Source organism: Natrinema salifodinae, assembly GCF_900110455.1.
GTDB classification, from domain to species: Archaea; Halobacteriota; Halobacteria; order Halobacteriales; family Natrialbaceae; genus Natrinema; species Natrinema salifodinae.
Genome location: NZ_FOIS01000001.1, coordinates 1,132,414 through 1,181,767 on the forward strand (window position 1 = coordinate 1,132,414; position 49,354 = coordinate 1,181,767).

Consider the following 49,354-nt stretch of genomic DNA (forward strand, 5'->3'; position numbering starts at 1 on the left):
GTAACCTCGCGGACCTCGACGCTCTCGACGCGGATCCCCCACTCGTCGGTCGGTTCGTCCAGTTCCTGGCGGATCCGCTCGTTGATCATCTCCCGCCTGGAGAGCGTGTCGTCCAGCTCCATGTCGCCGATGACCGCGCGCAGGGTGGTCTGGGCCAGGTTCGAGACCGCCCGTTGGTAGTCGTCGACCTCGAGGAACGCGCGCCTGGCGTCCATCACCCTGATGTAGACGACGGCGTCGGCCGTGACCGGCGAGTTGTCGCGGGTGATCGCCTCCTGGCTCGGCACGTCGATCGTCTGGGTGCGCATGTCGAAGGTGTACACCCGCGAGACGAACGGCGGCACGATGTTCAGCCCGGGCTCGAGCAGCTTGCGGTACTCCCCGAGAATGGTGAGCGCGCCCCTGTCGTAGGCGTCGACGATTTCGACCATCGACCAGACGGTCGCGACCGCGACGACGAGCACGAGCGCGCCGACGAGGAGCAGCGGGTCGTCGGCCTGCAGTTGCAGGGGGGCGAGTTCGAGCGATCCCATTACGTGTGGTACGGTATCGAGGCGAATAACACTTGGCCACGTGCGAAACCGGTCGCGGTCAGATCAGCAAGGGAAAACGAGGCGGGTGACCCGGTCCGCGTCGAGACGATCCGTGCGACCGCGGCCGGAGTCAGTCGTGGGTCGCCGACGCTCGATCGACGTAAACGAGTTCGTCCGCCGACTCCAGCAGGCGGACGCCCCACGTGACGGTGACCGGAACCAGCGCGGTCGTGAAGATCGCGATGAAGACTAGGATCGAGAACATCGACTGATCGATGACGCCGGCGCTGAGGGCGACCTGGGCGATGATGATCTCGACGGTCCCCCGACCGTTCATCCCGAAGCCGACAACCAGGCCCTCGCGGGAGGACAGCGACGTCGGCAGGGCGAACAGCCACGAGCCGATGATCTTCCCGAGGAAGGCGATCGCAACCAGGACGGTCAGCACGATCAGCGAATCCGAGAACACCGAGAAGGTGATCTGGAAGCCGACCGTGACGAAGAAGATCGGCGCGAACAGCCCCATCGCGAGGTCGTAGATGACCGTGTGCATGTGTTCGTACAGGTCGGGCTCGACGTCGGCCTGGCGGAGGAACATCCCCGCCATGAAGCCGCCGATGATCATGTGTAAGTCAGCCAGCGTCGCCAACTGGGCGAACAACAGGGAGACCAACAGGGCGAACGTGAACGCGGTCGTCCGGTCGACGAACCCGTACCGCTCGCGCTGGCGTTCGATGTAGTGCCACGCGACCGGCAGGAACCGATACCCGATCAGAAGCGTTACGGCGAAGAAGCCGACCGCCTGGAGTATGATGATGGCGAGTTCGGTCGCGTCGAACGTACCGGCGGTCACGTAGCTATCGACGCCCGCGAACGCGACGAGCACGCCCACGTCGGAGGCGAGCGCGCCGCCGAGTAACACGTTCGCGATCCGCGTATCGAGCAACTCGAGGTCCGCGAGGATCCGCGACTTGGTGGCCAGCGACGTCGCGGCCATGGCCAGGCCCAGGAACAGGGCCGCGCCGACGGACACGTCGAGCAAGACCCCGGCCGCGTAGCCCATTCCGAACGGAATGACGAAGGCGCCGAAGGCGATCAGCAGCGACTGGGCGCCCAGGCGGAACAGCTCACGGAGGTCGACTTCCATCCCGACGTAGACCATCAGGAGGAACACGCCGAGTTCGGACAGCACCGTGAGCAACTCCGAGGGGTGCAAGACCCCGAGCAGCGCGGGTCCGAAGGCGATGCCGGCGAACAGTTCGCCCATCATCGTCGGATAGCCAAAGCGCTCGGCGATCGCGCCGAACACCCACGCGACCGTGAGGACGAGCAGGAGGCTCATGACGTCGATCCCGACGGCTTCAACCATCGATCACCACCTCGCTCCGTCCGTAGGATAGTTGCGTCGCTGTTCCCGTCGATCGACCCGCCAGCGGCGGCTCCAACTCAATACGCCCATAGTAACTCGACTCGGTCGGATACGTAGTTTCATAGGTACTTTATTGATGTGATACGGTTGTCAGTCGTGTCAGTCGTCGGCACCGGCGTCGGTCGCTCCGATCTCGAGGTCGTCGCCGAGTTGGGCGCCGGGAGGCCCCTCGGTGACGTCGGCCGTGCGCCAGGTGCCCCGTCGGTACCAGGCGAACGCGAGGCCGGCACCGAGGACGTTCGAGACGGCGAACGCGATCCAGATGCCGCGGTACCCGATCGTCATTTGCGAGAGCCCGGCGGCGACCGGGAGCCGGACGAGGCCGTAGATGACGAGGACGATCCCCGCTGCGGTGAGAGTCTTTCCGGCACCGCGGAAGCTGCCGTTGTACGAGCGCATCACGCCGATGAACCCGAACGTCGGCGCGACGTACCGGAGGAAGGACACGCCGATGTCGACGACCTCGGGATCGGTCGTGAACACGGCGACGATCGGTCGCGCCCCGATCCAGGCGACAATGCCGAGCGCGCCCAGGATGACGAACATCGTGCGGGCGGCGAAGTCGGCGGCGGCCTGTGCGCGGTCCGGTTCGTCCGCGCCCATGTTCTGACCGGTCATCGTCTCGACGCCGCGGGCGACCGCGACCGCGGGGAGGAAGATAACCGAGAACACCCGCGTGCCGACGCCGTAGGCGGCGACGACCGTCGTCGGGAACAGGCCGACGATGACCAACAGCAGATTGATCGATAGCGCCCGGCCCATCCCCTCGACGGAGGCCGGCACGCCGAGCCTGACGAGTCGCTTCGCAAAGGAGAGGTCCGGTCGCATCTGTCGGAGCCGGATCCGAACGCCCCGGGTCCCCTGGAACATGATCGCCAGGCCGACGACGAGCGCGAGCCCGCGCGAGAAGACGGTCGCGACCGCCGCGCCCTGAATGCCGAGTTCGGGGAACGGTCCCCAGCCGAAGATCAGGAACGGGTCGAGGACGACGTTGACCAGCACCGAACCGAACATCACGAGCATCGGTGTGATCGTGTCCCCGTAGCCTCGCATGAGCGCGATGAAGACGAAGAACCCGAACATGAACGCCAGGCCGAGCGAGATGACCTGCATGTAGGCGGTAGCCAGGGGTAACACCTCCGCCGAAGCGCCCAGGAGTTCGAGCAGGGGCTCGACGATCCCGTAACCGACGAGTCCGATGAGTGTGGCGCCGATCAGCGACAGCGCGACCGTCTGCGAGGCGGCGTACTCCGCGTCGGCCTCCTCGCCTGCACCGACGTGTTGGGCGACCAAGACGCTGCCGGCGACCGAGAGCCCCATTCCGACGGAGATGAGCAGGAAGACCATCGGGAACGCGAAGCTGATCGCCGCGAGCGCGTTCGTGCTGTACTGGCCGAGCCAGAACGTGTCGATGAGGTTGTAGGCGGTCTGCAGCAGGTTCGTCACCACGATCGGCAGGGAGAGGTAGAACAGCGGCTTCGCGATGCCGCCCGCCGTCAGATCGACCTCGTCGGGACCCTTGAACAGGCCGGAAACCCGATCGATCTGATAGCCGAACCACGTCACCAGGCGCCCGAGTAGGCTCATCGGTCCGCCTCCGACCCGTCCATCTCGCCGGTCGACGACGGCGCCCCGTCGCGCTCACCGTCCACTCGTAGGGTCTCGTCGATGTACTCGTGGAAGAACTCCTTCGTCCGTGCGGGCGACCGGTCGACCGCGACCGCTCGCGTCTGCGCGCCGTGGAAGACCGTCACGAGGAAGTCGGCTATCTCGTCGGGATCGACACCCTCGCGGAGCTGCCCGGCCTCGATGCCGTCCGCGACGAGCTCCGCGATCCGGTCGTGCAACGCCCGGTCGAATTCGTCGAGCTGCTCCCGGTAGGCCTCGTTGTACGGCGCCTGGGCCTTGATCTCGAGCATCGCCATCCGGAACTCCTCCGCGGAGTCCTCGTCGGACGGCGTCAGAAGTTCCTCTAAGAATTCGTGAAGCCGTTCGGCCGGCGTCCCGCCGGGCACGGTCTCGGTCCGCTCCTCGAACTGGGTCAGAAGATACTCCAGAAAGGACTCGAGGAGGTCCCGTTTCCCATCGAAGTGGTAGTGTAGGGTCCCTTTGCTCTTCGTCGACTCCGCGGCGATGTCCTGCATCGTCAACTCCGCGTAGCCGTGTTTACACAGCGCGCGATACGTCGCCTCCATGAGATCGTCCTTCGTCGCATCCGTCATTCAGAAAGATCCTGTTCTGACTTACTGACTGGCCAGTCAAAAGGCCTTCGCCATCGAAACCGATAGCCGCGGGTTGAGCGAAAATCGCCCTGCGAGCCGCCGTATGCCGGCGCTGGACAAGGTCCGCTCGTCGTCGAAAATCGGATCGGAACCGGGCCCGTCAAACCGGACGAGTTACCGGCTGCGGATCGCCTCGATCCGGTCAGTCCCTGTCGCGGAGTCGCTCGAGGACCTCCCGCGCGTTCTCGACCGCTTGGGCTTTCTTCGCCGGATAGGCTTCGACCTTCCCGCGGAAGGTGATGCCGTCACCGAGACGAACCTCCCCCTGGAAGGCGGCCTGCTTGTCCAGGCGCAGGAAGAGTTCGGTGTTCTCGGTGACCCGCTCGTCGAGTTCGTCGATCAAGTTTTCGAACGACTCGAGGTCGGCCAGGCGGGAGAGGACGTGGCGGACGTCGTCGGCGTTCTCGACGCGGGCCGAGAGGACGAGGATACGGTCGCCGTAGTGGCCCTCGCTCTCGACGCGCTCGATCTCGAACGGGTCGTCTTCGTCGTCGCGGTCGGGGAGGAAGGTTCGAAGCGCTTCCTCGACGCGCTTTTCGTCCTCGGTGGCGTAGCAGAACGTCCGTAAATCGACGTAGTGAAGCGGGATTTGTGGCATCTGCAGTCGAATTCCGATTTCGAATCCGGTTCGGCTCGGGTTCCGATGCGGTCTGCGGGGCGCGGTTCGCCGTGAGCGGTGACGCGACGAACGGGTCGCGAACGGCGCAACCGACCCGCGAACGGTGTTACTCTTCGTCGGCGTCGGCGTCGGCGTCGTCGGCTGCCTCGAGGGCGTCCTCGGGGACGCCGGCCTCCTGGCCGTCCTCGAAGCTGACGGTGTAGGTGACGTCGCCGAACATCGATTCCATCGTCTGGGAGACGGTGCCGGTCTCGCCGTCGAACTCGCTGTGCTCGTCGTGCAGGACGACGCGATCGTCTTCCTCGAAGCTCATAGTCGGTGATTCCCCGCCGCCGCGTAAAAAGGGACTGATTCACGGCAAGACGGGAGTGCGGACCGGTTTCCGGATCAGCCGCCCGAGCGGCGGTTGCCGCGGCCCTGGGTTGGCCGTCGCGGTTTCCGAAGCCGACTATCGCATGTTCTCGAGCGCGACCACGGTGTCCGACATGACCCACGCGTCGTCACAGGTGACGTCCTCGATACTGAGCGCGAAAAACGACTCGCGACCGTCGTCGACGGTGATGCGATAGCTGCGACTCTGCAACGAGCCGGTCTGTTCGGACGAATTCGATCGAGCGGGGCCCACGAATGTGTTCAGGCGTTGACGGAGATAACTGGCTCGGTCCGAGGACCAGGCGGGTCACGCCGTTTCGAACGATCGTCCGATGATCGACAGTCGAATTGCGTAACGCGGCCCTCGAGCGCGCCGAATGCCGGAGCAGCGTCCGCCACCGGTTACGCTCGGCGCGGCGCGAACGAAAACGGAGATCCGCTCGGACGAACCGGAAACGACGAATATCGAGACGCGGACCGCGAACTCCCGGCGCCGGAGACCGACTTAGGCTTCGAGTTCGATGCCGAGTTCCTCGAGCAGCGTCTCGGCCGCGGCGCTCGAGGATCCGGGGCCGCGGGCGGTGATGAGGTCGCCGTCGACGGTGACGCTCGCGTCCTGATCGAGTTCGGCGTCCCAGTTGCCGCCGGCCGCCTTCACTTCGTCTTCGACCCAGTAGGGCAGCTTGCGGCCGTCTGGCATTCGGTCCTGCTCGTCGACGATGCCCTCCTCCCACTCGTTGGGGAAGCCGGTTACGTTGCGGTCGTTGACGATGAACGCGCCCTGGCTGTCGCGGGCGAACCCGAGCAGGCCAACGGCGTGACAGACCACGAGCGCTTTCCCGTCGCCTTCGACGATGTCACGCAGGAGCTCGCGGGCGTGTTTGTCCTGATTGATGTCCCACGCGGTGCCGTGACCGCCGGGGAAGACGACGGCGTCGTAGCCGTCGGCGTTGGCCTGTGCAACCGGGATCGGATCGTTCAGTCGCTCGTCGTTCTCGTGGACCTCGCGGATGCGCTCGGCGGTCTCCTCGCCGACCTCGTCGGGATCGACCGACCGCTCGTCGACGACGGGCGGGCTCCCCGATGGCGTCGCGACCGTGACCTCGACGCCCGCGTCCGAGAGCGTCTCGAGCGGCTCGACGCATTCTTCTCCCCAGTACCCTTCCTCGCTGACGACGAACAGTGCTTGCGTCATACGCGTTCGTAGGTGCGGGAGCGTAAAAACGACCTGCCCTCCCCTCGGTTCTGCCGCAATTCCCCGCGCTAACATGTCGTCCGGAGCGATCGTCTCCCCGATTGAGGGTGGCCTTTTTCGCCGTCGCTGCCCTACATGCGATAGGTGATACCATGTCGAATCGACCAAACCCGTTCGACGGGCTCGACGAACTGTTCGACCGACTGAACCGCCAGATCGAGACGGCCGCCCAGTCGTGGGAGTCGCAGGTCGACAACCGGAGTCAACTCGATCTCTCGATGGGCGGCTCCGCGACGAGCATCGACTTAGCCGACGAGGGCGACGAGTTCGTCGTCACTGTCGACGTACCGGGGTACGAGAGCGAGGACCTCGAGTTGCGACTCGTCGGCCGGCGCCTGGCCGTCTCGGGCGAGCGAGAGCGCGACCGCGAGGTCGGCGGTGAGGACGAGAACTACATCCGGCGCGAGCGGACGACCAAGTCGTTCAGCCGCCAGCTCCGTCTGCCCGAACCGGTCGACGACGAGGCGGTCCAGGCCAGCGTCAACAACGGCATCCTGACGGTCCGACTACCGAAGCAAGAGCCGAGCGACGAGGCGCGCTCGATCGACATCGGCTGAGCTCGTCGCACCCGTTTTCCGCTTCCACTCCCGTCCCCGTTCCGGGCCAATATCAATCGTCGAGATGTAACGAGTCGAAGAATCGCCGCGTGAGCCGGTCTCCGACGAAGTCGAGCAGTTCGTCCGCGTCGTCGCCCTCGTCCGCGAACAGTCCGAGTTCGATCCGGCCGCCGGCCATGTCGTGGTGGCCGCCGACCGCGCCGAGTTCGTCGAACGCGTCCTTCAGCGTCTCGCCCATGTGGACCCGCGGATCGATCGAGCGCCCGCTCAGCCGGATCGCGCCGTCGACGATGCCGTATACCAGTACCGTGTTCACCCCCTCGAGGTTGAGCAGGTAGTCCGCCGCCTGCGGGAGCGCGTCCGTCTCCGTCGTCTTGCCGACACTCGCGACCAGCGACGAACCCCGGCGCTCCCGGCTGGCGATCGCCCGTCCGATCGCGTCGAGCGTCCCCGGCGTGAACGCGGTGCCGTACAGCTGTTCGAGGGTCTCCAGGTCCGCGTCCGGATAGACCGCGAGCGCGGCCTCGTACTCGCGCCGCGTCGGTTCCCTGACGAAGTCCAGTCGCTCCCGGTGGAGCGCGAACAGCAGCGCGGAGGCGAGTCGCGGCGTCAGATCGACCTCGAGGTCGTGGAGGTACTCGACGAAGATCGTCGCCGTCGCGCCGTAGTCGCTGCGAACGTCCTCGAACGTCGCCCCGGACGAGTCGCCGGGGTGGTGATCGACGACGATGTCGGGCGCGACGGCGACCGGAACCTCGGTGTTCGCGCCTGGCCTGGTGTGGTCGACGAAGCTCACGCTGTCGTAGGCCCCGAGGTCGGTCTCGGAAATCGTCCGGAGGCTGATGTCGAGTAGGTTGACGAACGCGCGGTTTTGCTGGTGGGAGATCTCGCCGCCGTAGGCGATCGCCACGTCGTCGACGTCGTGGTCGACGGCGATCGCTTCGAGGGCGATCGCGCTGGCGAGACAATCCGGATCGGGATTGTCGTGGCAGACGATCGCCAGGGAGTCCGCCGACTCGAGGACGGACGCGAGCTCGTCCGCGCGGGACATAGTACCAATACGACGACGAGACGCTTGAATCCCGCGTCGCCTCTCACGAACTCGAATCTCGGCGGGAACGGACCGAGCGTGCGACGCCCGCGAATGGAGTCCTTGGTGAACGACCGTGAGCAACCGGGCACTTATTTCACATCGGACGCCGCAACGGCGGGTATGCGAGACGCGTACCTCGTTGGCGCGGGACAGTCGGACTACGGGGCGTTCCCCGAGGAGAGCTACCGGTCGCTGTTCCGGACGGCGTTCGACGCGGCGACGGATAGCGTTCCGAAGGGACTCGACGCGGGCGACGTCGACGAAGCGTTCGTCGGCACGCTCGGGGTCGGCGGGCGACAGCTCGGCCTCTCCGGGCCCGCGGTGACCGAACACGTCGGCCTCGACGGCGTGCCGACCACCCGAGTCGAGAACGCCTGCGCGGCCAGCGGCTTCGCCGTCCGCCAGGCCGTCCAGGCGATCAAGTCGGGGATGGCCGACGTGGTCCTCGCGGGCGGCTTCGAAGTCATGTCCGACACGAGTTCGGACGCGACGAAGTACTGGCTCGGGGTCTCCGGGGAGACCGAGTGGGAGCGGCTCTCGGGAACCACGTTCTCCGGCGTCTATGCCCAGATGGCCAGCGTCCACATGGAGCGGTACGGCACCACGCGGGAACAGCTCTCGCGCGTTGCCGTCAAGAACCACGCGAACGGCGCGAAGAACCCCCACGCGCAGCTGGGCTTCGAGTGCTCGCTCGAGGACGCCCAGTCCGCGCCGGTCGTCGCGGACCCGCTCAACCTCTATCACTGCTGTCCGACCTCCGACGGCGCGGCCTGCGCCCTGATCGTCAGCGAGGACGTGGTCGAGGAGTACACGGATGACCCGATCCGGGTCGCGGGCGTCGGCGCCGGCAGCGACGACGTCGGGCTCTTCCAGCGCGATACGTACACCGGCATCCCCGCGAGCCGGCGGGCCGCCGAGTCGGCCTACGAGATGGCCGGCGTCGGCCCGGACGAACTGGACTTCGCCGAGGTCCACGACTGCTTCGCCATCGCCGAATTGCTGGCCTACGAGGATCTGGGCTTCTGCGAGGAGGGCGAGGCCGGCCGGCTGATCGAGTCCGGCGCGACCGAACTCGGCGGCGACCTCCCGGTCAACACCTCCGGCGGGCTCAAGTCCAAGGGCCACCCCATCGGCGCGACCGGCGCCGGCCAGGTCGTCGAGGTGTTCAAGCAGCTCTCGGGGACCGCCGGCGAGCGCCAGGTCGAGCGCCCGACCCGCGGCCTGACGCACAACGTCGGCGGCAGCGGCGGTGCGGCCGTGGTTCACGTCTTTGAGCGCGAGGAGCCACGCTCCTCGAGGAATTCGAGCGGACGTGGTCCGCGAGAGAAGGAATCGGAGGTGAGCGCGTAATGACGGCCGCGATCACCGGCGTCGGCGCGTACGCGCCGCGGTTCCGCATCACCGCCGAGGCGTTCGAAGAAGCCTGGGGTCAGTTCCAGGCCGCCGGCGTGACCGAGAAGGCCGTCCCCGCGGCCGACGAGGACGCGCTGACGATGGCCGTCGAGGCCGCCAGGCGGGCGCTCGCGGCCGCCGACGTCGACCCCGGCACGGTCGACTGGCTCGGCTTCGCCTCCTCGCGACCGCCGGAAGCCGAGGAGGATCTCACGGCCCGCCTGGGAGCGATGCTCGCCGTCTCCGAGTCGGCGACCCGACAGCTGTTCGTCGGCAGCACGCGCGCCGGAACCCGGGCGCTGTGGGCCGGCGCGGATGCGCTCGCAGTCGACGCCGGGACCGCCCTCGTGGTCGCCGCCGACGCGCCGAGAGGCGATCCGGACGACGGCGTCGACCACGCCGCCGGCGCCGGGGCCGCAGCGTTCGTCCTCGAGCGCGACGGCCCGGCCGCGATCGTCGACCGCGCGGAGTACGCCGCCCCGTATCCCGGAACGCGATTCCGTACCACCGGCGACGAGGCGACGCAGGGACTCGGCGTCACGCAGTACGACCGCCAGGCGTTCACCGAGACGATCGGCGGCGCGGTCGCCGGACTCGAGATCGAGCCCGAGCCCGACGCCGCGGCGATCCAGGCCCCCGACGGGAAGCTGCCCTACCGCGCCGCGGGCGCGGCCGGCGTCGGAACCGACGAGATTCGGGCCGCCGCGACGGTCCACGACCTCGGTGATCTCGGAGCCGCCAGCGTTCCCGTCTCGCTCGCGACGGCGCTGGAGGACGGCTACGGAACCGTCCTCGCGGTCTCCCACGGCAGCGGCGCGGGTGCGGACGCGCTCGTCGTCGAAGCCGACGGCGACGTACCGACGAACACCGCGCTCGAGGGCCACGATCCGCTCTCGTACGCCGAGTACCTCCGCCAGCGCGGCGTCGTGACGACGGGTCCGCCCTCGGGCGGCGGCGCGTACGTCAGCGTCCCCGCCTGGCGACGCTCGCTCCCGCAGCGGTACCGGCTCGAGGCCGGCCGCTGTGCGGAGTGTGGCGCGCTCTCGTTCCCACCGGAGGGGGCCTGTGCGAACTGTGGTGCGCTCGCCGAGTACGAGCCCGTCGAACTCGCCGGCACCGGGACGATCGAGGCCGTGACGACGATCTCCCAGGGCGGTGCGCCGCCGGAGTTCGCCGAACAGCAGGCCCGCTCGGGCGACTACGCGGCCGCGATCGTCGCGCTCGAGACCGACGACGGGACGGAAACCGTCAGCGCCCCCGCGATGGGCACCGGCGCGGCTCCCGACGACTTCGCGGTCGGCGACCGGATCGAGACGACGATCCGCCGCGTCTACACGCAGGAGGGCGTCACCCGCTACGGGTTCAAGGTCCGACCGGCGGGCGAGTAGCTGGTTCGCGCTCGCGTCGACAAACGGAGTTACGGAACGCCGAACGACCGAGTTCGAGGCGTCCGGGTGACCCTTACTCGGTGACGAGTCGAACGTCGTCGAAGTACCGGCGAATGCCCGTTTCCCAGACGACGTTCATGCCGACGGCGAGCGTTACCGTTCCGCTGAGATCGTCTACCGAGTACGAGTAGGTTTTCCACCCGGAATGGTCTTCGATGTCTTTTTCGCGGTTGAAGTCGCTCTCCGCGAGTCCGCCGCGCGGTTTCTTCCCGGCGAAGAACGCGACCTGCGACATCCGGTTGTACGATTCCTGCTGACTGTAGACGTCGACGGTCACCGTCCGTACCCGGCTGACGTTCACCGGCTGTTCGACCCAGATCGTTCCGTCGTCGGCGATTCCGTCGATGTACAGCGCCAGCGAGTGGTCACCGTCCGACGCCCGTTCGGACGTTATCGAGACGGAATGCTCGACCGGATCCGTCGATTCGCCCGGCTCCGACGGGAGGTCCGTTCCGACGGACCATCCATCGAGGTACGATTCGAACGAGCCGTTTCGAAGCGCGCGGGACGACGGCGTCGTCGACCGCTCGGGGATCGGAGGATCGTCGGGACGTTCAGATTCGTCTTGCGGATCCGTACTGGTGGTCGAACGACCAGTGAGCGGCGTCCCTTCGGCGAGTCCGACGCCGAGGAATCCAGTGAAACCGGCCATGTACGATCGTCGTTGCATCGAGTAGGTCCGAATATGTGTGTAAAAGTAACTGTGCCCCAAGCTAAAACGTCTCTTTGAGTCGATCCTCGCGATAGTTCCCGTGATGGCGGTCCCGAAGGGGACGATCGATTCGTTTAGTCGCCCGTCAGCGCCTCGCTCGCCGGCGCGAACTCGATCGTCGTCCCGACGTCCGCCTCGACCGCGCGCTCGTAGAGCATGTGCGCTGCCGCGACCGTCTCGATGCCGGTCCCGCCGCTGTCGAAGACCGTGATCTCGTCGTCGTTCGTCCGCCCTGGTTCGATCCCGGCGACGATCTCGCCCAGCTCCGCGTGGATGTTGCCCTCGGTCACGGCACCCTCCTGGACGGCCTGCATGAATTCGCCCGAGTCGAAGGTCGCGCGGTCCCGCAGGTCGGGAACGTAAGTCGCTTTCTCGATCGTCGCCGTATCCAGTTCGCGCTTATCGGGCGAGTACTGGCCCATCGCGGTGACGTGCGTCCCGGGTTCGATGTCGTCGCCGTCGACGACCGGGTCACCGGCCTTCGTCGCCGTGATCACGACGTCCGCGCCGCTTACGGCATCCCGGCTCGAGTCGACCGCGCGGACCGCGGCGTCGAGGTCGTCGTCGAAGTCGGCGGCAAAGGCCTCGCGGTTCTCGGGCGTCGGCGAGTAGACGCGGACCTCGGTGAAGTCTCGGACCGTCGCGGTCGCGCGGACCTGGCCCCGCGCCTGCGCGCCGCTGCCGATCACCGCGAGGACGTCGGCGTCGTCGCGCGCGAGTTCGTCGACGGCGACGGCGCCCGCTGCGCCGGTCTTGAAGGGGTTCATGCTCGCGCCGTCGAGCAGGGCCAGCGGCGCGCCGCTGTCGGCGTCGAACAGCGGCGACATGAACCAGGCGTCGCCGGCGCCGAAGCCGGCGCTGTACATGTACCCGCCCATCGCGCCGGTGTCGGGGAGGACGGCGGCGTAGCTGGTGAGCATCCCCTCAGGGTCGGCGCGGAAGAACTTCGAGCGCGGCTGTGCGGGCGCGCCCTCGCCGCGCTGACGGTACCCCTCGCGGACGGCGTCGACGTACGCGGACGGGGTCGCCAGGTCGGCGATGTCGTCGCTGGTCAGAAACAGCGTCTCGGTCATGGGCGAGGACACGGCTCGAAGCGAGGAAAAGGGACCGAAACCGGAAGGGTAAGCGAACGGAAGGGGACGGATCGGAGCTGAACGGAATCGAACGCGGAAGCGGGCAGAGGAAACGAGAGGAAGCGAAGAGGTGACTGGATTAATCCGCGTTGAGCGGGGGACGTGCGGACTTGGCCTCGTCGGAGACATCCGCCGGCGTGTTGACGAACATCGCGTGGCCGATGATCGCCATCGCGACCAGCGAACCGAATGGTACCGCGGCCGTCAGTGACATGCCGACGAGCGTGAGGGCAGCGGTGATACCGAGCAGTGCGACTGGGATGAGGCCAAGAACAATGTCGTAATATCCAGTCATAATCTATTCTATAGTATGACGAACAGGTATATAAGTGTTTCCCATAATCGCCCCATGGTAGATACGTTTCAAATATGAATTCACCGAATGGGATCCTCATAAGTTATGAGCCAATTATTCGGTTTCGAGCGGACTGGAAGTGGACCGCGATCGTCCTCGCCAGCGGCAAACATATCAGAATCGAATAGTATAATCGAAGGCGTCGTTTAGCGAGATAGTAGGGTAAATTATCGCAGGAGGAAGACGGAAAAACGGTGTCGTGCGAACCCGAACAGACGCGAGAACGGGCATCGAGGACGACCGGATCAGCCGTGACACACCACGGCGGTCCATGTCGGATCAGCGGGTCCGCAAGCGTCGCGACGATCGGGACCGACTCAGTTCGCGACTCGACCGGCGAGGACGGCCAAGACCCGCCACCCCAGCAGGGCGACCAAGCCAGTGCCGGTGATCACGAGCGGGAACGGCCAGGTCGCGCTCCCCTCGAACAGGGACGAGGCCCGGAGCATGAGGCCGACATTCGCCGCCGCGATCCAGCTCACGGTGACCAGGCGGAGCCCCTGGCCGACCGCGGGACGGTCGCGCGTGTAAACCCCCGCGAGCGCGGCGATCGCGAGCCAACTGAGCACGAACGGGGCAATCGTTTCGAGCGAGGCGATCGGTTCGGCGATCGGACTGTCGCCGTGGGACACGCGGCCGACGAGGACCAGACCGGCGACGAGTACGACGTCGAGCACGCCGGTAGCGATCCGTTCGCGATCGCTCGTGGTGTCGCGGGTTTCGGACTGTACTGCCGTATCCATACGCGAGACTCGGAACTACTGGACTATCGGTCTCCCGGTTCGGACCGAAGGCCCGAACCGGAATCCTGACAGGAGAGGAGGAACTCGGCGGCGAACCGCCGAGCGCCGTCCAACGGACTGCGCGTCTCCGTGCGAGGGGAACCTCGCACGGACGAGTCGTCGGGACCGGACTACTTTGTTATCGATTCCGTTCAGCGCCGGTCGCGCCGAGACCCGATTTTCGCGCGTCGGTAAGGGGATCCTACGACCGAGCGAGCTATCGCGCTCTGCCTGACCGGCCGCCCCGTTCGGATCGAACCGATCGGACGGCCTGACTGTCAGCAGAAGGACTAATATGGGACGAACCCGAATCGGCCGGGTGATGGCTGTGGTCGGCGAACGACGGGCCGGCTGTGACGGGTGCGGCCGCACGGTCACGCTCGAGGAGTTGACGATAGTGACGATGCCGGACGGCGAGCAATTCGTCTGCTGTCCGGATTGCGAGCCCCACGCCAGGTCGGTCGCGCGAACGGACGGCTCCCTCGATCAGTGTCGGGCCGCATGTGACGGCTGTAACGGCACGTATCTGGAGACGGAACTCGAGGACATCGTGCTCGACGACGGCACCGTCTTGACCTGCTGTCGGACGTGTGCGGCCGAAGCGCCCGGGGCCGACGCCGACGCCTCGAATATCGACGGCGACGGCGGCGACGAGCCCGGTGACTCCGCCTCGACGACCGAATCCGACCGCGGATCCGGCGACGGTACAGGAGCGGATCGAAACCTCTGTAGCCAGTGTCGCGAGTGGACGGGCGCCGAACTGTTTCGCATCACGACGATCGACGAGCGTACCGAGCGGCTGTGTCCCGACTGCAAGGCCGACGCCGACGACCGTGGCATCGTCGCCGACGTCGAGATGCGCGAGTCCAAGGCCCGCGAGATACTCGGCATCGACGCCGACGCGACGGACGCGGACCTCCGCGAGGCGTTTCACGAGCAGGTCAAACGGGCCCATCCCGACAGGAAAAGCGGCAGCCAATCGGCGTTCAAGCTCGTCAAAGACGCCTACGAGCGGCTCCGAGACGGGGGCTGACGGTCAGTTCCATTTTCGTTTCCGTCCGCGCGTCCCCTGAAGCCGATCGTCGCCGGGTTGAAGTAGTAAGTCGATTCGCAGCGCTCGCACGACGTCGTCAGGTGTTTCCCGTGCGCGTGGAGCTTCCAGAGCTTCGGCTGTCCGTGGTCGAGTTCGAGCGTGACCGGATGGCCGCAGTCGGGGATCGTACACGGGAACCGGATGTACCAGTTCGGCACCGACAGCGCGCCCAGCGGCGCGAGTTCGCCACGTAATCGAGATAGCAGGTCGAAGATCGTCCGCGAGAGATCGCGACGATCGATCGTCACGCCCTCGACGTCGCCGACGTACCCGCCGCGACTGACGCCCTCGTCGCGCAGCGGGAGGACGGGAATACCCTTGGCCACCGCGTACCCGATCTCCTGATCGATCCACGTGTTGCCGGCGCCGTCCTCGGTCAGCACGGCGACGACGACGTCGCTGTTGGCTAACCGCCCCTCGAGTCGCTTCCGCGAGCGGCCGGACTCGATCTCCTCGAGCGCGATGTGGACGCCGAAGGGGAAGTTCTTGACCGTCGAGAACAGGTCCTGAACGAGTTCGAGATCAGCCGGCGCGTGGGACACGTACACCTGTTCTCCGGTCATGGAATCGTCTACGCGAAGGTGTCGGACGCACCATTATTAATCTATCTCTGAGAGTTATTCAGCGATTGTCACGGTCGGTTGGTCGATCCCGGATCGTGTTCAGGACGCGCTCGGAGAACTCGGCCTCCGAGAGCTCCGCTCCGAGTCGGTCGAACCACTCGCGTTCGACGTGCCAGCGCCCGCGGACCGTCCCGTCGGTCGTCAGCGACATCGCCTCGAGCCGACCGGGCGTCCACTCGCGCTCCTCGGCGATCGAGAGGAGCGTCCGTAGGACGGCGCCGACCTCGTCGCTCGTCACCGCGGGTATCTCGGCGACGGTCTCGTACTCGAGTTCGAATCCGGCGCCGTCCACCGCGGTCGCCTCGTCGTTCGCGGCCGTCTCGTCGGTCCACGCGAACGCCGTCACGTAGATCCCGTGGCTCATCAGCCGGTTCTCGAGCGCAACGGCTATTGGTCGGTCTCGCTCCTCGTCCCCCGGTTCGGTCTTGGATCCGGACCCGTCGTCGGACATACGCGGGACTTCGACGGACGGGGAGAAAAGTCGGTCGGCGACTTGCCGAACCGCGAATCGGGGTCGGGTCCCGCCGTTCAGAGCGGCTCGACGAGGTCTTCGAGCGCCGCCTTCGGATCGTCGGCTTTCGCGACGCCGCTTGCCAGCAGGACACCCTCGGCCCCAAGATCGCCCGCGGCGACGACGTCGTCGCCGGTGCTGATCCCCGCACCACAGAGGACCGACACCTCGTCATCGACGTTCGCCGCGGCGTCGACGGCGTCCTCGACGACGTCCGGATCGGCCTGGCTGACCGGCGTGCCGGTACCGATGAGTTCCGGCGGCTCGACGGCGACGGCGTCGGGCCCCAGCGCCGCGGCCGCGCCGATCTGGGCCGGGTTGTTCGCACAGACGACCGTCTCGAGGTCCGCCCGCTCGGCCGCGCGGACGGCCCCGTCGATGTCGGCCAGCTTCAGCCGCCGCTCGGAGTGGTTGATCAGCGTCCCGACCGCGCCCGCGTCGGCGACCGACTCCGCGAGCGCGTGGCCGGTGTTGCTCCCGTGCTCGATCGGATCGACGTGCTGGGCCCACGTCTCCGCGCCCGTCTCGGCGACCCGCTCGATGTGGGTCGCCTCCGGCGCGACGGCCAGGCGGGCGTCGGTGGTCTCGTCGACGTCGCGGACGGCTTCCGCGACCTCGATCGGGTCGCACGGATACGTCTTCAGGTTCACCAGGACGAACATATCGGCAACGGCACGCGCACGGAAGAAATAGCTTGCGAGTCGGCGACGCGGTACGCAGTGCAATGGTCGGCGATCGAGGACGGTCCGGTCTCGGTCCGATCGGACGGGAGCGGCGTCAGTCCTTGCGCTTGACGACGTCGCCCAGCGTGTAGCTCCCGGTCGAGGAGCCGCCGGACCACTCGGAGTCGTCGCCGGAGCTGCCCTCGGCGCTCAGGTTGATCTCGAGGAAGTTCTCGAGCTTGGACTGGACGCGGTCGCTCGGGAGGGTGTCGCCGCGCTCGATCTTACGGATCAGGCTGGCCTTCTCGTTGAGTTCGTTCGCGAGGTCGGACTGGCTGAGGCCTTTGCTCTCGCGGGCGGTGCGGACGCGGTCGTCGTAATCGGTCGCGAGCTCGTCCATGTCGTCGAACATGTCCGTGCGACGCTGACTGCCGCCGGAACTCGACGAACTCGTCGAGCTGGCGGACTGCCCACCCCCGCTAGACGACGAACTGGTGTTGGAGCCGGTCGAGTACTTCGTCGACGTGCTCGAACTCGAGGTCTCCCGAACTTCCGTCCCGAAGTCCGTACAGTCCGAACACACGTCTAGCTTCGCGCCCTCGACTTTGATGGTCTTCGGGGACGACGTCTCGGCCCCACACATCTCGCACTGAACCATGTCGAATCCTATATCGCGCCGAGGGATAAAGGATGCGGCGCGGTTCTACCCCGTAGAAATCACCCGCTGACCGCCGGGAACCGCCGATTACTCGAGCGCGACCCAGGCGTAGTAAAAGCGCTGGAGCGCGGTCAGGTGACCCACGACCGCGAGGAAGACCAGCAGCAGGCCGACCAGCGTGAAGTCGCCGACGACCGCTCCCGAAATCGGGTACGCGAGGAAGCCGACGATCCCGATGATCGCCAGGCGGTCCGCGCGACCGACGAGGCCGCCGTAGACTCGATCGAGGCCGACGGCCTGAGCCTGGGTGCCCAGATACGAGGTCATCACGACGCCGGTCACCGCCAGGAAGCCCAGCAGGAAGTCCTCGAGCCCCGCGGCCAGGCCGGCGATGACGACGATGTCGGCGTAGCGGTCGAGGACGTGGTCCAGCAGGTCGCCGCCGGCGGAGGCGACCTCCTGTTCGCGCGCGAGCGCGCCGTCGACGATGTCCAGCCAGCCGTTGAGGAAGACCAGCGCCGCGGCCACGGCGTACCAGGCGGGATCCTCGCGCCCGCCGAGGGCGAAGGCCGCCGCGGCCAGGACGGCCATCCCGAACGCGATCACGCTCACGCCGTTGGGCGTCATCCCGACGCGATCGAACCCCCTGACGAAGGGGTTCAGGAACCGCGAGACGTAGGGGCGGAACTTGTCCAGCGTCATGCGAGATACCCCACGAAGTCGACCTCGCCGGCGCTCGGGTCGCGGTCGCCCGCGGCGACCGCCGCGAGCTCGTCCGCGACGGCCGCAGGGTCGCGGTCGGTCGTGTCGATCTCGTAGACCGACTCGAGGCCGTGTTCCTCGACGGCCTCCGAGAGGATCACGTCTAAGGCCTCGCTCTCGGCGTTCTCCGTCGCCTTCCGCTCGGTCTCGCCGCGGTCGCGCAGCCGCTGCTCGAGCGTGTCGGGCCGGCACCGCAGCACGGCCACCCGATCGGCCGCGAAGTGGTGGGCCAGGTGCGACTCGACGACGACGTCGTCGCGGCCCTCGAGCCACTCGCTCAGGGCGTCGAGATCAGCGACCTTGCTCTCGCGGTCGGCGTCGACCTCGGTGTAGAGCCCCTCTTCCTCGAGGACGCGGTTGAGGTGGATCACGTCGAGGTCGGGCGACGACTCGCCGTCGGCGTCCGCCAGGCGCTCTTCGAGCAGTTCCGTCGCGGTCGTCTTTCCGGTGCCGGGAGTCCCGGTGACGGCGAGTCTCACGTGTCGGCCACCTCCGCGTCCGGATCGTCGGCCGTCTCGGGGTCGACGTCGAGGTCCGCGAGCACGGCGTTGAGCGTCTCGACGGCCCGCTCGGTCTCCGCCTCGGTGCCGCAGGTGATGCGGATACAGCCCGGAAGGCCGAAACTCGAACAGTCGCGGACGATGACGCCTCGCCGTTGCATCTCCTCGGCCACGGCCGCGGCGTCGCCTGCCTCGACGAGGACGAAGTTGCCCTCGCTCTCCCAGACGTGGGAATCGATATGCTCGCGCATGTACGCGCGGGACTCCCGGGCCGTCCCGACGGTCCGCTCGACGTGTTCGTCGTCGTCGATGGCGGCCAGGCCGGCCCGGCAAGCGAGTTCGCTCGCCGCGAAGGGGGTGTTTACGCGGGCGTAGGCGTCGGCCCACTCATCGGGGACGACGGCGTAGCCCAGCCGGACGCCGGCCAGGCCGTAGGCCTTCGAGAACGTCCGCAGGACGGCGACGTCGTCGCGGGCGTCGAACCCGTCACGGCCCTCGAGCAGGGCGACGGCGCTGTCCCGGTCGGCGAACTCGCCGTAGGCCTCGTCGACGACGAGCAGGGTCTCGTCGTCGGTCGCCTCGGCGAGCCGTTCGACGTCCGCGAGCGGAATCGTCGAGCCGGTCGGGTTGTGCGGGCTGGTGAGGAAGACGATTCGGTCGCCGTCGTAGGCCTCGAGGACGGTATCGGCGTCCTGCACGAAGTCGTCCGCTTTCGAGAGGTCGTACTCGCGGACGTCGCCGTGGTGATACCGGGAGCTCATCCCGTAGTAGGCGAAGCCTGGCGAGGGGACGAGGACGGTGTCGCCGGGCTCGATCACGGCCCGGTGGAGGTAATCGATCGCCCCGTCGCCGCCGTTGGCCAGCCAGACCTGGCCGTCGGTGACGTCCCAGCGGTCGGCGACGGCGCTCGTGAGGTCGGCGTGGGCGGCCTTGGGATAGGAGTTCACGCTCGAGGCGGCCTCGCGGACGGCCACGGCGGCGGCCGGCGAGGGCCCGTGCGGGTTCTCGTTCGAGGCGAGTTTGACGAATTCGGAGGGGTCCCGGTCGAGTTCGCGGGCGACCTCCTCGATGCCTCGACCCGCCTCGTAGGCGACGTGATCGGACAGGTCGCGCGGTTGCATACGCGAATCCTGTTTCCCGTGGCTCTTAAGGGTGCTTACATATGATCGTCCGGTTCACCCGTCGCTCGCCGTCCGCTCGAACCGAAACACCGCGATTTCGTTGTACCGTCTCTCTTCCACCGGACCGCGATAGTCGGGCCGATCCGCCACGGCCTGCAGAATCCGTTGGCTCGTCGACGAATCCACGTACGAGAGGACGATCCAGACGTCGTCGTGGCCGTCGACGGCCGCTCGTATCTCGTCGTCCGAAGCCTCGGGATCGACCTGATCGACGGTTACGTTCGGTCGATCGAAGTAGTAGCTGAACGGCTCCTCCGCGAACGGTCTGCTGACGAGGACGGCGTCGTCGCCGTCGACGGTAGACTCGACGTCTACAGCGGCTTCCCGCCACTGTTCTTTCTGATCCTCTTGATAGTACGTCGGAAGCGGCAGGACGAGTCCGACGAGAAGTATCCCGACGACGACGTACCGAAGCGACGGTCGAGAGATCGTCCGCACGCCGATCGCGATCAGGAGAAAAAACGCCAGCGAGGCCCCGATCGAGTAGCGATCCGCGAAGATCGGTGCGACGGCGTGTGAGATGGCGATTGGAACGAGTATCGGGACGACGAACCAGAGGACGACCGTATAGCGGCCGTTTATCGGCGCGACCCGGCGGTCACCCTCCGCCGTCACGCGGCCACTCGAGAGCGCGAGTACGAGACAGCCTGCGACGACGAGCGAGACGAGGATCGGTAGCGACTCCTCGAGCAGGTAGCCGCCGAGATACGCGGCGAACGTCCGGCTGACGGTCTCAGCCGTCGGCAGCGGAATCCACGAGACGTTGCTCGGTTCGCCGGCGCTCGCCCCCATCGTCCGGCGGAACAACCGCACCAACCACGGGGCGAGCAACAGCGCCGTGATCCCTTCGAGGGCGATCCAGCGGCGGATCGTCAGTCGCGACCGGGGGGCGATCCGGACGACGGGCCGAGAGAAGACGTACAGGTTCTGGGCGAGTATCGCGAACAACCCGAAGACGTGCGTGTAGCCCAGAAGGACCGTAGAGACGACGTAGACGATATCGTCACGAACACCGATCTCGTCCGGCCTCTCGCGGTGAAGTTGCACGAACCAGTAGAACGAGAGCGCGGTCAGCAGCGCGAGCAGGTTGTACATGCGCACCTCCTGGGAGTACCAGATGTGGAACGGCGAAACGGCGACGAACAACGCCGCAATCGCCCCGACTTCCCGGTCGAAGAGGCGCCGACCGAGCGCGTAGAGAACGAGTACGGTGGCGATTCCGACGAGGGCCGACAGCAGTCGCGCGGCCACTTCGCTCGTTCCGAAGATCGCCGCCCAGCCGGAGAGGAGGAGATAGTACAACGGCGGGTGGGGATCGTTCCCCGGCACGCTGACCAGAAGTTCGGACGGCGTGTTCGACGTGACGAGGGTCACCGAAACGACCTCGTCGAGCCAGTAACTCTCGGATCCCAATCGGAACAGCCGAAGCGCAGCCGCGAGGAGCGCGATCGGAACCAGTTCGATCGGAACGCCTCTCAGCGACCGCTTCCAGGGAGGTTCCCCGTCCGTATCGGTCGTCGGGGAGTGCGACATAGTCCGATTGCAACGATCCAACGTATGAATTTTGGCGGTCGTCGATACGCGCCATCGAGCATCCCGCGATTTCGGACCCGATACGACTCGTTACAAGAAGGAACTCGGTCGCTAACTGTAGTGTCGGTCATCCAGAAAACCAGGCACAGCCGGAATAACGGATGCCTCTCCTGTTACTGGCCCTGCAATCGTTCCAGGCGTTCGAGCGTGTCCGCGTCCTCGGGATCCTTATCCGATCGAACGCCCGAGAACCGCGGGAACCGCAGCGCGTACCCCGACGAGTAGGTCGGCGACCGCTGGATCTCCTCGTAGCCGACCTCGAAGACGACCGCGGGCTCGAGATCGACGTCCTGGCCCTCCTCGGCCGCGATGTGGGGTTCGAGCAGTTCGGTTAGCTCCGCCAACTTCTCGTCGGTGATCCCAGTTGCGACCTTCCCGACCGTCTCCAAGTCGTCGCCGTCGCGCACGGACAGTTCGAACGTTCCGAGGAAGGTCGCGCGCCGACCTTCGCCCCACTCCGCGCCGGTGACGACGCAGTCGAGGGTCTCCACGTCCGGTTTGCGCTTGCGCCAGTGTTTGCCGCGGCGGCCAGGCGAGTACGCTGAGTCGGGATCCTTGAGCATGATCCCCTCATGGCCCGATTCGAGCGCGTCGGCGTCGACCGACTCGATCTCCTCGGGGTCGTCGGTGAGCCAGAGCAGCGAGAGCCCCTCGACGTCCTCGTCGGATTCGCCCCCGGATTCGGTCGACAGCACCGACCGCAGCCGATCGTGTCTGGCCGTCAGCGGCTCTTCAAGCAGGTCCGTCCCGTCGGCGTGCAGGCAGTCGAAGAAGACCGGTCGCACCGAGACGTCCTCGCGGGCCTTCTCGACGTCGTGCTTGCGGCGGAACCGCTTGAGGACCTCCTGGAACGGGAGGGGACTGCCGTCGTCGTCGATGGCCACGACCTCGCCGTCGAGGATCGCCGGAACGTCGAGGGTCTCCTCGGCGTACTCGACCACTTCGGGGAGCGCGTCGGTGACATCCTCCATATTTCGCGAGAAGACGCGGGTCTCGCCCGCCGATTCGCCGTCACCGTTCCCGTCGTCGTCGCTCGCGGGCCGGTGGTGCAACTGGATCCGCGCCCCGTCGTACTTCCATTCGACGGCCGCCCGCTCCCACTCCTCGAGTGCGTCGGTCACCGTCCCCGCCTGGGCGAGCATCGCCTGGACGGGCCGGCCCACTTCGAGGTCCATCGCGTCCAGTCCCTCGAGGCCCTCGTCGCGTGCGACGCGGGCGACCAGGCCGTAGTCGTTCGAGACCTGGAGGGCGCGCTCGACCCGATCCTGCGGGACGTCGAAGGCCTCGGCGACGACGTCTCGAACTGTCCCCTCGCCGACGCCGATGCGCATCTCCGAGAGAACCAGGCGCGCGAGGTACCTGGCCTCCTCGCTCGAACACCGATTGAACAGCCCGAAGAGCAGGTCGACCTTGCGGTCCTGGCTGCCCGCGCCCTCGGCCGCGGCGAGGTCGTCGAGGGTTTCGGCGACCTCGCGGACGGTGAGGTCGTCGCCGGTGCCCCCGCCACCGCCGGTGAACGCGCCCAGTCCCTGCTGGCCGCCGAACTCGTAACTCGCCGCGACGTCGCCGATCTCGCCGACGTCCGCCAGGCGGTCTTCGACGTCGTCGGCGCTCACGTTCGTCCCCGCGGCGCGGGCGATCGCCTCGTAACAGGCGCTCGGGCCGATATCGAGCGTCGTGGAGTCCCAGGCCGGGAACACCCGGCCCTGAACGAAGCGCGCGACGATCTCGACGTCGTCGGCGTCGGCGAGCAGGTCCCTGACGTGGGCGACGATCTCGAGATCGGCGGGTTCGGCTTCGATCGTCCCGGCGCGGTCGGCGAACGTGGCGAACTCCATCGGGGTGAACTACCGCCGGCGGATGTAAAACGGTTCTGAGAGCCAATCGACCCCGTGGCCGGCGCTTCGAGGGACGTGCTTTCAAGACCTTCCCGGGCGCACTCGGAGGTATGCCAGAGGAGGAACTCGCCGCGCGGGTCGCGGACGTCCTGGCGGTCGACGCCGACGGCTTCCGCGAGCAAGCAGCCGAGGACGCCGACGTGATCAAGGATGCCGTCGAGGAGGGAGTGTTCGACAACCCGCAGGCGATCGTCGGTCTGGAGTACGAGTTCTACGCGGTCAAGTCCGACGACTGCGCCCTGCGTCGGGTACCCCGCAGGCTGCTCGAACTCATCGGCTTCGAGAAGGAACTCGGCCTGCACAACGCCGAGATGACGACGAGCCCGCAGCCGCTGAACGCCGACGGCCTGGCCGCCCAAGAAGCGGAGGTCAAGTCTCGCCTTCGGGCGGCCCTGAACGTCACCCAGTCCGAGGGGATGCGCCTGGTCAGCGACGGGCTCTGGACGATCCCGCCGGAGGGGGAGGCGGCGAGCACTTACCTCACCGACAGCGTCGAGCGGACGGCGACCGCCCCGGACGGCACCGAGCGGGCGATTCGGGTCGCGACGAACATGAGCGGCTCCGCCCGGTACCACGCGATGGCCAACACGGACCAGGCCCAGTCCGCGGGGATGTGCATCGACGCACCCCACGTCTCCCTCGAGGCCGACACCGTCATGCCCGAGAGCCTCATCACGTCGATCCAGCCCCACTACCAGGTCCCCCACGCGCCGGACCTGCCCGACTACTTCAACTACGCGCTGCGGATTGCGGGCCCGCTGCTCGCGCTCGGGGTCAACTCCCCGTTTTTCCCCGCGGACCTGTACGACGAGGACGCGACCGCCGAGGAGATCCTTCGGGACGGCTGGATGGAACACCGGATCAGCATCTTCGAGACCGTGCTCAACGATCCGACCACGGGGGAGGGGAAGGTCCGCTTCCCGCGGGATCTAGAGACCGTCGACGAGGCGATCGATCGGATCGCGTCCGACGACACGATCGTTCCGATGCCGGTCGAGCCGGGCGAGCGGTTCGACGATCAGTTCCCCCACTTCAGCCGCAAACACGGCACCTACTGGCGCTGGATCCGGCCCGTCTTCGGCGGGCCGACGCGCTCGGCCGCCAACGCCCGCATCGAGTTCCGCCCGATTCCCGCCCAGCCGACGGTCCGGGACTCCGTCGCCTTCCTCGCGGCGTTCGCCGGTGTGATGGAGAGCCTGACCCGCCTCGAACACCCCGTCGTCGAACTGGATTGGCAACTCGCCCGGGGGAACTTCTACGCCGCGATGGTCGACGGGCTCGACGCCGACCTGACCTGGATCACCAACGACGGCAAGGAAACGACCGACGCCCTCGCGCTCTACGAGGACCTGTTGGCCCACGCAGAGGACGGATTGACCAACCGCGGCCTCTCCGAAGAGGACGCCGCCAAGTACCTCTACCCGCTGCGCCGGCGCGTCCGGCAAGGCGTGACGCCGGCCGGCTGGAAGCGCAACCGGGTCCGGGCGGCTCTCGAGGACGGCGCGGACTTCGCCGACGCGCTCGAGGAGATGCAGCAGGCGTACGTGCGCCGGCAGTCCGAGACGCTGCTCGAGGGGAGCTTCGCGGACTGGATCGTGGATTAAGAACGGACTCGAAACCGAACGGTGACGGGCGGCAAACCGGCGATTACCGAGCCGGCGCCGGCTCGATATTCTGATTCATCCGGAACAGGTTCTCCGGGTCGTACTCGGTCTTGAGTTCGACCAGGCGATCGTAGTTCTCGCCGTAGGCGAGGTTCTCCTCGCCCTCCCGCTCGCTGATGAAGTTCACGTAGACGCCGCCGGTCGCGTACGGCGCCATGGCGTCGTAGAACTCCCTGGCCCAGGCGATGCACTCGTCGTCCATCGCAGGGTCCTCCCAGCGCGTGTGGACGTTCATCGCGTACTCGGCGTCGCGGTGGGGGTACGCCGTCGCGTCCGACGGGACGCGGGCCATCGCCCCGCCGACCTGGCCGAAGAAGATTTCGGACAGCGGAGTGGGGAGCGTCGCCGCGTAGTCGACCGCGGTGTCGATCGCCTCGTCCGAAAGTTCGTCGAAGTTGTGCGACTTCCAGTAGTTCCGGGCGCCAGTGGTGAGCAGGGGGTCAAACGCCTGCTGGAACTCCGCGTACCCGTGCGGACCGACGGCGTCGGCGATCGGGTCGCCGAACTCCCGGATCGGTGCGAGGACCTCCGCTCCGTCCGCTACGTCGCCGGCGTAGAACGCGACGACGATGGCGACGCCGACGCCGTGGACCTCCTCCGGGAGGAACGGAAGCGGCGGGGCCTTCCTGAGGACGGCCCAGACGCTCGACTCGTCGGGCGCCGTCTCGTTGAAGTCCCGAACGTGTCGGAGGACGTCCCGCGCGTCCTCGCCTGGGTAGACGACGGGGCCGGCGAGCACCTCCGGTCCGACCTCGTGGAGGTCGAACTCGAAGGAGGTGACCACGCCGAAGTTCCCGCCGCCGCCGCGGACTCCCCAGAAGAGGTCCGGGTTCTCGTCGTCGCTCGCGCGACGGAGTCTCCCGTCCGCCGTCACGACGTCGACCGACCGCAGGTTATCCACGGTCATGCCGTACGTGCGGGTGAGCCACCCGAAGCCGCCGCCGAGCGTGAGTCCCGCCACGCCGGTCGTCGAGTTGATGCCGAGCGGCGTCGCGAGCCCGAACGTCTGCGCCTCGTGATCGAAATCGCCGAGGGTCGCCCCCGGTTCGACCCGCGCCGTCCGTTCTTCCGGATCGACGTAGATCGATCGCATCGCCGAGAGGTCGAGCATCAGACCGCCGTCGCAGACCGCGTTGCCGGCGATGTTGTGGCCCCCGCCGCAGACAGCGAGCGCCAGTTCGTGTTCGCGGGCGAAGTCGACCGTCGCGATCACGTCCGAAACGCCCCTCGCCCGGACGATGAGCGCCGGGTGCCGGTCGATCATGCCGTTCCAGATCGACCGAGCCTCGTCGTAGTTCGGATCCTCGGGCCGGAGCAGATCGCCGCGAAGCCCTTCGCCGAATCCGTCTATTGCACCGTCGTCTACGGGAGTGATAGTTACAGCCATCGTCCCTCACTATCCGTACGCCGCGGTCGGAGATATAGATGTCATAATAACTAATTACTATGTGTTGTCGGCGAGACTCACTCGAGAACCGGTGCGTTAGACGAACAAACGGAGATTTTCGGCCGTCTGGATCGGGACGGCAAGCAGAGAGGCTTCCCATACCGGGTGAGACTGGCTCGCGACCGGACATATCTCCCGCTCGGACCATCGTGTTAGATAGACTACTATTTTATCTCCGATCGGTGCATACGTCGAAGTATGGAAACAATGAACGAGACCGTCGGTGAAGCAACGTTCGCGGAACTCCCCAGCGACGCCGTTCATACCCTTATGGCGGAATTCGGCGGTGACGTGCTGCGGCCGTCCGACGAGGAGTACGACGACGCTCGCCGGATCTGGAACGGCATGATAGACAAATCGCCGGCGCTGATCGCCCGCTGTTCCGGCGTCGCCGACGTCGTCGCGGCGGTGACCTTCGCTCGCAAGCGGGACCTCCCCATCGCGGTCCGGGGCGGCGGTCACAACGTGGCCGGGACGGCCGTCTGCGACGGCGGGATCGTCGTCGATCTGACCGAAATGAACGGCGTGCGCGTCGACCGCGAGGCGGGGACCGTCCGCGCCGAAGGCGGCGCGACGCTGGGCGACGTCGATCGCGAAACGCAACTGTTCGGCCTCGCGACGGCCCTCGGCGCGGTGTCGGAAACCGGGATCGCCGGACTCACGCTCAACGGCGGCTACGGCCACCTCAGCCGCGAGTACGGGTTGGCGCTGGACAACCTGGTCAGCGTCGACATCGTCACGGCCGACGGGGGGGTTCGCACCGCCAGCGAGGACCGGAACGAGGACCTGTTCTGGGCGATCCGCGGCGGCGGCGGTAACCTCGGCGTCGTCACCTCCTTCGAGTACGCGCTCCACGAGGTCGGCCCCGAGGTGTACGCCTTCTTCGCCTGGTTCCGCGGCGACGACGCGGTCGACGCGATGGCGCGGTTCCGCGAGTGGACTGCGACCGCGCCGCGAAACGCGGGCGTCCTCGCGTTCACCGCTCACGTGCCCGAACTCGAGGAATTCCCCGAGGAGTCGTGGGGCGAGCCTGCCGTCGCGTTCCTCGGCTCGTTCCGCGGCGATCTCGCGGACGCCGACGCGACCTTCGACACCCTGCGGGAGGGCGCGACGCCGATCGCTGACCTGAGCGGGCCGATGGCCTACATCGATCTGCAGTCGATGCTCGACGAGGACTACCCGGACGGGCTGCGCTACTACTGGAAGTCGGTCTTCCTCGACGACCTCACCGACGAGGTCGTCGACGTCATGGTCCGGTACAACGAGTCGGCCCCGTCGGCGCTCTCGACGATCGACTGCTGGCACCTCGGCGACGCGATCGCCGACGTTCCCCGGGACGCGACCGCATTCTGGCACCGCGACAAGCCGTACATGCTCACCGTCGAGGCGAACTGGGAGGACGCCGCGGACGACGACGCGAACGTGATCTGGGGCCGCGAGGCGTTCGCCGAGGCGCAGGCCCTGCCGGCCGCCTCGGGCCGCTACGGCAACTTCCCAGGGATGAACGAGGACCCCGCGAGACTGCTCTACGGCGACAACTACGATCGCCTGGTCGCGGTCAAAACCGAGTACGACCCGGAGAACCTGTTCCGTTCGAATCAGAACGTCGCGCCGCGAACCGACGCCGACTGATGGCTCTGTCTTCGTCGGCCGAGACCGCCGAAATTCGGATTTCGAACGGCGACGGCACCGAGCCGGGATACGGACGGATTCGCGCGCCGACGTCGCGACGTCGCGGTCGGGGAGAGCGGAGATGACCGCGTCGCAACCGGATCCGGTCGTTCGAACCGTCCTCGCCGAACGGAAAAAGCGGGGGATTCCTCCGTTCAGCGAACTCTCGGTCGCGGACGCGCGCCGGCTTCTCGCGGAGTTGTGGGCCCCGCCGGCGGACCGCGAACCCGTCGTGGCCGTTCGAGACGAGACCGTCGACGGTCCCGGCGGCGACCTGCCGATTCGAATCTACACGCCGGACGGCTCGCCGCCGTTTCCGGTTCTGGTCTACTGTCACGGCGGCGGCTGGGTGCTGGGAAGCCTCGAGACGGACGACGGCATCTGTCGTGCGCTGACGAACGCTGCGAACTGCGTCGTCGTCTCGGTCGCGTACCGCCTCGCGCCGGAACACCCGTTTCCGGCGGCCGTCGAGGATTGTTACGCGGTCGCGGAGCGGCTCGCGGAGATCCCGGAACTCGTCGACGGCGACCCCGACCGGATCGCGGTCGGCGGCGAAAGCGCGGGCGGGACGGTGGCCGCCGCCGTCGCGCAACTCGCCCGCGATCGCGGCGGTCCGGCGCTCGTTCATCAGGTCCTCGTCTACGCGCCGACCGATCGGTCGTTCGAGACGGCGTCGTACGACCAGAACCCGGAGTGGCTCATCTTCACGAAAGCCGACATCGAGTGGTCGTGGGACCACTACCTCGAGAGCGACCTCGACGATCGGAACCCGTACGCGGCGCCGCTTCGGGCGTGCGATCGCGATCTCCGCGGCCTGCCGTCCGCGACGATCCTGACCTGCGGTTTCGACGTCCTGCGCGACGAGGGGGACGCGTACGCCGACCGACTCGCCGACGCCGGGGTCCGGGTCGACCACCGGCAGTACGGCGATCTCGTCCACGGATTCATCGGCATGCTCGACGAGCCGGCGCTCCCGCAGGCGCGCGACGCGATCGCGGCCATCGGGCGGGATTTGTGCGCCGCTTTCGATCGAACCCGCTGACCGTCCGGTTCGGTTCCGATGCGCACGGCCGAAAGCGATTAAGTAGCCTCGTTCGAGAGGTGTACGTATGGTTACCTTCCTCTCCGGGGGCACCGGGACGCCGAAGCTGTTAGACGGTGCCGCTGCCGCGTTCTCGCCGGAGGAGATCACTGTCGTCGCCAACACCGGCGACGACATCGAACTCGGCGGGCTCTTCGTCTCGCCGGACGTCGACACCCTGCTGTTCCAGGGCGGCGGCGTGCTCGACCGCGAGACGTGGTGGGGGATCGACGGCGACACGCACCGGACCAACTCGGCGCTGCTGGACATCGCGTCGGCCGCGGGGCTGCCCGACGGTCCGCAGTACCTCCCCGCGGAGAAACAGACCGAGGGCCGCGACCTCGCGCGGTGGCGGCGCTTCTCCGGGGTCGCCGAGTTCATGACGATCGGCGACCGCGACCGGGCCGTCCATATCACGCGGACGAGCCTCCTCGACGAAGGACATACGCTGAGCGAGGCCACCCAGCGGCTCGCAGACGCCTTCGGGCTGACTGTCGACTTGCTCCCGATGAGCGACGACCCCGTCGCCAGCCTGGTCCACACGGAGCAGGGGCTCATGCACTTCCAAGAGTACTGGGTCGCCCACCGCGGGGAGCCGAGCGTCGACACCGTCGAGTTCCGCGGCTCTTCGAACGCCGACCCCGCGCCAGGCGTGCTCGAGGCGCTCGACGAGGCCGTCGTCATCGGGCCCTCGAACCCCGTCACCAGCATCGGACCGATGCTCGCGCTGCCCGGCGTCGCGGACGCCCTCAGTCAGACGCCGGTCGTGGCCGTCTCGCCGTTCCTCGGCGACGACGCCTTCTCCGGGCCCGCCGGGGACCTCATGGCGGCCGTCAACGCCGATCCGAGCACGGAGGGCCTGGCGACCGCGTATCCGTTCGCCGACGCCTTCGTGATCGACGAGGGCGACGACGCCGCGTTCGATCGGCCGACGGTCCGGACCGATATCGGAATCGACTCCCGCGAGGACGCCGCGCGCGTGATCCGGGCGGTTGAAGACGCGATCGACCGCGTGAACTAGTATGCCCTCGACACCGCCAGTCTCGTTCGCGCCGCCACTCGCCCTCGCGAGCCTCAGCGGCGAGGCCGACGCCGACTGGGCCCGGGCCGGCGCCGAGTACGCCGGCGCCGCCTTCCTCGGCGGCATCGCCCTCGACGAGGACGCGAGGGCGGCCGCGCGGGAACTGGTCGAGCGCGACAGAACCGAGTTCCTTCCAGACGATCCGATCGCCTTCATCGACGACCAGCTCGCGGCGCTGGAGGACGTCCCGATCCAACCGGCGTTCAACGTGCGGAGCGCGACCGTCGATCCGGTCGTCGACGCCGCCCGGATCTGTCGGGACCGAGACGCCTACCTCGAGATCAACGCTCACTGCCGTCAAGACGAACTCTGTGCGATCGGCTGCGGCGAGACGCTCTTGAAAGACGGCGAGCGCCTCGCGCGCTACGTCGACCGGGCGGCCGCGACCGGCGTCACCGTCGGCGCGAAGGTCCGCGCCGAAGTGCCCGGCGTCGGCCTGGCCGACCTGGCCCGCGACCTCGAAACTGCGGGCGCCGACTTCGTCCACGTCGACGCGATGGACTCGGAGTCGGTGATCGCCGACGTCGCCGACGCGACCGACCTGGTCGTGATCGCCAACAACGGCGTCCGCGACGACGAGACCGTCCGCGAGTACGTCGAATACGGCGCCGACGCGGTCAGCGTCGGCCGCCCCAGCGACAACCCGGTCGTACTCGAGCGCGTCCGCGACGCGGTCGAGCGCCACCTCGGCGTCGCGGCGAGCCGGTAAGCGCGTCCGTATCGGATGGGGTCGGTCACCGGGCGGTTCCGGCGGTCGGTTCGTGTCCGATCCGGGACAAACTATTTTGGTAATTTCAATCAACAGTACGGTATGGTCAACGGACCGACCAGGCGGCGATTCCTCACGGCGACGGGTACGACAGTCGCGGCGACCGGTCTCCTCGGGACCGCGAGCGGGGCCGGACCGGGCGACCGAAAGGGGAAGGAGACGAACGGCTCGAAGCCCACCCCCGTGCGGTACGCGGCGTTCAATGTCATGGAACTCGAGACCGAGCAGGTTCAGGAGCCGGGCGACGACCAGGCGCAAGCGGCCGCGCGGATCGTCCAGGAGGTCCGCCCGGACGTCCTCGTCGTCAACGAACTCACGAACAACGTCCAGGAGGGCGAGTACGCGGACCGGACGAACATCGAGGCGTTCGTCGAGAACTACCTCAGCGTTCCCCAACGCGACGATCTCGAGGGGATCGAGTATCCGCACACGGTCCAGCCGGAGAGCAACACGGGCGTCCTGCCCGAGGAAGACTTCGACTTCAACAAGGACGGCCAGGCGGGCCAGCGGCCTGGCGACGCGTTCGGGTTTGGCGAGTATCCGGGCCACTACGCGTTCGCCATCGCCAGTCGGTATCCGATCCGGGAGGACGACGTCCGCTCGTTCCGGAAGTTTCGCTGGACCGATATGCCTGACAACCTGCTGCTCACCGAAGACGAGGCCGGCGAGGACGCCGAACTCTACCTCACGCCCGAGGAACAGGAGGTGTACCGGCTCTCCTCGAAGACCCACATCGACGTCCCGTTCGACGTCGACGGTGACGTCGTCCACGGACTGTTCGCCCATCCGACGCCGCCGACGTTCGACGGCCCCGAGAACTTCAACGGCCGGTGGAACCACGACGAGGTCAGGTTCTTTGCCGACTACGTCGCGGGCGCGGACTACATCTACGACGACGACGGCACGGCCGGCGGTCTCGACGACGACGCGTCGTACGTCCTCATGGGCGATATGAACGCGGACCCGAACGGGGACCGGCCGCTGGATCCCGCGACGAAGTTCCTCTTCGACAACGAGGACTTCGAGACGCGTCGACTGCCGACGAGCCCCGGCGGCGCCCAGCGGGGCAACCCCTCCGCCACGCGGTTCGGCGGCGACTTCGAGGGCGTCGTCGAAGGGATCGACTACGTGCTCCCGTCACCGGATCTGTCGCTGCGCGGCTCCTCGGTCGTCTGGCCGAGCGACGACGCGAACAAGCGGGGCTTGGCGGACGACGTCGAGACCGCGTCCGACCACCGGCTCGTCTGGGCCGATATCGCGGTCTAGCGACGGTTCCGTCGTTCGGTCCTGTATCAGTAATTCCTCGAAAAGGATCGTTCTATCGCCGCTACAGCGGGGCGCCGACGAGGACGACCTTCGCGCGCTCGTCCCCGCGGTTGTGGATCTGGCGGGTCTCCTCGGCGTCCAGGCGGATCGCCTGGTCGGTCTCGAGGGTCACGGTCTCGTCGGCGTCGGTGAGGTCGACGTCGATCGCGCCCTCGACGACGTAGTAGATCTCCTCCTGACCGGACCCGGTCTCGTCGTGTTCCATGCCCTTCCCGTCGGGCTCGAGTTCGAGAACCGAGATGCCGAGCTCCTGGGCGTCGAGTTCGTCCTTGAGGAACCACATTCCGCCCCACTCCTCGTCGATTACGGACTCCGGATCGGTCTTGGCAACGGTGTCGTAGCCCATAGGTGACCGGTGGGGGCTTCGGAACTTAAATCGACGGGAGGGCGAACTCGCTTGCCGGCTGCGCCTTCCGCCCGCCGTCAGCGCCGACGCCAATCCCTACCCCTAAGCCGTCACGGCACACACGGACCGGTATGCGATCGTCAGCGGCGAACGCGGAACTGGCCCTGCTCCTCGAGGTTGCGGGGACGCCCAAACCGGGAAACGTCGACCGCCGGCGAGACCTGGCGGACCTGCGATTCGAACACTTCCTCGCCGGGGCCGTGGGGGCTCGCGAGGGACTCGGCCTGGCGGCTGACGGCGCGGCGGTCGGCCCCGCGTTCGAGCGCGCCGTCGAAGGAATGGCCGCACAGGAGGGGGGAAACACGCAGTTCGGGGCGCTCCTGTTGCTCGTCCCGCTCGTCCGGACCGCCCGCGAGGACCTGTCACAGCCCGTCGCGGAGTCGGTTGTCCGGGAGACGACCGTCGGCGACGCGGCGGCCTTTTATCGCGCGTTCGACCACGTCGACGTCGGCGTGGCCGATCCACCCGAGGACATGGCGGCCCTCGACGTGCGCCGCGGGTCGGACGCGGTCCCGGCCGTCGAGGACCGCGGGCTGACGCTGTTCGAACTCATGGAGCGGAGCGTCCCCGGCGACGACGTCGCCCGCGAGTGGGTCCGTGGCTTCGAGCGCTCGTTCGCGGCGGCCGAGCGACTCGTCGACGCCGACGGCCCAGTGACCGACCGGACCGCCGCGGTCTTCCTCTCGCTGCTCGCCGAGCGCCCCGACACGCTCGTCGCGACGCGTCACGACCAGGCGACCGCCGAAGAGGTGGCTGACCGCGCGGCGGCCCTCGTCGCGGACGACGCCCTCGAGACAGACCCCGAGGCCGTCGAGGCCTTCGCCGACGACCTCGTCGATCGTGGCGTCAATCCCGGCACGACGGCGGATATTACCGCGGCGGGACTGTTCATCGCGCTCGAACGCGAGGCGATCGAGCTATGAGCGACGATTCTACCGCGGCCTGGCCCGTCTCGCTGACCGGCGTCACCGAAACAATCGTCACGACGCTGGGTCCAAACGGACTGTGGAACGCCGCCGCGCTCGGCCTCCACGCGCCCGCCTGCGACGACGTAGACGTCGACGCCGACGATGCCGACGACCCCGCCACCGCGCGAGCGCGGACCTGGGGGAACACGCGCACCAGGCGGAACTTTCACCGGCGGGGCGAGGGGTACGTCCAGTTCGTCGACGATCCCGTCGTCTTCGCGGACGCGGCCCTCTCGATCGTCGAACGCGAGGAGCCGGTCCTCGAGTCAGCGCGGGCCTGGGTTCGCGTCACCGTCGAGCAGGTCGATTCCGGGACCGAGGGCGGCACCGACTGGGAGGAGTGGGAGCTACGACCCGTCGAGTCCCGGGTCGAGAGCGAGACGGTCCCGACGATCGACCGCGGATTCGGCGCCGTCGTCGAGGCGACCGTCGCCGCGTCGCGACTCGACGTCGACGACTACGACGAGGCCGCGCTCCGCGATCGGCTCGTATACTTCGAGTCGGTCGTCGAGCGGGCCGGCGGACAGCGCGAGCGCCTCGCGCTCGAGCGCGTGCGCGAGCACTCGTCGTGGTGACGATCGAAACACCGTCGTCCGGTTCTCGCCGTCGCGGCCGACCGAATCCCGGAGCGACAAAGAGAAAGGGATTAAGAGCCTCTGGACGGAACCACCCAATATGGCAATCAAACCGGCCTACGTCAAGAAGACCGGGAACCTCCTCCTGGAGCGGTACCCGGACGCGTTCACGACCGATTTCGAACAGAACAAAGAGAGCGTCGAGAAGCTCACCAACGTCGAGTCCAAGGGCGTCCGCAACCGCATCGCGGGCTACGTCACGCGGAAAAAGGGCTCGGAAGTTCCAGCGTAAGTCGGTATTCTCATCCTCGTAACGAGATCTCGACGACCGGCGAGCCGCGGGACTCGGTCCGACGTATCGAGTTTTGCCGCTGCGTAGCGCACCGGTCACGGGCTGCGGGCGACAGTCGGCGGCCGAAACGACAGGCAGCGGCCGGCGGGCGAACCGATCCGCCGTGAACGAAACCGCCGTTACGGCGGAACGAAAGCGGAGAGAACGTCGTGGTCAGTCGACGTCGGAGAAGCGGTCGCGGTATCGTTATTCGCCGAAGCCTGGTTCCATGTAGACCGCCGCGACGAACGCGACGACGGCGATCCCGAGGCCGAACAGGAGACCGATAACGCCGGTCAGAATGCCCAGCTCCCCGACGACCGGGAGCATGCCGTCGTTGTACCCCATCCAACCGAAAGCGAGTCCGACGAGCGCCGCGATAGCTGCGACGGCCGTCGCGCCCATGCTGAACCTGGTTTCCAGCAGGCCGCGGTCGCCGGTCGCGGTCGAATTCGTCATCGGAACCACCCCGCGCTGGTGGTCGGCTGCTGGACGATCCCCTTCGCGTCGCGATCGACCGACGCGGGCCGGGACCGGCCGGAGCCGGTCGCACGTCGATCCTGTCGGTAGTGCATCGGTCGCTAGGTGCCGCTCCGTTTTCTTAACATCTTCTATCCGTTCACGGCAGCGGGTGCCACGTCGGGGCGTGGGCGGTTCGGACCGCGACGGCGACTCAGGAACTCGAGCCTGAAACCGGTCGGTAACTCCGTCGGTTGACACGCGCTACCGAAAACCCAAACGGTTTTGCGGACACAACTCGGAGTGGCGGAAAATGGCAGTACGAGTAGGCGTACTCGGTGCGACCGGCGCCGTCGGACAGCGACTGATTCAGCTGCTCGATCCCCACCCGGACTTCGAGATCGCAGCGCTGACCGCGAGCGATTCGAGCGCCGGCAAGACGTATCGCCAGGCCGCGAAGTGGCGCGTCGACAGCCCCATCCCGGACGACGTCGCCGACATGACCGTCGTGGCGACCGACCCCGACGAGGTTCCCAACGACGTCGACCTGATCTTCTCGTCGCTCCCCTCGAGCGTCGGGGCGGAGGTCGAACCCCCGTTCTGTGAGGCGGGCTACGTCGTTTCCTCGAACTCCTCGAACGGGCGGATGGACGACGACATCCCCCTCGTGATTCCGGAGGTCAACGCCGAACACCTCGACCTGCTCGAGGTCCAGCGCGACGAGCGCGGCTGGGACGGCGCCCTCGTCAAGAACCCCAACTGCTCGACGATCACCTTCGTCCCCACGCTCGCGGCGCTGGCCGAGTACGGGCTCGAGAAGGTCCACGTCTCGACGCTCCAGGCCGTCTCCGGGGCGGGCTACGACGGCGTCACCTCGATGGAGATCATCGACAACGCCATCCCCTACATCGGCAGCGAGGAGGACAAGCTCGAGACCGAGTCCCGCAAACTGCTGGGCGAGTTCGACGGGGCCGAACTGTCCCACAACGGCATGGCGGTCTCGGCCTCCTGTAACCGCATCCCGACGATCGACGGCCACCTCGAGAACGTCTGGGTCGAGACCGAGGAGGACCTCACGGCCGACGAGGCCGCCGAGGCCATGCGGGAGTTCCCGTCGCTGGACCTGCGGTCCTCGCCCGACCCGCTCATTCACGTCTTCGAGGAACCCGACCGCCCGCAGCCGCGAATGGATCGGACCCTCGGCGACGGGATGGCCATCGCGGCGGGCGGCCTCCAGGAATCGCCCTTCGGACTTCAGTACAACTGCCTCGCGCACAACACGATCCGCGGCGCCGCTGGCGCGAGCGTCCTGAACGGCGAACTGCTGCTCGAGAACGGCTACATCTAGCAGGTCGAACAGTCAACGATCAGCGATCAGCGGGCATCGGCCGCCAGTCACCGGCCGGATCCGGTTCGAATGCTTCTCCATCGGTCGGCTTCCGAGTAGGACTGCCTGGTCACAATCGGCCGTTCTCAGACGCATCCCTTCCGCGGCGGGGCAGCCGATCCTTCCCACGCCATAGTATAACAATCCCTCGCGTCGAACCCCGATCGAGGGGGGTTCGTATGGTCCTCATCGTCGAGTACGAAATCGCGACGCCGATCCTCCGACGGACCGTCGAGGCCGTCTCGCGGATCGACATCGAGGAGATCTATCAGTCGGCGACGGGCGAAACGAAACTCATCGTCTGGATGTACGCCAGCGATCTCAACGGCGTCGAATCGGCGCTGGCGGACGACGAAACGGTCCAGTCGTTTACGCTCCTCGAAGAACGGAGCGATCGACGGCTGTATAGCGTGAGTCTGAGCGACCGCGGTGAGGAACATCTAACCTATCCCGCGGCGGCGGAATACGACATCGCGTACCTCGACATCACCGTCACGAAAGACACGAGAATCCGCGCTCGCATTCCGACACGGGATGCACTGATGGCGTATCGCGACCACTGTCGCGAGCGGGACATCCCGTTCCGAATCCACCGCATTTTCAGCGAATCGGACGCGATCGGCGACCGATACGGCGTCACCGAGCACCAACGGGAAGCCCTCCTCGCGGCCCTCGACGAAGGGTACTTCGACGTCCCGCGGGAGACGACGCTCTCGGCGATCGCGGCCACGCTCGACATCTCAGACCAGGCGCTGTCCGCTCGCCTCCGTCGCGGCCAGGCGAACCTGCTCCAAAACACGTTACGAAAACCGGATGCCCCGGATGAACCGGGTGAATGGGACCCGTCTTAAAACGTTGACCACCCAATCGTGGTCGTTTCCCCCGTCACGCCGCTAACCGAGGTATGGAGATTGAAAGCGCAGCCGTCGAGTCACCGCCGCAGGACGGAATCAGCGGGTCCACGTACCGCGCCGACGCGGAGCAACCGCTCAGCGAGGCGGTCATCGACGCGATCGCCACGGAGTCGGGGGTCGACGTCCTCGAACTCGCCGACGAATTCGGACCGCTGTACGACGTGATCGACCCGTCGGCGCTGGATTCGCTGTTCCAGTCCACGGGCGCCGCGGACCGTTCCGTCGGGACCGTCACGTTCGACTACGCGGGGTATCGGATCACGGTCGACCAGGCGGGCGAGGTAACGCTCGCCGAGCAATAATCGGGTTTTCGAGGCGGCAGTCTCGGCGCTGCAATACCGGACGAGAGACCTGGCTGTGGTAGCTGTTCAATGTTCGATTTTCGATTCTTCGGTCCTCAGCGGTAGTGGCATCGTCGGCCGCCGGTCGTCAGTCGCTGGTCGTCAGACACCGATCGCCGATCAGGCGTCGGTCCGCGGCAGGGCGACGACCGGGACCGCCGCCTCTTTCACCAGGCGGCGGGCCACGTCGCCGGCGAGCAGGTCCGCGAATCGACCCCCCTTGCGGGGCTCGAAGACGACGGCGTCGACGGCGCGGTCCTCGGCCGCCTCGAAGATCCGTTCGACGACGTCGGTTCCGAAGAGGATCGCCGTCTCGACCGTGCCCGGCGCGTCCGCGAGCGGGCCGCGGGCGCGCTCGAAGATTTCTCCGGCGTACTCCTCGCGCTGCTCGACCGAGGCCTTGTCCGGCGCGCCGTCGGCCTTCTCGATGACGTTGACGACGACAACCGTACTCGACGGCTCGAGGTACGGCGCGAGCGCCGCGGCCGTCCGCTCGCCGTCGTCCGGATCGGCGACGGGGACCAGGATCGTCCCGTCGAACGAGAGCGTCATCGGTGTTCACCTCGCGGGGATCCGATCCGACCGCCTGATGACTGGCTCATAGCCCCCGATTCGGGCGGCAGAGTGAAAAAACTGCGTCGCCGGATCAGACGCCGAGCGAGCGCCGCGATCGGACTGCGGCGACCGTCAGGGCAACACCTGATTGCGCAGTTCCGCGTCGCGTCCCTCCCCGTCGAACCGACGGGCGTTCTCGGCGACGATGTCGGCCAGGCGCTCGTAGTACTGCGGCGTGTGGCCCGCGTTATGGGGCGTGATCTGGACGTTCTCGAAGGTCCACAGCGGGTGGTCCTCGGGCAGCGGTTCGGGATCGGTGACGTCTAAGGCAGCCCCGCGGATCCAGTTCGAGCGCAGCGCCTCGACGAGCGCGTCGGTGTCGACGACCGGCCCGCGGGCGACGTTGACCAGCACCGTGTCGGGATCGATCGTGACGAAGGCGTCGCGGTCGATCAGCCCCTGGGTCGTCTCCGTGAGCGGACACGCGAGCACCAGGTAGTCCGTCCGCGCGAGGGCGTCGTCGAACGCCTCCCCCTCGAAGCCGATCACCTCGTCCGTCGGCCCGCCCTTCTCGGGGGAGTACCGCACGCCGATCGTCTCGACGCCGAACGGCTCGAGGCGCTCCGCGACCGACCGCCCGATCGCGCCGAGGCCGACGATCGTCACCGTCGAGCCCTGCAACTCGTGGGCCTTGTAGTGGCGCCACTCGCGGCGCCGTTGGCGGCGCGCGCCCACGTGAAACCGCCTGGCGAAGGAGAGGATCGAGCCGAGGACGTGCTCGCCGATGTTCGGGCCGTGGACGCCGGAGGCGTTGGTCACCGCGACGCCGCGCTCCTCGAGTCGATCGAGGGGGAGGTGGCCGGTACCCGCGTACGCACACGCGAAAACGTCGAGGCTCTCGGCGGCGTCGAGGAGGTCGTCCTCGAGGGTCATGCCGGTAACAAAGTGCGCGTCCCGAATCGCCTCGCGCTCCGCGGCGGGCGTTCGCGCGAGCTCGACGGTGCGATCGGGCAATCGATCGCGGATCGCGTCGGCGTACTGTTCGATCGGAATGCCGTGAGTCCCTTTTCGAAGCACCAGAACGTCGGACGATGCGGCCATACCGCTGTCGATGCGTGCGAGATACATCAATCAACACGATCGATGATCGGTCGGCAGTGTGCGAAACGAATACGACGACTACGGCACTCGCCGGCCGTCACCGTCGCCGGTCGATCCGTGACGTCCCGTCGGCCGGCTCGACCGCCCCCTGAACGCCCCCGATCGGTCGCGCGAGTCGCGCTTCGCGGCGACTACGGCGTCTCCGTTGCCGATCGGGCCGCAACGCGACCGCCGAATGTTTCAAGCGATTTAATACGGACGGATGAGACTCCTACGGAATATGGAACGCGTAGACGTCGCGATCGTCGGCGGCGGCCCCGCCGGTGCGTCCGCGGCGGAGCAAGCCGCCGCCCACGGCGCAGAGACGGTACTCTTCGAACAGGGGGTGCCGCGAGAGGATCGCGAGGGGCTGGGGCCGGACTCGACCGACGCCGCCGGGATGCTCGACTATTGGATCGACATTATGGGGTTCGACTATCGGGAAATTCCCGACGACATCATCCTGCAGGAACTCGAGAGCACGAAGTTCATCGGCCCGAACAGCACCGTCGAACTCGGGACGACGGGGATGGAGGCTAGCTATCCGAAGTTCGGCTACACCTTCCACCGCGCGCGGATGGACGACTGGCTCTACGAGCGCGCCACCGACGCCGGCGCGGACCTCCGCGTCGGGACCGGGGTCGCGGATCTCGAGACGGACCTCCGCGCGTCCGGTCCGAAGGGACCGACCCACACGCTGACGCTCTCGAACGGCGACGAACTCGAGGCCCAATACGTCGTCCTCGCGGACGGCCCGCAGCGCCGGATCACGCTGGAGGCGCTCGACCAGTTCACGCCGCCTGGCCGGAGCGTCTCGGACTACCTCTCGCCGCCGGAAGCGAACCACATCGCCTATCAGGAGTACCGGGAGTTCCCCGAGGAACTGTTCGAGGAGTTCGAAGACCGGCTCAAGTTCTGGTGGGGATACATGCCCGGCGAGACGGCCTACCCCTGGGTCTTCCCGAACGACGGCACCGTGGCCCGCGTCGGGCTGACGATGCCGATCGGGATGGAACTCGAGGACGTCGACGATCCCGCCTCCTACAAGCTCCTGCGGCCCGACGACGACCAGATCCCCTCGGGCGCGGAGTACATCCGACGACTCTTAGAACAGGAGTACGGCGACGAGTACGACATCGAGGAAGACATCCCCCGCGTCGAAGACCGCGGGAAGTCGAAAGGGACCGAGACGTACCCAATCTCCTCGACGCGACCGATCGACTCGCCGGTCGGCGCCAACATCGCCGTCGCCGGCGGTGCGATGGGGACCACTTCCGCCTTCCACGAGGGCGGCTACCACGTCGCCGTCCGCACCGGGAAAATCGCCGGCCGCCTGGCCGGGACGGACTCGCTCGAGAACTACAACGATCTCTGGAAGCGCGCGATCGGCGACGAGATCCTCCGCAACGTCGCCTTCGCCGATATCGTCGAGGACTACGGTCCCGACGACTGGGACTGGGCGTTCGACACGGTCACCGACATGCAGGGGACCAGTACAGATAACGTCCTGATCTCCAAGAAGTACTCCGCGGGCCTCGACGCCGCGAAGATCCTCGCGACGTACAAGCGCCGGAAGTTCACGTACCGCGACGGCGGCTACGTCCAACTCTCGGAAGACGACTACTTCTACTGACCGCGACGCCGGCCGTCGGCATCTCGCCGACGGCGCCGGTACCGGTGCCGTACTCGGCGCCGTAATCGACGCGTAATTGTCCGTGCGCGGCGATCCTTTTTCGGGCTCGACGTGGAAGAACGGGTATGGGCTCTGGCTCGAACGCGGATCCCCCCGACGAGCGCGACCACCAGGTCGAACCCGACGGCGCAGGCCACGGTCACGGTCCCGACCACGGCCGCGGCGTCCCCGATGACCAGGCGCCCGAGGAGTACGGCGACCACCGCGGTCGCGGGGACCACGACGAGGACGAGCACGAACACCGGAGCCGCTGGCCGCTCGTCGCCGCCGTCGGCGCCGGCGGGCTCTACATCGGCGTCGCAATCGCCATCCTCGGCAACGAAACCGATCTCATCCCGCCGCTGATCGGCGTCGGCCTCGCCGCCGTCGGGTCGATTATCCTGCTGGCCGGCGTTGCAGGCTGGGTCGACCAGGCGTTCCTGGCACCGACCCGCGACCCGCAGGGCAATCCCAAGGCCCGCGAGTCGTACGTCTCGACGACGCTGCTGTTCCTCGGGACGGACATCTCGACGTTCGGCGCCCTGTTCGTCTACTACTTCTTCGTCAGGATCGGCACCTGGCCGCCCGAGGAACTGCCGTCGCTGGTGGGGTCGCTCGTGCTCGTCAACACCGCGATCCTGATCGCCAGCAGCGTCACCTTCCACTACGCACACGAGGCCTTAGAGCACGACAACCGGCGGCGCTTCCTCGGACTGCTCGGGGCGACGCTCGTGCTCGGCGTGGTCTTCCTGGCCGGCCAGGTCTACGAGTACTACGAGTTCGTCATCGCGGAGGGCTTTACCCTCTCGAGTGGCATCTTCGGGAGCGCCTTCTTCGGCCTGACCGGACTCCACGGCCTCCACGTCTCCCTGGGCGTCGGCGGGATCGCCGTACTCTGCTGGCGGGCGCTGCGGGGCCACTACGGGCCGGACCGCGACACGTCGGTCGCGACCGTCTCGCTGTACTGGCACTTCGTGGATTTCGTCTGGCTGTTCCTCGTGGCGGTCCTCTACGTCGGCGCGTCGATGTAAGCGCGAACAGCCGGCAACCGGACCCCGATTCCTCACGGGTACTCGTCCGGATCGAAATCCGTCTCGAGCACCTGCAGCTCCGACGACTCGCAGTCGCAGAAATCGGGCTGGCCGAGTGGCTGGACGCTGCCGTCGGGCCAGAGTTGCACGATGCCGATCTCCCCGCAGCGGTCACATTTCGCCGCCGCTCGCCGTTTGTCCTCGGAATTGCCCACGGGTTTTCCTCGCGGAACCGTGGTACTACAGCCACCGACGAAAAACCCCGGTGACCGACCGATCGCCCGCCACGATGGGGCGTCCGCGTCCGAGACAGTCACTCGCCGGCTGCAGTGCCGGACTCGAGTCCGACGGTGACGAACCGGTCCCCGTCGGCCGCCGGCGAGCCGCGGACGGTTCCGAGTTCGATCGCCTGGTCCGCCTCGACGGTCGCCGCCGGGGTAAAGAGGAACGCCCGATACGACGGCGCGTGGTCGTACGCGATCACGTTGGCCTGGTAGACCTCGTCGAGCCGATCGGCCCGCCAGTCGAGTCCCGCCTCGACGACCGTGGCGCGCCGTTCCGGCGTGAGCTGATAAGGGTACATCACCCCCTGCTTGACCGGATCATCGTCGGACTCGCCGGATTGCACACCGACGTTCGTCGTCGCGCCGCCGGCGCCGACGAGCGCGCCCGTCGACAGGGCACCGTACTTGACGAACGATCGGCGGGACGTCGACCGGAGTGAGTCATCGCTCATACGCTGGTCCCCGACCACCGTGGTCGGAATAAGAGTTTGCCATGATTACACAACGAGTGATCGCTGATCTCCCGCCCGAGAAGGGGATTATCACTGTTTCTACAGCGAGATCTGAGTAGTTCGTATCAGTTAATTATCAGTCGATAACACGTTCAGTACCGATCGTAATAGCCGTTTATCTCGCTTGCCGTGGGCCCGGTGAATGGATGTTCTTTCAAGAACCGGAGCTCCAGTACGAGGTCACTGTCGAAGAACCGGATCCCCACTTCGCGAAGCTCCTTCAGCAAGCGATCGGCGGTCAGGAAGGCGAGATGCGCGTCGCCATGCAGTACATGTTCCAGGCCTGGGCGCTGCCCGAGGAGTACGAGGCGTATCGGAACCTCCTGATGGAGACCGCCGCCGAGGAACTCGGTCACATCGAGATGCTCGCGACCGCGGTCACGAAGAACCTCCGGGGCTCACCGACGGAGATGAGTGACGAGGCCCAGGAGACGGCGGCCGCCGCGGCGTCGATGACCGGACAGAATCCGCGCCAGTTCCTCTCGGCCGGCCAGTCTGCGATGCCCGTCGACAGCAACGGCGTCCCCTTCACCGGCGGCTACATCGCCGCGTCGGGCAACCTCGCCGGCGACCTCTACGCGAACGTGATGGCCGAGGCGACCGGCCGCACCCTCGCAACCCGGCTGTGGGAGTACACCGACGACCCCGGGATGAAGGACATGCTCTCGTACCTGATCGCCCGGGATACCATGCACCAGAACCAATGGCTCGAAGCCCTCGAAACGCTCGAGGACCCCGTTCCGGTCCCCGCGAGTTTCCCGCAGGAAGAGGAGAACCAGGAAGTCAATTACACGTTCATCTCGACCAGGCGCGAGCCGCAATCCGATCCCGGCTACCCCTGGACCGAGGGCGAGTCGCCGGACGGCAAGGGCCAGTTCTCCTACGCCGCCGAACAGCCAGGCGACGGCGAAGTCGTCGCCCCCGAGCCGGATCCGATGACGAACAACGAGCCCAACAGGACCGACGAGACCAGCGAGACCGACGCGTCCGAGGAATAACGCCGGCCGAGACCGTCGCCACGTCGCTCCGAAATCGGGTAGTCGGCCGTCGACGCTCCGATCAGTCGGACCGCTCGCGTCGCATCCGCTCCTCGAAGCCGGCCATCCTCCGGTAAATCGGCGGCGTCAACACCCCGACGATCCCCAGAAGGATGGCGATGCCGCCGAGCGGGAACAACAGCGGCTGCACCTCGAGACAGGAGTTCTGTGACGTGATCTGGACGTAATAGCGGTCGTCCTCGTAGGGGACGATCGCGCCATCGAGTAACGTCTCCCGGTTGGGCGACTCGCCGTTGATGATCCCCTCCCGGAGCGGACTGTCGATCGCCTCCTCGAGAGCCTCCCGCTCCGCCTGCGAGAGTTCCTCGGCGGGCAGTTCCTCGACGGTCTCTAACCCGCCGTCGTACTCCTCCACGGGTGTCGCCGTGATACCAGGCGTCCCGCAGAGACCGAGGCCGTCCTGAATGACGACGTAGCCGCCGACGATCGAGAGCGGGATCCCGAGGGCGATCAGGATGACGCCGAGAAAGGGGGCGGCGTAGGTCAACAGCAGCGACTCCGAGGACGCGGTCGGTTCGACCGGTCCCATCTCGTCGGTGGCCGGCGGTTCGGTCGCGTCGGGAGCCGGCTCGCCGTCGTCGCTCATTCGTTTTCCCCCGTCGACGGACGACGCTGGCGACCGCCGAGGTACGCGATCGTGCCGGCGAGTCCCAGCCCGTAGATCCAGTGAGCGAGCAGGACGAACAGGAGATAGGTCACCAGCTCGAGGCCGGTCTGGTCGGTGTGGAAGGCGAGCGCGAACCCCGAGGCGATGACCGTCGCGTACCACAGCCCCGTGATGAGGGTGAGTTCGCCCGGCAGGTACTCGCCCAGCGACAGAAACAGCAGGGGCCAGACCGTCATCCCGCCGATGAGGAAGAGCCCGTACCCGAGCCCGAGATTTGCCGGCAACCCGACGAACGTCGCGAGCGTCGCGAAGGCTTCGAGGTCGAACGCTCCCAGAACCACCGCGACGAGGAGCACACCGGTCATGAGGACCGTTCCGATGAATCCACCGAGCGCGCCCGTGCCCGCGTCGTTCCCGGCTCGCCTGGCGACCGGTTTGATGCGACCGTACAGCGACAGCGGGCGGTCCTCCTGGGCGGGGACGTACGAGGGCCGGACCTCGTCGGGTTCGCTCGGGGGCACCCCGCGCTCGCGCTCGAGGCGATCCTCGAACCACTGCCACTCGGGCGTGAACTGCTCGGTCGCCTTCAGCTCCCACGGGTCGGCGGTCTCGATCGGCGTGCCCCGGAAGTACGACCAGAGCATGTTGTACAGCCACATGAGGACGCTGATGCCGATGAGGAAGGCGCCGACGGTCGCGACGATCTGCAGAGCCGAGAACTCGGCGGGGTAGGTCGCGTATCGGCGCGGGAGTTCGAGGAAGCCGAGCGCCATCAGCGTCATGAACGTGACCGTGGAGCCGATGACCAACAGCACCGACTGGAAGATCGCGAGCCGGCGGTCGTACATCCGGCCGGTGAGCATCGGATACCAGTAGTAGCTGGCCGCGAACATCATGAGCGGGATGATCCCCATGAGAATGAGGTGGAAGTGGCCGACGACGTAGTAGGTCCCGTGGTAGATGATATCCACCGGAATGACCGCGAGGAAGATGCCGGTGACGCCGCCGACGATAAAGAGGCCAATCGAGCCGACACAGAGGATCGTCGGCGCGGCGAGTCTGACGTCGCCGTTCCACATCGTGGTGATCCAGTTGAACACCTTGATCGCGCTTGGGACGGCGATGGCGATCGAGGTGGCCATGAAACTCGCCCGGATACGAGGGTCGACCCCGGTCACGAACATGTGGTGGGCCCAGACGGCGAACGAGAGCACGCCGATGGCGATCGTCGAGTAGACGATGAACTTGAATCCGAACAGCTTGCGCCCGACGAATTTCGGCAGGATCAGGCTCATCAGTCCCGTCGCCGGCAGGAAGATGATGTATACCTCGGGGTGTCCCCAGAACCACAGCAGGTGCTGCCAGAGGATCGGGCCGCCGCCCTCGACCGCGAAGAAGGTCGTGCCGAAGTTACGGTCGAACAGCAACATCAGCAGGGCCGTCCCGAGCAACGGGAACGCAAAGAGGATGATCGCGCTCGTGATGAGCATGTTCCACGAGAAGATATCGAGGTTCGCCCACCCGATCGACTCGTCGCGTTCGTAGATCACCGTCGTGATGAAGTTGATCGCCCCGATCGTCGTCGCGATGCCGCTTAGATGGAGCCCCAGCAACAGGAAGTTCGTCTGCGGGTTCGGCGCCAGCGACAGAGGCGGATACATCGTCCATCCGATCGCCGGCTCCTGGAATGCGGACAGGAGCGCCAGGCGGTCCGCCGGCACGACGACCGCGAGTACCGCGCCCGTCACCTCGGCGACGATCCCCAACCGAGCGAGCAACAGGGACGGTGGCAACAGCCAGAACCCGATGGCGTTGAGCCGCGGAAACGCCATATCGTCGGCTCCGATCAGCAGCGGCAGGAAGTAGTTTCCGATCCCGAAGAACACCGGCGTGACGAAGAAGATCAGCATCGTCAGCCCGTGCATCGTAAACAGTTCGTTGTAGGTCTGCTCGGTCCAGATGTCCGCCGCGGGGGTCAGCAGATGCGTGCGGATCATCATCGCGTCGATCCCGCCCCAAATCGCCGCGACGGTGCCGAACGCGATGTACAGCAATCCGATTTCGCGGTGGTTCGTCGTCGTCGTCCAGCGAATCGCGGCCGCCTTCGCGTCGCTCAGGCTCAGCCGCCGCTCGCGACCGACGGCGTAACCCCCGTCCGGCGACGGCTCGGCTCGCAGCCGGCGCGCCAGGCCGACCGTCAGAAGGCAGAGAAGGACGACGGCGCCGAACAGCGCGACCTCCGCGAGCGCACGGTTCATCGTCGCCCGACACCTCCGGTAGTCCGATCGCACCGCTCGTCACCGTACATAGCCGGGAACTCACCATCGACCCAAATAAAGATGAACTGATAGATGCGTGACTATCATCGGTATTGAAACGTTTTCTCGCATACTCCCCGCCTAAACCGGTATGAGTTCGTGACTGTTCACTTCACGACGAACACTGTATTTCACGCGGGTCGTTGAACGCCCGTCCAATGGATCCCGGTAGCCGTCGCCGACGCGCGATCGTCGCAGTCGTAGCCGCGGCTGCGAGTTTCCTCGCGCTGACCAGTACGGTCGCGGCGCAGTCGCCCAACCGTGAACTCATCGACGGACTCGAGTACCAGTTACTATACGTCGCCTTGCCGCTGACGCTGTTCGTCCTGATGATCCTGGTCTACGCGGCCGTCAAGTTTCACGACAACGACAACCCGCAACCGACCACGGAAGATCCCGCCCTCGAGATCACCTGGACCGCTGCGACGGCGATCATCCTGCTGTTCGTCGGGCTCTCCGCCTACAGCGTGCTCGTCAACCCCTACGTCTCGCCGTCGCAGGCGAACGATGTCGAGACTAACGGGAGCCAGGAGGGGCTTGAATCGATCGAGGACCTCCCCGAGACCGATGACGAGGTGGTCTACGCTGAGGGCTATCAATGGGAGTGGCAGGCCACTTACCCGGGGACGAACGTTACGACCGAAAATGAGATCGTCATTCCGGCCGGCGAAGACGTGACCTTCTGGCTCACCAGTGGCGACGTCATCCACTCGCTGTTCATCCCAGACCTCGGCGTCAAACAGGACGCGTTCCCCGGCGAATACACGCGCGCACGGACCACCGTCGACGAACCAGGCCGCTACGACGCAGTCTGTGCCGAGTTCTGCGGCGCCGGTCACTCGCGGATGGACGCCGACGTCGTCGTCGTCGAGCGCGAAACCTACGACCAGTGGCTCGAAGACAACGACGGCGACGACGGGGACGGAGACAACGTCACCGAAGCGCCGGTCCCGGGCTGAGACACCTTCCGTGAGCTGTAAGAGTTAAACGTAGTACGTGCCTAGGTGGGAATGCGTGCCTTCAGTCCCCGTCCGAGCCAACCCATTCGGGTGCGATGACAGCACGGCGAACCCGGGCACGCGACAGCCGTACTCGGGGACACAGTCCCCCGCCCGGCACGAGGGTTAGCCAGCCGACGCGGCACGCCGCCACGGGATGAGGCTGGACGTTAGTGTTCCGGGCGACAAACGACATTCGCAGAGCGGCGTCTCTAAATCTCGACCGGTGATCCCGTAGATTGTGTTTTCCACGTTACCTTCGAGGCCCGTACTGGCGAGCTTATCGAACACCTTTCGCGCTGAAAGAACCCGCTACCAAAAGTCGTTACAGTATCAGCCGGTTAGTCCGATAGAACGCCCCTCTCTATCACTCGTCGCTCGTCGGCTCCGTTACCGGATCACTGTACCGGAACGAGCGCGGCGCATCGCTGTCAATCTCAATCGGTTCGACCTCCTCGTCCTTCCGCGCGCGTTCGACTGTCTCCCGTATCGCCTCGAACCGCTCACCGACGCCGATCTCGTCGTTTCGCCGATCGTAGGTGACCAATCCGTGGTCCGCTAGTCTCGGAACGTGTTTATGAATCAACGACACCGTCACCGCTTCCACCAACTCCGCTGACTCGCCCTCGATCGACCCCTCGTGCTCCCGGGCAGCGATTCGCTGTCCCAACTCGTCGACGGTCGCCTGGTCGTACTTGAGGAAGTAATACAGGACGTACCGACGGCGAGCAGCAGACAAGAGGTCGTACAGAGTATCGAGATCCGGGGACGGAGCGTCTACCCCTGTATTCATGTCATGACTTTTCAGACACAACTGGATAAGGGCCGCTCCAAAAATATTTGGTGTCTTTCGATGAAATGCGGTATTACTATTCGCTAAGCGTTACTACGATCCGGCGCCAGTGACCGTGTCATCACTGGTTGATTTTGAAGATATGCAAGAAACCCCTCACGGCCACCGGAGCGGTGGCTGGCGAGGGGGAATGGATGGAGAGTATGAGTGGATGGCGGCGAATCGGAGTTTCCAGAGGCTCGCGCACTCCAGTACTGGCCGATACGCAGGCGGGCTTATCGTCCGTGTTCGGGATGGGTACGGGAGGAACCCCGCCGCTGTGGCCGCCTCAATGCCGATTCACGGAATCGAACCGTGAGTAGACCATAATCGGTGGTGTGTCAAAGACCGTAGTGTACGTGTAGTCCAGTTCGCGCCTGGACCCGTTTCCGGGTACCAGATCCAATGCGATGTAGTGTATGAGTGTGTGGCTCGATCAGTTAGTGCTCGCGGGCTCAACACCTCGTTGCCTTGGTGCGTACAC

The 49,354-nt window shown here is 66.8% G+C and carries 52 protein-coding genes and 1 rRNA gene (1 of these 53 cut by a window edge); 20 read left to right on the top strand and 33 right to left on the bottom strand.

Annotated elements, in window-relative coordinates; genetic code table 11:
* The 8 genes from BMY29_RS05235 to BMY29_RS05265 all read right to left on the bottom strand — a co-directional run.
* Positions 1-533: the 5' end (the start) of an SPFH domain-containing protein gene (locus tag BMY29_RS05235; protein ID WP_049990444.1), read on the bottom strand. It extends 607 nt beyond the left edge of the window; the window shows 533 of its 1,140 coding nt (coding positions 1-533); the start codon lies at positions 531-533; its stop codon lies beyond the left edge, outside the window.
* Positions 534-663: 130 nt separating this feature from the next.
* On the bottom strand, positions 664-1,902 hold the full coding sequence (locus BMY29_RS05240) for a cation:proton antiporter (RefSeq protein ID WP_049990443.1): 1,239 nt from the start codon (positions 1,900-1,902) through the stop codon (positions 664-666).
* A 159-nt stretch (positions 1,903-2,061) separates the two neighbouring features.
* Positions 2,062-3,549, bottom strand: a complete 1,488-nt coding sequence (locus BMY29_RS05245) for an MATE family efflux transporter (RefSeq protein ID WP_049990442.1) — start codon at positions 3,547-3,549, stop codon at positions 2,062-2,064.
* A complete protein-coding gene (locus tag BMY29_RS05250; protein WP_241471291.1) occupies positions 3,546-4,184 on the bottom strand; it encodes a TetR/AcrR family transcriptional regulator in 639 nt (212 codons plus the stop codon). Before BMY29_RS05250 ends, BMY29_RS05245 begins: the two co-directional genes overlap by 4 nt.
* A 202-nt stretch (positions 4,185-4,386) precedes the next feature.
* On the bottom strand, positions 4,387-4,842 hold the full coding sequence (locus BMY29_RS05255) for an RNA-binding protein (protein ID WP_049990440.1): 456 nt from the start codon (positions 4,840-4,842) through the stop codon (positions 4,387-4,389).
* Positions 4,843-4,969: 127 nt separating this feature from the next.
* Positions 4,970-5,176, bottom strand: a complete 207-nt coding sequence (locus BMY29_RS05260) for a hypothetical protein (protein WP_049990439.1) — start codon at positions 5,174-5,176, stop codon at positions 4,970-4,972.
* Positions 5,177-5,311: 135 nt separating this feature from the next.
* Positions 5,312-5,488, bottom strand: coding sequence for a hypothetical protein (locus tag BMY29_RS20945; protein ID WP_173424910.1), 177 nt, complete (start codon positions 5,486-5,488; stop codon positions 5,312-5,314).
* Between the two features lie 252 nt (positions 5,489-5,740).
* Positions 5,741-6,430 carry a type 1 glutamine amidotransferase domain-containing protein gene (locus BMY29_RS05265; protein WP_049990438.1) on the bottom strand — a complete coding sequence of 230 codons (690 nt, stop codon included), beginning with the start codon at positions 6,428-6,430 and terminating at the stop codon, positions 5,741-5,743.
* Positions 6,431-6,582: 152 nt separating this feature from the next.
* Here BMY29_RS05265 and BMY29_RS05270 point away from each other — a divergent pair, with 152 nt between their 5' ends.
* The gene (locus BMY29_RS05270; protein ID WP_049990437.1) at positions 6,583-7,047 is read left to right on the top strand and encodes an Hsp20/alpha crystallin family protein; all 465 of its coding nucleotides are present in this window, start codon (positions 6,583-6,585) and stop codon (positions 7,045-7,047) included.
* A gap of 52 nt (positions 7,048-7,099) precedes the next feature.
* Here the strand turns inward: BMY29_RS05270 and BMY29_RS05275 are convergent, their stop codons facing one another.
* Positions 7,100-8,098 carry a DHH family phosphoesterase gene (locus tag BMY29_RS05275; RefSeq protein WP_049990436.1) on the bottom strand — a complete coding sequence of 333 codons (999 nt, stop codon included), beginning with the start codon at positions 8,096-8,098 and terminating at the stop codon, positions 7,100-7,102.
* A gap of 162 nt (positions 8,099-8,260) precedes the next feature.
* On the opposite strand from BMY29_RS05275, the gene BMY29_RS05280 reads away from it, so the two are divergent.
* Both BMY29_RS05280 and BMY29_RS05285 read left to right on the top strand, forming a co-directional pair.
* Entirely contained in the window at positions 8,261-9,490 is a 1,230-nt protein-coding gene (locus tag BMY29_RS05280; RefSeq protein WP_049990435.1) for a thiolase domain-containing protein, read from the top strand.
* On the top strand, positions 9,490-10,920 hold the full coding sequence (locus tag BMY29_RS05285) for a zinc ribbon domain-containing protein (RefSeq protein WP_049990434.1): 1,431 nt from the start codon (positions 9,490-9,492) through the stop codon (positions 10,918-10,920). The genes BMY29_RS05280 and BMY29_RS05285 overlap by 1 nt, the downstream gene beginning before the upstream one ends.
* 73 nt (positions 10,921-10,993) lie before the next feature.
* On the opposite strand, the gene BMY29_RS21405 is transcribed toward BMY29_RS05285, so the two are convergent.
* The 4 genes from BMY29_RS21405 to BMY29_RS05305 form a co-directional block, all read right to left on the bottom strand.
* Positions 10,994-11,650: a hypothetical protein gene (locus tag BMY29_RS21405; protein ID WP_241471290.1), complete on the bottom strand. Its 657-nt coding sequence runs from the start codon at positions 11,648-11,650 to the stop codon at positions 10,994-10,996.
* Between the two features lie 116 nt (positions 11,651-11,766).
* The gene (locus BMY29_RS05295; RefSeq protein WP_049990433.1) at positions 11,767-12,765 is read right to left on the bottom strand and encodes an ornithine cyclodeaminase family protein; all 999 of its coding nucleotides are present in this window, start codon (positions 12,763-12,765) and stop codon (positions 11,767-11,769) included.
* 139 nt (positions 12,766-12,904) lie between these two features.
* Positions 12,905-13,120 carry a DUF8015 family protein gene (locus BMY29_RS05300; RefSeq protein ID WP_049990432.1) on the bottom strand — a complete coding sequence of 72 codons (216 nt, stop codon included), beginning with the start codon at positions 13,118-13,120 and terminating at the stop codon, positions 12,905-12,907.
* A gap of 377 nt (positions 13,121-13,497) precedes the next feature.
* Positions 13,498-13,923 carry a DUF3054 domain-containing protein gene (locus BMY29_RS05305; protein ID WP_049990431.1) on the bottom strand — a complete coding sequence of 142 codons (426 nt, stop codon included), beginning with the start codon at positions 13,921-13,923 and terminating at the stop codon, positions 13,498-13,500.
* A gap of 361 nt (positions 13,924-14,284) precedes the next feature.
* Between BMY29_RS05305 and BMY29_RS05310 the strand changes: the two genes are divergently transcribed.
* Positions 14,285-14,995 carry a J domain-containing protein gene (locus tag BMY29_RS05310; protein WP_049990493.1) on the top strand — a complete coding sequence of 237 codons (711 nt, stop codon included), beginning with the start codon at positions 14,285-14,287 and terminating at the stop codon, positions 14,993-14,995.
* On the opposite strand, the gene BMY29_RS05315 is transcribed toward BMY29_RS05310, so the two are convergent.
* The 9 genes from BMY29_RS05315 to ligA form a co-directional block, all read right to left on the bottom strand.
* Positions 14,968-15,618 carry a toll/interleukin-1 receptor domain-containing protein gene (locus BMY29_RS05315; protein ID WP_049990430.1) on the bottom strand — a complete coding sequence of 217 codons (651 nt, stop codon included), beginning with the start codon at positions 15,616-15,618 and terminating at the stop codon, positions 14,968-14,970. The genes BMY29_RS05310 and BMY29_RS05315 overlap by 28 nt on opposite strands.
* 58 nt (positions 15,619-15,676) lie before the next feature.
* Positions 15,677-16,129, bottom strand: coding sequence for a DUF8159 domain-containing protein (locus tag BMY29_RS05320; RefSeq protein WP_049990429.1), 453 nt, complete (start codon positions 16,127-16,129; stop codon positions 15,677-15,679).
* A 77-nt stretch (positions 16,130-16,206) separates the two neighbouring features.
* On the bottom strand, positions 16,207-16,851 hold the full coding sequence (gene tpiA / locus BMY29_RS05325) for a triose-phosphate isomerase (RefSeq protein ID WP_049990428.1): 645 nt from the start codon (positions 16,849-16,851) through the stop codon (positions 16,207-16,209).
* 115 nt (positions 16,852-16,966) lie between these two features.
* Positions 16,967-17,509 (bottom strand): multiprotein bridging factor aMBF1, encoded by a 543-nt coding sequence (locus tag BMY29_RS05330; RefSeq protein ID WP_074854634.1) that lies wholly within the window; start codon positions 17,507-17,509, stop codon positions 16,967-16,969.
* A gap of 87 nt (positions 17,510-17,596) precedes the next feature.
* Positions 17,597-18,211 (bottom strand): CDP-alcohol phosphatidyltransferase family protein, encoded by a 615-nt coding sequence (locus BMY29_RS05335; RefSeq protein WP_049990426.1) that lies wholly within the window; start codon positions 18,209-18,211, stop codon positions 17,597-17,599.
* A complete protein-coding gene (locus BMY29_RS05340; protein WP_049990425.1) occupies positions 18,208-18,750 on the bottom strand; it encodes an adenylate kinase family protein in 543 nt (180 codons plus the stop codon). The genes BMY29_RS05335 and BMY29_RS05340 overlap by 4 nt, the downstream gene beginning before the upstream one ends.
* Positions 18,747-19,892 (bottom strand): histidinol-phosphate transaminase, encoded by a 1,146-nt coding sequence (hisC, locus tag BMY29_RS05345; RefSeq protein ID WP_049990424.1) that lies wholly within the window; start codon positions 19,890-19,892, stop codon positions 18,747-18,749. Before hisC ends, BMY29_RS05340 begins: the two co-directional genes overlap by 4 nt.
* 54 nt (positions 19,893-19,946) lie before the next feature.
* A complete protein-coding gene (locus BMY29_RS05350; protein WP_049990423.1) occupies positions 19,947-21,485 on the bottom strand; it encodes a glycosyltransferase family 39 protein in 1,539 nt (512 codons plus the stop codon).
* Between the two features lie 173 nt (positions 21,486-21,658).
* The gene (gene ligA, locus BMY29_RS05355; RefSeq protein WP_049990422.1) at positions 21,659-23,383 is read right to left on the bottom strand and encodes an ATP-dependent DNA ligase LigA; all 1,725 of its coding nucleotides are present in this window, start codon (positions 23,381-23,383) and stop codon (positions 21,659-21,661) included.
* Between the two features lie 110 nt (positions 23,384-23,493).
* On the opposite strand from ligA, the gene BMY29_RS05360 reads away from it, so the two are divergent.
* Complete coding sequence (locus tag BMY29_RS05360) at positions 23,494-25,047, top strand: glutamate-cysteine ligase family protein (protein ID WP_049990421.1); 1,554 nt, start codon at positions 23,494-23,496, stop codon at positions 25,045-25,047.
* A gap of 43 nt (positions 25,048-25,090) precedes the next feature.
* Here BMY29_RS05360 and BMY29_RS05365 read toward each other — a convergent pair whose 3' ends face one another.
* Positions 25,091-26,494 carry an FAD-binding oxidoreductase gene (locus tag BMY29_RS05365; protein WP_049990420.1) on the bottom strand — a complete coding sequence of 468 codons (1,404 nt, stop codon included), beginning with the start codon at positions 26,492-26,494 and terminating at the stop codon, positions 25,091-25,093.
* A 258-nt stretch (positions 26,495-26,752) separates the two neighbouring features.
* On the opposite strand from BMY29_RS05365, the gene BMY29_RS05370 reads away from it, so the two are divergent.
* The 5 genes from BMY29_RS05370 (at position 26,753) to BMY29_RS05390 (ending at position 32,422) form a co-directional block, all read left to right on the top strand.
* The gene (locus BMY29_RS05370; protein ID WP_049990419.1) at positions 26,753-28,186 is read left to right on the top strand and encodes an FAD-binding oxidoreductase; all 1,434 of its coding nucleotides are present in this window, start codon (positions 26,753-26,755) and stop codon (positions 28,184-28,186) included.
* A 121-nt stretch (positions 28,187-28,307) separates the two neighbouring features.
* On the top strand, positions 28,308-29,267 hold the full coding sequence (locus BMY29_RS05375; protein WP_049990418.1) for an alpha/beta hydrolase: 960 nt from the start codon (positions 28,308-28,310) through the stop codon (positions 29,265-29,267).
* 67 nt (positions 29,268-29,334) lie between these two features.
* On the top strand, positions 29,335-30,327 hold the full coding sequence (cofD, locus tag BMY29_RS05380; RefSeq protein ID WP_049990417.1) for a 2-phospho-L-lactate transferase: 993 nt from the start codon (positions 29,335-29,337) through the stop codon (positions 30,325-30,327).
* A gap of 1 nt (position 30,328) precedes the next feature.
* Positions 30,329-31,096: a tRNA-dihydrouridine synthase gene (locus BMY29_RS05385; protein ID WP_049990416.1), complete on the top strand. Its 768-nt coding sequence runs from the start codon at positions 30,329-30,331 to the stop codon at positions 31,094-31,096.
* A 102-nt stretch (positions 31,097-31,198) separates the two neighbouring features.
* The gene (locus BMY29_RS05390; RefSeq protein WP_081985467.1) at positions 31,199-32,422 is read left to right on the top strand and encodes an endonuclease/exonuclease/phosphatase family protein; all 1,224 of its coding nucleotides are present in this window, start codon (positions 31,199-31,201) and stop codon (positions 32,420-32,422) included.
* Positions 32,423-32,483: 61 nt separating this feature from the next.
* Here the strand turns inward: BMY29_RS05390 and BMY29_RS05395 are convergent, their stop codons facing one another.
* Positions 32,484-32,828, bottom strand: coding sequence for a cupin domain-containing protein (locus BMY29_RS05395; RefSeq protein ID WP_049990415.1), 345 nt, complete (start codon positions 32,826-32,828; stop codon positions 32,484-32,486).
* A gap of 131 nt (positions 32,829-32,959) precedes the next feature.
* On the opposite strand from BMY29_RS05395, the gene BMY29_RS05400 reads away from it, so the two are divergent.
* From BMY29_RS05400 to BMY29_RS05410, 3 genes are all read left to right on the top strand, one after another.
* Complete coding sequence (locus BMY29_RS05400; RefSeq protein ID WP_049990414.1) at positions 32,960-33,811, top strand: triphosphoribosyl-dephospho-CoA synthase; 852 nt, start codon at positions 32,960-32,962, stop codon at positions 33,809-33,811.
* Positions 33,808-34,431, top strand: coding sequence for a DUF447 domain-containing protein (locus BMY29_RS05405; RefSeq protein WP_049990413.1), 624 nt, complete (start codon positions 33,808-33,810; stop codon positions 34,429-34,431). Before BMY29_RS05400 ends, BMY29_RS05405 begins: the two co-directional genes overlap by 4 nt.
* Positions 34,432-34,531: 100 nt before the next feature.
* Positions 34,532-34,723 (top strand): 30S ribosomal protein S17e, encoded by a 192-nt coding sequence (locus BMY29_RS05410; RefSeq protein ID WP_049990412.1) that lies wholly within the window; start codon positions 34,532-34,534, stop codon positions 34,721-34,723.
* Between the two features lie 246 nt (positions 34,724-34,969).
* Here BMY29_RS05410 and BMY29_RS05415 read toward each other — a convergent pair whose 3' ends face one another.
* On the bottom strand, positions 34,970-35,230 hold the full coding sequence (locus BMY29_RS05415) for a hypothetical protein (RefSeq protein ID WP_049990411.1): 261 nt from the start codon (positions 35,228-35,230) through the stop codon (positions 34,970-34,972).
* A gap of 304 nt (positions 35,231-35,534) precedes the next feature.
* Between BMY29_RS05415 and asd the strand changes: the two genes are divergently transcribed.
* The 3 genes from asd (at position 35,535) to BMY29_RS05430 (ending at position 37,824) form a co-directional block, all read left to right on the top strand.
* Positions 35,535-36,569: an aspartate-semialdehyde dehydrogenase gene (gene asd / locus BMY29_RS05420; protein ID WP_049990410.1), complete on the top strand. Its 1,035-nt coding sequence runs from the start codon at positions 35,535-35,537 to the stop codon at positions 36,567-36,569.
* A 218-nt stretch (positions 36,570-36,787) separates the two neighbouring features.
* Positions 36,788-37,459 (top strand): helix-turn-helix domain-containing protein, encoded by a 672-nt coding sequence (locus BMY29_RS05425; protein ID WP_049990409.1) that lies wholly within the window; start codon positions 36,788-36,790, stop codon positions 37,457-37,459.
* A 53-nt stretch (positions 37,460-37,512) separates the two neighbouring features.
* Entirely contained in the window at positions 37,513-37,824 is a 312-nt protein-coding gene (locus tag BMY29_RS05430; protein ID WP_049990408.1) for a HalOD1 output domain-containing protein, read from the top strand.
* Between the two features lie 159 nt (positions 37,825-37,983).
* Here the strand turns inward: BMY29_RS05430 and BMY29_RS05435 are convergent, their stop codons facing one another.
* Both BMY29_RS05435 and BMY29_RS05440 read right to left on the bottom strand, forming a co-directional pair.
* A complete protein-coding gene (locus tag BMY29_RS05435) occupies positions 37,984-38,415 on the bottom strand; it encodes a universal stress protein (protein WP_049990407.1) in 432 nt (143 codons plus the stop codon).
* A gap of 135 nt (positions 38,416-38,550) precedes the next feature.
* A complete protein-coding gene (locus BMY29_RS05440; RefSeq protein WP_241471289.1) occupies positions 38,551-39,519 on the bottom strand; it encodes a D-2-hydroxyacid dehydrogenase in 969 nt (322 codons plus the stop codon).
* 280 nt (positions 39,520-39,799) lie between these two features.
* Here BMY29_RS05440 and BMY29_RS05445 point away from each other — a divergent pair, with 280 nt between their 5' ends.
* Both BMY29_RS05445 and BMY29_RS05450 read left to right on the top strand, forming a co-directional pair.
* On the top strand, positions 39,800-41,191 hold the full coding sequence (locus BMY29_RS05445) for an NAD(P)/FAD-dependent oxidoreductase (protein WP_049990405.1): 1,392 nt from the start codon (positions 39,800-39,802) through the stop codon (positions 41,189-41,191).
* A gap of 125 nt (positions 41,192-41,316) precedes the next feature.
* Positions 41,317-42,261: a cytochrome c oxidase subunit 3 gene (locus tag BMY29_RS05450; RefSeq protein WP_049990404.1), complete on the top strand. Its 945-nt coding sequence runs from the start codon at positions 41,317-41,319 to the stop codon at positions 42,259-42,261.
* A 32-nt stretch (positions 42,262-42,293) separates the two neighbouring features.
* On the opposite strand, the gene BMY29_RS05455 is transcribed toward BMY29_RS05450, so the two are convergent.
* On the bottom strand, positions 42,294-42,476 hold the full coding sequence (locus tag BMY29_RS05455; RefSeq protein ID WP_049990403.1) for a hypothetical protein: 183 nt from the start codon (positions 42,474-42,476) through the stop codon (positions 42,294-42,296).
* A gap of 98 nt (positions 42,477-42,574) precedes the next feature.
* Complete coding sequence (locus BMY29_RS05460) at positions 42,575-42,997, bottom strand: hypothetical protein (RefSeq protein ID WP_049990402.1); 423 nt, start codon at positions 42,995-42,997, stop codon at positions 42,575-42,577.
* 206 nt (positions 42,998-43,203) lie between these two features.
* Between BMY29_RS05460 and BMY29_RS05465 the strand changes: the two genes are divergently transcribed.
* Complete coding sequence (locus BMY29_RS05465; RefSeq protein ID WP_049990401.1) at positions 43,204-44,055, top strand: manganese catalase; 852 nt, start codon at positions 43,204-43,206, stop codon at positions 44,053-44,055.
* A gap of 61 nt (positions 44,056-44,116) precedes the next feature.
* On the opposite strand, the gene BMY29_RS05470 is transcribed toward BMY29_RS05465, so the two are convergent.
* The gene (locus tag BMY29_RS05470; protein WP_049990400.1) at positions 44,117-44,701 is read right to left on the bottom strand and encodes a DUF7979 domain-containing protein; all 585 of its coding nucleotides are present in this window, start codon (positions 44,699-44,701) and stop codon (positions 44,117-44,119) included.
* On the bottom strand, positions 44,698-46,980 hold the full coding sequence (locus BMY29_RS05475; protein ID WP_049990399.1) for a DUF6789 family protein: 2,283 nt from the start codon (positions 46,978-46,980) through the stop codon (positions 44,698-44,700). The genes BMY29_RS05470 and BMY29_RS05475 overlap by 4 nt, the downstream gene beginning before the upstream one ends.
* Before the next feature lie 218 nt (positions 46,981-47,198).
* On the opposite strand from BMY29_RS05475, the gene coxB reads away from it, so the two are divergent.
* Positions 47,199-47,999 carry a cytochrome c oxidase subunit II gene (gene coxB, locus BMY29_RS05480; RefSeq protein ID WP_049990398.1) on the top strand — a complete coding sequence of 267 codons (801 nt, stop codon included), beginning with the start codon at positions 47,199-47,201 and terminating at the stop codon, positions 47,997-47,999.
* A 406-nt stretch (positions 48,000-48,405) separates the two neighbouring features.
* On the opposite strand, the gene BMY29_RS05485 is transcribed toward coxB, so the two are convergent.
* Both BMY29_RS05485 and rrf read right to left on the bottom strand, forming a co-directional pair.
* Positions 48,406-48,831: a DUF7344 domain-containing protein gene (locus BMY29_RS05485; protein ID WP_074854635.1), complete on the bottom strand. Its 426-nt coding sequence runs from the start codon at positions 48,829-48,831 to the stop codon at positions 48,406-48,408.
* Positions 48,832-49,040: 209 nt separating this feature from the next.
* Positions 49,041-49,162, bottom strand: a 5S ribosomal RNA gene (rrf, locus tag BMY29_RS05490).
* Positions 49,163-49,354: the final 192 nt, after the last annotated feature.

What these genes read in the sequence shown, in the direction of transcription:
- BMY29_RS05240 (WP_049990443.1), bottom strand. Translation starts at nt 1,902, where the DNA reads ATGGTTGAAGCCGTCGGGATCGACGTCATGAGCCTCCTGCTCGTCCTC.
- BMY29_RS05245 (WP_049990442.1), bottom strand. Translation starts at nt 3,549, where the DNA reads ATGAGCCTACTCGGGCGCCTGGTGACGTGGTTCGGCTATCAGATCGAT.
- BMY29_RS05250 (WP_241471291.1), bottom strand. Translation starts at nt 4,184, where the DNA reads ATGACGGATGCGACGAAGGACGATCTCATGGAGGCGACGTATCGCGCG.
- BMY29_RS05255 (WP_049990440.1), bottom strand. Translation starts at nt 4,842, where the DNA reads ATGCCACAAATCCCGCTTCACTACGTCGATTTACGGACGTTCTGCTAC.
- BMY29_RS05260 (WP_049990439.1), bottom strand. Translation starts at nt 5,176, where the DNA reads ATGAGCTTCGAGGAAGACGATCGCGTCGTCCTGCACGACGAGCACAGC.
- BMY29_RS05265 (WP_049990438.1), bottom strand. Translation starts at nt 6,430, where the DNA reads ATGACGCAAGCACTGTTCGTCGTCAGCGAGGAAGGGTACTGGGGAGAA.
- BMY29_RS05270 (WP_049990437.1), top strand. Translation starts at nt 6,583, where the DNA reads ATGTCGAATCGACCAAACCCGTTCGACGGGCTCGACGAACTGTTCGAC.
- BMY29_RS05275 (WP_049990436.1), bottom strand. Translation starts at nt 8,098, where the DNA reads ATGTCCCGCGCGGACGAGCTCGCGTCCGTCCTCGAGTCGGCGGACTCC.
- BMY29_RS05280 (WP_049990435.1), top strand. Translation starts at nt 8,261, where the DNA reads ATGCGAGACGCGTACCTCGTTGGCGCGGGACAGTCGGACTACGGGGCG.
- BMY29_RS05285 (WP_049990434.1), top strand. Translation starts at nt 9,490, where the DNA reads ATGACGGCCGCGATCACCGGCGTCGGCGCGTACGCGCCGCGGTTCCGC.
- BMY29_RS21405 (WP_241471290.1), bottom strand. Translation starts at nt 11,650, where the DNA reads ATGCAACGACGATCGTACATGGCCGGTTTCACTGGATTCCTCGGCGTC.
- BMY29_RS05295 (WP_049990433.1), bottom strand. Translation starts at nt 12,765, where the DNA reads ATGACCGAGACGCTGTTTCTGACCAGCGACGACATCGCCGACCTGGCG.
- BMY29_RS05300 (WP_049990432.1), bottom strand. Translation starts at nt 13,120, where the DNA reads ATGACTGGATATTACGACATTGTTCTTGGCCTCATCCCAGTCGCACTG.
- BMY29_RS05305 (WP_049990431.1), bottom strand. Translation starts at nt 13,923, where the DNA reads ATGGATACGGCAGTACAGTCCGAAACCCGCGACACCACGAGCGATCGC.
- BMY29_RS05310 (WP_049990493.1), top strand. Translation starts at nt 14,285, where the DNA reads ATGGCTGTGGTCGGCGAACGACGGGCCGGCTGTGACGGGTGCGGCCGC.
- BMY29_RS05315 (WP_049990430.1), bottom strand. Translation starts at nt 15,618, where the DNA reads ATGACCGGAGAACAGGTGTACGTGTCCCACGCGCCGGCTGATCTCGAA.
- BMY29_RS05320 (WP_049990429.1), bottom strand. Translation starts at nt 16,129, where the DNA reads ATGTCCGACGACGGGTCCGGATCCAAGACCGAACCGGGGGACGAGGAG.
- tpiA (WP_049990428.1), bottom strand. Translation starts at nt 16,851, where the DNA reads ATGTTCGTCCTGGTGAACCTGAAGACGTATCCGTGCGACCCGATCGAG.
- BMY29_RS05330 (WP_074854634.1), bottom strand. Translation starts at nt 17,509, where the DNA reads ATGGTTCAGTGCGAGATGTGTGGGGCCGAGACGTCGTCCCCGAAGACC.
- BMY29_RS05335 (WP_049990426.1), bottom strand. Translation starts at nt 18,211, where the DNA reads ATGACGCTGGACAAGTTCCGCCCCTACGTCTCGCGGTTCCTGAACCCC.
- hisC (WP_049990424.1), bottom strand. Translation starts at nt 19,892, where the DNA reads ATGCAACCGCGCGACCTGTCCGATCACGTCGCCTACGAGGCGGGTCGA.
- BMY29_RS05350 (WP_049990423.1), bottom strand. Translation starts at nt 21,485, where the DNA reads ATGTCGCACTCCCCGACGACCGATACGGACGGGGAACCTCCCTGGAAG.
- ligA (WP_049990422.1), bottom strand. Translation starts at nt 23,383, where the DNA reads ATGGAGTTCGCCACGTTCGCCGACCGCGCCGGGACGATCGAAGCCGAA.
- BMY29_RS05360 (WP_049990421.1), top strand. Translation starts at nt 23,494, where the DNA reads ATGCCAGAGGAGGAACTCGCCGCGCGGGTCGCGGACGTCCTGGCGGTC.
- BMY29_RS05365 (WP_049990420.1), bottom strand. Translation starts at nt 26,494, where the DNA reads ATGGCTGTAACTATCACTCCCGTAGACGACGGTGCAATAGACGGATTC.
- BMY29_RS05370 (WP_049990419.1), top strand. Translation starts at nt 26,753, where the DNA reads ATGGAAACAATGAACGAGACCGTCGGTGAAGCAACGTTCGCGGAACTC.
- BMY29_RS05375 (WP_049990418.1), top strand. Translation starts at nt 28,308, where the DNA reads ATGACCGCGTCGCAACCGGATCCGGTCGTTCGAACCGTCCTCGCCGAA.
- cofD (WP_049990417.1), top strand. Translation starts at nt 29,335, where the DNA reads ATGGTTACCTTCCTCTCCGGGGGCACCGGGACGCCGAAGCTGTTAGAC.
- BMY29_RS05385 (WP_049990416.1), top strand. Translation starts at nt 30,329, where the DNA reads ATGCCCTCGACACCGCCAGTCTCGTTCGCGCCGCCACTCGCCCTCGCG.
- BMY29_RS05390 (WP_081985467.1), top strand. Translation starts at nt 31,199, where the DNA reads ATGGTCAACGGACCGACCAGGCGGCGATTCCTCACGGCGACGGGTACG.
- BMY29_RS05395 (WP_049990415.1), bottom strand. Translation starts at nt 32,828, where the DNA reads ATGGGCTACGACACCGTTGCCAAGACCGATCCGGAGTCCGTAATCGAC.
- BMY29_RS05400 (WP_049990414.1), top strand. Translation starts at nt 32,960, where the DNA reads ATGCGATCGTCAGCGGCGAACGCGGAACTGGCCCTGCTCCTCGAGGTT.
- BMY29_RS05405 (WP_049990413.1), top strand. Translation starts at nt 33,808, where the DNA reads ATGAGCGACGATTCTACCGCGGCCTGGCCCGTCTCGCTGACCGGCGTC.
- BMY29_RS05410 (WP_049990412.1), top strand. Translation starts at nt 34,532, where the DNA reads ATGGCAATCAAACCGGCCTACGTCAAGAAGACCGGGAACCTCCTCCTG.
- asd (WP_049990410.1), top strand. Translation starts at nt 35,535, where the DNA reads ATGGCAGTACGAGTAGGCGTACTCGGTGCGACCGGCGCCGTCGGACAG.
- BMY29_RS05425 (WP_049990409.1), top strand. Translation starts at nt 36,788, where the DNA reads ATGGTCCTCATCGTCGAGTACGAAATCGCGACGCCGATCCTCCGACGG.
- BMY29_RS05430 (WP_049990408.1), top strand. Translation starts at nt 37,513, where the DNA reads ATGGAGATTGAAAGCGCAGCCGTCGAGTCACCGCCGCAGGACGGAATC.
- BMY29_RS05435 (WP_049990407.1), bottom strand. Translation starts at nt 38,415, where the DNA reads ATGACGCTCTCGTTCGACGGGACGATCCTGGTCCCCGTCGCCGATCCG.
- BMY29_RS05440 (WP_241471289.1), bottom strand. Translation starts at nt 39,519, where the DNA reads ATGGCCGCATCGTCCGACGTTCTGGTGCTTCGAAAAGGGACTCACGGC.
- BMY29_RS05445 (WP_049990405.1), top strand. Translation starts at nt 39,800, where the DNA reads ATGGAACGCGTAGACGTCGCGATCGTCGGCGGCGGCCCCGCCGGTGCG.
- BMY29_RS05450 (WP_049990404.1), top strand. Translation starts at nt 41,317, where the DNA reads ATGGGCTCTGGCTCGAACGCGGATCCCCCCGACGAGCGCGACCACCAG.
- BMY29_RS05460 (WP_049990402.1), bottom strand. Translation starts at nt 42,997, where the DNA reads ATGAGCGATGACTCACTCCGGTCGACGTCCCGCCGATCGTTCGTCAAG.
- BMY29_RS05465 (WP_049990401.1), top strand. Translation starts at nt 43,204, where the DNA reads ATGTTCTTTCAAGAACCGGAGCTCCAGTACGAGGTCACTGTCGAAGAA.
- BMY29_RS05470 (WP_049990400.1), bottom strand. Translation starts at nt 44,701, where the DNA reads ATGAGCGACGACGGCGAGCCGGCTCCCGACGCGACCGAACCGCCGGCC.
- BMY29_RS05475 (WP_049990399.1), bottom strand. Translation starts at nt 46,980, where the DNA reads ATGAACCGTGCGCTCGCGGAGGTCGCGCTGTTCGGCGCCGTCGTCCTT.
- coxB (WP_049990398.1), top strand. Translation starts at nt 47,199, where the DNA reads ATGGATCCCGGTAGCCGTCGCCGACGCGCGATCGTCGCAGTCGTAGCC.
- BMY29_RS05485 (WP_074854635.1), bottom strand. Translation starts at nt 48,831, where the DNA reads ATGAATACAGGGGTAGACGCTCCGTCCCCGGATCTCGATACTCTGTAC.